The sequence below is a fragment of the Enterococcus sp. AZ140 genome (assembly GCF_051714405.1).
Lineage (GTDB): Bacteria > Bacillota > Bacilli > Lactobacillales > Enterococcaceae > Enterococcus_B > Enterococcus_B pernyi.
Window position 1 is genome coordinate 1,042,501 of sequence record NZ_JBIORU010000001.1, and the last position, 57,671, is coordinate 1,100,171.

The 57,671-nt window shown below is 37.5% G+C and carries 46 protein-coding genes, 2 pseudogenes and 1 riboswitch (1 of these 49 running past the window's edge); of the genes and pseudogenes, 33 read left to right on the top strand and 15 right to left on the bottom strand.

Annotation, left to right across the window (positions count from 1 at the left end):
• The first annotated feature begins 518 nt into the window (after positions 1-518).
• Positions 519-929 carry a hypothetical protein gene (locus tag IGJ39_RS04985; RefSeq protein WP_438764250.1) on the top strand — a complete coding sequence of 137 codons (411 nt, stop codon included), beginning with the start codon at positions 519-521 and terminating at the stop codon, positions 927-929.
• 951 nt (positions 930-1,880) lie between these two features.
• Here the strand turns inward: IGJ39_RS04985 and IGJ39_RS04990 are convergent.
• On the bottom strand, positions 1,881-3,392 hold the full coding sequence (locus IGJ39_RS04990; RefSeq protein WP_195339294.1) for a helix-turn-helix domain-containing protein: 1,512 nt from the start codon (positions 3,390-3,392) through the stop codon (positions 1,881-1,883).
• Between the two features lie 595 nt (positions 3,393-3,987).
• Between IGJ39_RS04990 and IGJ39_RS04995 the strand changes: the two genes are divergently transcribed.
• A complete protein-coding gene (locus tag IGJ39_RS04995) occupies positions 3,988-4,836 on the top strand; it encodes a discoidin domain-containing protein (protein ID WP_066025595.1) in 849 nt (282 codons plus the stop codon).
• Between the two features lie 3 nt (positions 4,837-4,839).
• Positions 4,840-6,513, top strand: coding sequence for a heparinase II/III family protein (locus tag IGJ39_RS05000; RefSeq protein WP_195339295.1), 1,674 nt, complete (start codon positions 4,840-4,842; stop codon positions 6,511-6,513).
• A gap of 181 nt (positions 6,514-6,694) precedes the next feature.
• On the opposite strand, the gene IGJ39_RS05005 is transcribed toward IGJ39_RS05000, so the two are convergent.
• Complete coding sequence (locus tag IGJ39_RS05005) at positions 6,695-7,750, bottom strand: LacI family DNA-binding transcriptional regulator (protein WP_066025597.1); 1,056 nt, start codon at positions 7,748-7,750, stop codon at positions 6,695-6,697.
• A gap of 331 nt (positions 7,751-8,081) precedes the next feature.
• On the opposite strand from IGJ39_RS05005, the gene IGJ39_RS05010 reads away from it, so the two are divergent.
• From IGJ39_RS05010 to IGJ39_RS05035, 6 genes and pseudogenes are all read left to right on the top strand, one after another.
• Entirely contained in the window at positions 8,082-8,387 is a 306-nt protein-coding gene (locus IGJ39_RS05010; protein ID WP_181265011.1) for a hypothetical protein, read from the top strand.
• A complete protein-coding gene (locus IGJ39_RS05015) occupies positions 8,296-10,083 on the top strand; it encodes a DUF2264 domain-containing protein (protein WP_195339296.1) in 1,788 nt (595 codons plus the stop codon). The genes IGJ39_RS05010 and IGJ39_RS05015 overlap by 92 nt, the downstream gene beginning before the upstream one ends.
• Positions 10,084-10,094: 11 nt before the next feature.
• The gene (locus IGJ39_RS05020) at positions 10,095-11,228 is read left to right on the top strand and encodes a glycoside hydrolase family 88 protein (RefSeq protein ID WP_141687174.1); all 1,134 of its coding nucleotides are present in this window, start codon (positions 10,095-10,097) and stop codon (positions 11,226-11,228) included.
• 35 nt (positions 11,229-11,263) lie between these two features.
• Positions 11,264-12,529 (top strand): annotated as a pseudogene (locus IGJ39_RS05025) (ABC transporter substrate-binding protein).
• A 219-nt stretch (positions 12,530-12,748) separates the two neighbouring features.
• Positions 12,749-12,871, top strand: a pseudogene (locus IGJ39_RS05030) (sugar ABC transporter permease); the annotation flags it as partial.
• Between the two features lie 85 nt (positions 12,872-12,956).
• The gene (locus IGJ39_RS05035; RefSeq protein ID WP_066025602.1) at positions 12,957-13,619 is read left to right on the top strand and encodes a DUF624 domain-containing protein; all 663 of its coding nucleotides are present in this window, start codon (positions 12,957-12,959) and stop codon (positions 13,617-13,619) included.
• Between the two features lie 117 nt (positions 13,620-13,736).
• On the opposite strand, the gene IGJ39_RS05040 is transcribed toward IGJ39_RS05035, so the two are convergent.
• On the bottom strand, positions 13,737-14,957 hold the full coding sequence (locus IGJ39_RS05040) for an MFS transporter (RefSeq protein ID WP_066025603.1): 1,221 nt from the start codon (positions 14,955-14,957) through the stop codon (positions 13,737-13,739).
• 464 nt (positions 14,958-15,421) lie between these two features.
• Here IGJ39_RS05040 and IGJ39_RS05045 point away from each other — a divergent pair, with 464 nt between their 5' ends.
• The 5 genes from IGJ39_RS05045 (at position 15,422) to IGJ39_RS05065 (ending at position 18,489) form a co-directional block, all read left to right on the top strand.
• On the top strand, positions 15,422-15,829 hold the full coding sequence (locus IGJ39_RS05045) for a hypothetical protein (RefSeq protein WP_065095647.1): 408 nt from the start codon (positions 15,422-15,424) through the stop codon (positions 15,827-15,829).
• Positions 15,830-15,886: 57 nt separating this feature from the next.
• Positions 15,887-16,294 carry a hypothetical protein gene (locus tag IGJ39_RS05050; protein WP_195339298.1) on the top strand — a complete coding sequence of 136 codons (408 nt, stop codon included), beginning with the start codon at positions 15,887-15,889 and terminating at the stop codon, positions 16,292-16,294.
• Entirely contained in the window at positions 16,291-17,538 is a 1,248-nt protein-coding gene (locus IGJ39_RS05055) for a lipase (protein ID WP_195339299.1), read from the top strand. The genes IGJ39_RS05050 and IGJ39_RS05055 overlap by 4 nt, the downstream gene beginning before the upstream one ends.
• A gap of 9 nt (positions 17,539-17,547) precedes the next feature.
• Positions 17,548-17,853, top strand: a complete 306-nt coding sequence (locus IGJ39_RS05060) for a hypothetical protein (RefSeq protein WP_195339300.1) — start codon at positions 17,548-17,550, stop codon at positions 17,851-17,853.
• A gap of 372 nt (positions 17,854-18,225) precedes the next feature.
• Positions 18,226-18,489: a hypothetical protein gene (locus IGJ39_RS05065; protein WP_071866319.1), complete on the top strand. Its 264-nt coding sequence runs from the start codon at positions 18,226-18,228 to the stop codon at positions 18,487-18,489.
• A 207-nt stretch (positions 18,490-18,696) separates the two neighbouring features.
• Here IGJ39_RS05065 and IGJ39_RS05070 read toward each other — a convergent pair whose 3' ends face one another.
• The 4 genes from IGJ39_RS05070 to celB all read right to left on the bottom strand — a co-directional run bounded on the left by IGJ39_RS05070 (position 18,697) and on the right by celB (position 22,846).
• Positions 18,697-19,299, bottom strand: coding sequence for an alpha/beta hydrolase (locus IGJ39_RS05070; protein ID WP_195339301.1), 603 nt, complete (start codon positions 19,297-19,299; stop codon positions 18,697-18,699).
• A 20-nt stretch (positions 19,300-19,319) separates the two neighbouring features.
• Positions 19,320-20,297 (bottom strand): ring-cleaving dioxygenase, encoded by a 978-nt coding sequence (locus IGJ39_RS05075; RefSeq protein WP_195339302.1) that lies wholly within the window; start codon positions 20,295-20,297, stop codon positions 19,320-19,322.
• 251 nt (positions 20,298-20,548) lie between these two features.
• Entirely contained in the window at positions 20,549-21,271 is a 723-nt protein-coding gene (locus IGJ39_RS05080; protein WP_023519447.1) for a GntR family transcriptional regulator, read from the bottom strand.
• A 303-nt stretch (positions 21,272-21,574) separates the two neighbouring features.
• Positions 21,575-22,846 carry a PTS cellobiose transporter subunit IIC gene (gene celB / locus IGJ39_RS05085; protein ID WP_019723475.1) on the bottom strand — a complete coding sequence of 424 codons (1,272 nt, stop codon included), beginning with the start codon at positions 22,844-22,846 and terminating at the stop codon, positions 21,575-21,577.
• A gap of 153 nt (positions 22,847-22,999) precedes the next feature.
• Between celB and IGJ39_RS05090 the strand changes: the two genes are divergently transcribed.
• The 7 genes from IGJ39_RS05090 (at position 23,000) to IGJ39_RS05120 (ending at position 29,751) form a co-directional block, all read left to right on the top strand.
• A complete protein-coding gene (locus tag IGJ39_RS05090) occupies positions 23,000-24,397 on the top strand; it encodes a glycoside hydrolase family 1 protein (protein ID WP_195339303.1) in 1,398 nt (465 codons plus the stop codon).
• Positions 24,398-24,592: 195 nt separating this feature from the next.
• A complete protein-coding gene (locus IGJ39_RS05095; RefSeq protein ID WP_010735813.1) occupies positions 24,593-25,033 on the top strand; it encodes a universal stress protein in 441 nt (146 codons plus the stop codon).
• 149 nt (positions 25,034-25,182) lie between these two features.
• Positions 25,183-25,998: a bifunctional hydroxymethylpyrimidine kinase/phosphomethylpyrimidine kinase gene (gene thiD, locus IGJ39_RS05100; RefSeq protein WP_195339304.1), complete on the top strand. Its 816-nt coding sequence runs from the start codon at positions 25,183-25,185 to the stop codon at positions 25,996-25,998.
• Between the two features lie 307 nt (positions 25,999-26,305).
• Entirely contained in the window at positions 26,306-27,088 is a 783-nt protein-coding gene (locus tag IGJ39_RS05105) for a hypothetical protein (RefSeq protein WP_195339305.1), read from the top strand.
• A complete protein-coding gene (locus IGJ39_RS05110) occupies positions 27,078-27,833 on the top strand; it encodes a hypothetical protein (protein WP_195339306.1) in 756 nt (251 codons plus the stop codon). The genes IGJ39_RS05105 and IGJ39_RS05110 overlap by 11 nt, the downstream gene beginning before the upstream one ends.
• 732 nt (positions 27,834-28,565) lie before the next feature.
• Positions 28,566-29,225: an ATP-binding cassette domain-containing protein gene (locus IGJ39_RS05115; RefSeq protein ID WP_195339307.1), complete on the top strand. Its 660-nt coding sequence runs from the start codon at positions 28,566-28,568 to the stop codon at positions 29,223-29,225.
• The gene (locus IGJ39_RS05120; protein ID WP_195339308.1) at positions 29,212-29,751 is read left to right on the top strand and encodes a hypothetical protein; all 540 of its coding nucleotides are present in this window, start codon (positions 29,212-29,214) and stop codon (positions 29,749-29,751) included. The genes IGJ39_RS05115 and IGJ39_RS05120 overlap by 14 nt, the downstream gene beginning before the upstream one ends.
• Positions 29,752-29,934: 183 nt before the next feature.
• Here IGJ39_RS05120 and cls read toward each other — a convergent pair whose 3' ends face one another.
• Complete coding sequence (cls, locus tag IGJ39_RS05125; RefSeq protein WP_195339309.1) at positions 29,935-31,386, bottom strand: cardiolipin synthase; 1,452 nt, start codon at positions 31,384-31,386, stop codon at positions 29,935-29,937.
• Positions 31,387-31,723: 337 nt separating this feature from the next.
• On the opposite strand from cls, the gene IGJ39_RS05130 reads away from it, so the two are divergent.
• Both IGJ39_RS05130 and IGJ39_RS05135 read left to right on the top strand, forming a co-directional pair.
• The gene (locus IGJ39_RS05130; protein ID WP_195339310.1) at positions 31,724-34,390 is read left to right on the top strand and encodes a cation-translocating P-type ATPase; all 2,667 of its coding nucleotides are present in this window, start codon (positions 31,724-31,726) and stop codon (positions 34,388-34,390) included.
• Between the two features lie 202 nt (positions 34,391-34,592).
• Positions 34,593-35,315: a class I SAM-dependent methyltransferase gene (locus tag IGJ39_RS05135; RefSeq protein WP_195339311.1), complete on the top strand. Its 723-nt coding sequence runs from the start codon at positions 34,593-34,595 to the stop codon at positions 35,313-35,315.
• 30 nt (positions 35,316-35,345) lie between these two features.
• Here the strand turns inward: IGJ39_RS05135 and IGJ39_RS05140 are convergent, their stop codons facing one another.
• Positions 35,346-36,503, bottom strand: a complete 1,158-nt coding sequence (locus IGJ39_RS05140; RefSeq protein WP_062805420.1) for a hydroxymethylglutaryl-CoA synthase — start codon at positions 36,501-36,503, stop codon at positions 35,346-35,348.
• A gap of 455 nt (positions 36,504-36,958) precedes the next feature.
• On the opposite strand from IGJ39_RS05140, the gene IGJ39_RS05145 reads away from it, so the two are divergent.
• The 4 genes from IGJ39_RS05145 (at position 36,959) to IGJ39_RS05160 (ending at position 43,940) form a co-directional block, all read left to right on the top strand.
• Entirely contained in the window at positions 36,959-39,397 is a 2,439-nt protein-coding gene (locus tag IGJ39_RS05145; RefSeq protein WP_195339312.1) for a hydroxymethylglutaryl-CoA reductase, degradative, read from the top strand.
• Positions 39,398-39,791: 394 nt separating this feature from the next.
• Positions 39,792-39,959: riboswitch (M-box (ykoK) riboswitch) on the top strand.
• Positions 39,960-40,043: 84 nt separating this feature from the next.
• Positions 40,044-41,189: an FtsW/RodA/SpoVE family cell cycle protein gene (locus IGJ39_RS05150; protein ID WP_010735805.1), complete on the top strand. Its 1,146-nt coding sequence runs from the start codon at positions 40,044-40,046 to the stop codon at positions 41,187-41,189.
• The gene (locus IGJ39_RS05155; protein ID WP_010735804.1) at positions 41,179-42,318 is read left to right on the top strand and encodes an FtsW/RodA/SpoVE family cell cycle protein; all 1,140 of its coding nucleotides are present in this window, start codon (positions 41,179-41,181) and stop codon (positions 42,316-42,318) included. The genes IGJ39_RS05150 and IGJ39_RS05155 overlap by 11 nt, the downstream gene beginning before the upstream one ends.
• A gap of 47 nt (positions 42,319-42,365) precedes the next feature.
• A complete protein-coding gene (locus IGJ39_RS05160) occupies positions 42,366-43,940 on the top strand; it encodes a phosphatase PAP2/LCP family protein (protein WP_438764261.1) in 1,575 nt (524 codons plus the stop codon).
• Positions 43,941-44,062: 122 nt separating this feature from the next.
• Here IGJ39_RS05160 and IGJ39_RS05165 read toward each other — a convergent pair whose 3' ends face one another.
• From IGJ39_RS05165 to IGJ39_RS05175, 3 genes are all read right to left on the bottom strand, one after another.
• Positions 44,063-44,803, bottom strand: coding sequence for a hypothetical protein (locus IGJ39_RS05165; protein ID WP_195339313.1), 741 nt, complete (start codon positions 44,801-44,803; stop codon positions 44,063-44,065).
• Between the two features lie 308 nt (positions 44,804-45,111).
• On the bottom strand, positions 45,112-45,357 hold the full coding sequence (locus IGJ39_RS05170) for a hypothetical protein (protein WP_104775675.1): 246 nt from the start codon (positions 45,355-45,357) through the stop codon (positions 45,112-45,114).
• A gap of 22 nt (positions 45,358-45,379) precedes the next feature.
• Positions 45,380-46,231 (bottom strand): aldo/keto reductase, encoded by an 852-nt coding sequence (locus IGJ39_RS05175; RefSeq protein WP_010735800.1) that lies wholly within the window; start codon positions 46,229-46,231, stop codon positions 45,380-45,382.
• A gap of 159 nt (positions 46,232-46,390) precedes the next feature.
• Between IGJ39_RS05175 and IGJ39_RS05180 the strand changes: the two genes are divergently transcribed.
• Positions 46,391-47,395: a nucleoid-associated protein gene (locus IGJ39_RS05180; protein WP_195339314.1), complete on the top strand. Its 1,005-nt coding sequence runs from the start codon at positions 46,391-46,393 to the stop codon at positions 47,393-47,395.
• Between the two features lie 130 nt (positions 47,396-47,525).
• Here IGJ39_RS05180 and IGJ39_RS05185 read toward each other — a convergent pair whose 3' ends face one another.
• Positions 47,526-47,891 carry a YxeA family protein gene (locus IGJ39_RS05185; RefSeq protein WP_195339330.1) on the bottom strand — a complete coding sequence of 122 codons (366 nt, stop codon included), beginning with the start codon at positions 47,889-47,891 and terminating at the stop codon, positions 47,526-47,528.
• Between the two features lie 241 nt (positions 47,892-48,132).
• Here IGJ39_RS05185 and IGJ39_RS05190 point away from each other — a divergent pair, with 241 nt between their 5' ends.
• The 3 genes from IGJ39_RS05190 to fic all read left to right on the top strand — a co-directional run bounded on the left by IGJ39_RS05190 (position 48,133) and on the right by fic (position 52,536).
• Positions 48,133-50,016 (top strand): glycosyltransferase family 2 protein, encoded by a 1,884-nt coding sequence (locus IGJ39_RS05190; RefSeq protein ID WP_195339315.1) that lies wholly within the window; start codon positions 48,133-48,135, stop codon positions 50,014-50,016.
• Positions 50,017-50,423: 407 nt separating this feature from the next.
• Positions 50,424-51,611: an elongation factor Tu gene (gene tuf / locus IGJ39_RS05195; protein WP_104872005.1), complete on the top strand. Its 1,188-nt coding sequence runs from the start codon at positions 50,424-50,426 to the stop codon at positions 51,609-51,611.
• A gap of 319 nt (positions 51,612-51,930) precedes the next feature.
• A complete protein-coding gene (fic, locus tag IGJ39_RS05200) occupies positions 51,931-52,536 on the top strand; it encodes a protein adenylyltransferase Fic (protein WP_195339316.1) in 606 nt (201 codons plus the stop codon).
• Between the two features lie 75 nt (positions 52,537-52,611).
• On the opposite strand, the gene mprF is transcribed toward fic, so the two are convergent.
• Complete coding sequence (gene mprF, locus IGJ39_RS05205; RefSeq protein ID WP_438764265.1) at positions 52,612-55,197, bottom strand: bifunctional lysylphosphatidylglycerol flippase/synthetase MprF; 2,586 nt, start codon at positions 55,195-55,197, stop codon at positions 52,612-52,614.
• Positions 55,198-55,220: 23 nt separating this feature from the next.
• Positions 55,221-55,937, bottom strand: a complete 717-nt coding sequence (locus tag IGJ39_RS05210) for an alpha/beta fold hydrolase (RefSeq protein ID WP_010735792.1) — start codon at positions 55,935-55,937, stop codon at positions 55,221-55,223.
• Between the two features lie 210 nt (positions 55,938-56,147).
• Between IGJ39_RS05210 and IGJ39_RS05215 the strand changes: the two genes are divergently transcribed.
• Together IGJ39_RS05215 and IGJ39_RS05220 are read left to right on the top strand one after the other, a co-directional pair.
• A complete protein-coding gene (locus IGJ39_RS05215) occupies positions 56,148-56,777 on the top strand; it encodes a lysozyme family protein (protein ID WP_066025624.1) in 630 nt (209 codons plus the stop codon).
• A 102-nt stretch (positions 56,778-56,879) separates the two neighbouring features.
• On the top strand, positions 56,880-57,671 hold the 5' portion of the coding sequence (locus IGJ39_RS05220; RefSeq protein WP_066025637.1) for a DUF368 domain-containing protein. The gene runs 45 nt beyond the window's last position; the window shows 792 of its 837 coding nt (coding positions 1-792); it begins with the start codon at positions 56,880-56,882; its stop codon lies off the right edge, out of view.

Consider the following 57,671-nt stretch of genomic DNA (forward strand, 5'->3'; position numbering starts at 1 on the left):
TGATGAAAAAATATTTTTATGATTGCTGATTTTTCGAAGTTTCTCTCATTATTATAAAGATAGAAAAAGACAATTACCTGTTGCACGTTATATATAGATTCAAACGTTAGGTAAAATCCTATCATCTATATATAGAGATAGTCATTTTGAACCATTCGTCTAATCAATAGGGTTACAAAATGTTATGGTGTTTACAACCAATGGATATTGATTTAATATCATAGATATAGATTATTCATACTTATTAAGAGTGAGTATCCTGTTGGTGATTTTAGTTAGGTGTATACTTTCTTTCATTTATTCAAAACTGAGTATAATTGATTGCTAAATATTACTAAAATACAAGATAAAGAAAGGATATTAATGAAGGAGATGATGAAATTTTTTTTGTTTTAGTGTGGCTTTTTCCCATTATTTATCTATGTATCACTGCAGTACAATGGATCATTACCATGGTTCTACATGATATTATTACAAAAATACATATCTACGATGTACTTGATGGGATACATAAAAAAATGAATCTTAAAAAAAGCTGGAGAATCGTGGTTGCTTTAGGTTCAACTGCTATTCTTGCTCTTGGAACCGCTCAGGTAGCTAAATTCTATTTATTGAGTGGGGCATATTTTTGGATTGTTTATTTGTCATTCGGATTGTATTTATTTGTATTCTTATTGCCGTGGTTAAATCTAATATTACCTTATCGAAGGAATTTCCACTCAAAATCTATGTTCCTTTTTAATATGAGTACTGGGACATTGCTACTATGGATTATTGTACTAAGTATTGCTCCAAATATTATCTATTTGGATGAGGCGGGCGTCACTTCAATCCCAGCAAATGTTTCATTAAAGCTTATTACTATCGGATTGTTGATCATATATTATATTTTATCAGTAATATTGATGATTTTGGCTAAACACATATAAATACTTGATGAAGAGAGAACAGTTGTTAGTTTATATCGAACGCTCACAGACATAAAAATTCTAAAAGTGAAAAATCGGGCTAAAAATAGATTAGATTATCAGAAAATAGCTGTAGTTAACTCGACCATTCCAATAATATTCTTACTGATAGTCTTATCAATAGAAAATATAATTAAGTATGATAGTAATATACAATTTGTTGATAATATACTGGTAATTGCTACAATTGTAACAATAATTGGTGGATTTATAAGCACACTTTTTTTAGGAAATCACAACAAATGGATCAAGCTCACTTCACTAGTTGTTTATACGATTGTTCTATGTTTTAATTTGATGATCACATTTTTGTATACTCATTCTGGTTTTACTCTTTTATTTGAGATTATAGCTGAAGGTCTACATTATTTTTCATTATATTTAATTGCAATAAAGCGGATAGGTGTCCTTTTGTTAAATATATTAGCTTGTATAGTTCCATATATACTGCTGTATAGAAAAAAGAAAAAATCGTCGATTGATCTAGAGTGAAACGCATTTTAGGCCATTCATCTATGCTGGAGAAATAAATCAATTACCCCAACTTATCAATAAAGACAAGAGGGCAGCAATCATCTAAATTAAAATAATAGGGATGGTTAACCCATAACTTGTTTAAATCGACTAAAAGTCAGTATAGGCTTATTTATTTTTATCAGATCGAATTATAGTAAAAAGAGCAGTGAGATTCACAATCTGGTATTCTCACGATCGTGCCGGTTCGACGACCCCGGCCGCCGGTATTTTGGCACTAACGCAGTCTATACGTTGGTGCTTTTTTCTTTGTTTGACGTTGTCGGTATTGAGACATATATACGAACGGATAATATACGCCAGGAAAAATACCCAATGAATTATTTGAAATCTCAAAATAATTCAATGGGTATTTTTTATAAATAAATATCCAAGGGATTAAAAATAGCCTGTATAGTTTGTTGTGGAAGTGGCTGAATTTAAATGAGTGATTCTATCCATTAGAAGCGTCCAGTCGTCTTGTGTAGGAATATTAGGCAAACGGTGAATCGGACACGGGAAATCTTCGTTTACATGTAGATCATAGTTGCAGATGATCAGGTTGGCTTGATGATCATTTATTTCTTTTTTTGTCACTGGTTGTTCAATCAAAAATTTGACTGAGATTTGTCGCAAGAAGAGTAATTCTGCTTCTTGAATAATATAATCGTCCATCGAGGGACAACTTTGTAGTGCTACGATGACCCTCAGAGGTTGTTGTGAGTTGATCTTTAAAATCGTTGCATGGAACGTGGTCAGGCTAGCAGCTAAATGATCAAGATGTGTGAACTCAAACATCGGATGTACTTTTAATCGCTCTAAATGCTGAAGCCAAAGGTGAAAAAGCTCTGGGTATTTTTCTTTCATTAAATCAATCAAAGCAACAGAGGTCATTTCATATGACGGGCTCATCTTTGAGAGTAATCTCGTATTGATCAAGAAGGCTTCGATTTTATCTAAAGCACCATTATCCAGCATCTGTTTTGGAAAAACCTGTAATAAAAAACGTTGGACTGCATTGACCACCACTGCGCCTTCTTGACAACGAAAGGCGTAGGTGCGTTCTTCATCTAATCCTTGCCAATTTGAATAAGAGACACAATGTAAAAAAACAAGATACAGCCATAGTGATTCTGATTCAGGAATCGTTAGCTTGAAGAGTGAAGAATAGTAGGAGGCAATCAGATGTTCAATCAACTGATAGCCTCGATTTTTTTTGACTAAAGCAACGGTGCTATTGTTAAAGTGACAAAAATTTTTAGACTGCCCTCTAACTTTAGCAATCGATAACCAAAGTGAAAAACGAAAATGGCTAAAATGTAGAAAAGTTATCCCACTTTTTCGACCATGAGCGATAATTGATTGCGCATGATGATTGCTATCAGAATCGATGATTTGACTATCACCAAAGCTTGAATAAAAAGAAAAAAGTAAAAAACGAATATCTTCTTCTTTGCCAATAAAAGTGAGCGGACCGGTTGCTATCGATATGCGATACTCTTTCAGTACTTCATTCATATGACGAATGATATTGAAAATTGAACTACGAGAGATCATCAAGTAGTCCGATAATTGTTCTGTACTATACGTTTTGTTATGAAGCAATAGATCCATCATACGATAAATGGTTGTATCTTTAGCTAGTATAGTAATGACTGAATCGACAGAGATTTCTTGAGGATCTATTTGTAAGAATCCTTGTTCATTGTAAGTAATCTGAAAATCAATCGTAGGTAAGGAATGATTGATAATATCGATATCTTTTCGTAAAGTTGGTTTTGAAGTTCCTAACTTTTGTGATAGATCACTAAGGGTTAAATTCTTACTTTGGTGCGTACGTATAAATTGTAGTAAGTTATACTGTCGTTTGAATTGATTATCTAATTGTAATGTCATAGGTAAATTATTCATGAGAGAAACCTTTCTTTAAGACAAATGTAGAATTTGATAATAAGTACACTTTAGAAGATGAAATATAGTTATTACTAATAGTTTATTAGTTATTTAAAATTTAATCAATCTTTTTATCATTATTCTCACATTTTTATTTAACTATTGTCGATGAGCGATGATTTCCTCGGCTTTTTTTGGCATTATCTTTGATAAAACTTATTTTTAAGCGGTGAAATTCATTTGTGAATTAGATGAAATATTATTTTAAATAGATAAAACGTTATGTTGAATCTCATTGTGCTTAAATTTAATAATGAATATAATTGATTTTGTGTAATTTTAGTTAGCAATATAAGGTTATTTATTTGCTTAATCTAATCTTATTTTAAATAAAAACTTATTTTATGGATATAAATATGTAGTGAGATATTCAGTTGGTAACACTAAGTTTTAGCAGTAGTAACAAGTTTGAATCTGAATTTATTAGAAATGGAAATAGTATTTCTAACTAAATAACGAAAATTAAATTACTAAATATTTAGTAAAATAAATCGTTTTCTTTTCTTGCCAGTCACGTTATAATAGATAAAAATGATCACTAGGGGGTAGTGAAATGGCGAAGTTAACATTAGCGGTTTATGATAAAGAAAGCGTTCCAAGAAAAAGTTTTCAAGGAGAAGAAGAAATAGAAAAAGATTTGGTTGTGACAGCAGAAAATTTTGTGCATTTGTCTATGAGAAAATTTGAGTACCAAGAAGGAGATCAAATTGTTGTCGAAATGGATGAATCTGGGAGGTACCTATGGGTCAAACTAGATGAAACTTTAGAAAGTTCACTGATCTATCTACCGGGAAATAAATGGACCTATGAAGTTTCATTTCATTCCAATCGTATCAAAGCCAGACCGGAGACTCGTTTTTCTGGGGGACGACATTATCTAAGTGTTCATTGTGCCTCTGAAGAGGAAGTGAGGATGTATCGTAATTTAGCGTTGAATCCGCATGATCAAAAAGAAGAAACTGGTGCGTATCCACATGCGAGTGCAAATGTGGAAACGAGAAATGATGCCACTTTCTTTGCGTGTAATGCGATTGATGGTGTATACGCGAATCATTCTCATGGTTCATACCCATTTCAATCTTGGGGCATCAATCAGCAAGCTGATGCAGCTTTGACGATTGATTTTGGTCGAGAGGTCCAATTGGATAAAGTTGGTTTTACATGGCGAGCAGACTTTCCCCATGATAGTTACTGGACGAATGTGACGATTCAGTTTGACGATGGAACTAGTGAAACGTTTGCGACTAAAAAAACAGCTCAACCACAATATTTTTCATTTAGTGCAAGAAAGACCAAAGCTATTCGCTTTTGTGATCTTATTCAAGCGAATGACCCATCGCCGTTTCCTGCATTGACGCAAATTGAATTGTGGGGCATGAATGATCAGCCGATGAAAGGATAAGCAATGAAAAAATACTTTTTGAAGCAACTGTCAGAAGCCAAAAAAGAGTATCTTATGAATAAAGTAGTTCCTGAGTTGCCAGTCTCAGGGTATAGAGAGTTTTTGATGACTGGAGAGCGATTGGTTTTTGAGAAGGCTTACTTTGCAAGACGTAAACATGCCACAGTTTTGGCGTTGTCCTTATTGCAAAAAAAAGAAGCCGAAGTAGTTGAAGGGTTAGAACAAGTTTTGTGGGAGATCTGCAATGAGTATAGTTGGAGTTTACCAGCTCATTTACCAATTGAAGCGAATCACTTTCGTGTGGATTCCGCGACATGGATTGATTTATTTGCAGCTGAGACAGGACAAATGTTAGCAGAGATAGTCAAGTTGTTTGAGAAAGAATTATCTGAACTATTGACGTTTCGAATCCGGTCGGAAGTCGATCGACGACTCTTCGTTCCTTTTGTAACAAACACATGGCCGTTTGAATCATTTGAAAACAATTGGAGTGCGGTTGTAGGTGGTTCGATTGGTATGGCTGCCTTGGATATACAAGAAAAAGGTGGTGAATCACAAGCGGAGATATTGAGGAAGGTAGATCGTTGTATGGCCTCTTATTTACGAAGTTTTGGGATGGATGGCGCATGTGAGGAAGGCGTCAGCTATTGGGCATATGGATTTGGTTATTATATTTATTTTGCAGAAAAGTACCAACAAGTTTATGATGATGACCGCTATCTGTTGGGTGATAAAGTGAAAAAAATCGCGGCTTTCCCTAATGATGTGATGCTCGCTGAAACAGAGGCTATACCGTTTTCCGACTACCACCCAGCGGAGTTACCAAGTGGATTATTGAGTTTCTGTCAGGAAAGGTTCCATGTCGCAATTCCCGAAGTTGTGAGAATCAATGACTTAGATTTTGATCATTGTTATCGTTTTGCCCCTTTATTACGTAATTTACTCTGGTCAAAAAGACATATTGTGAATGATCAAAAAGAAGTCCTTCAATATTTTGAGGATGTAGCATGGGGCGTTCTTCAATCTTCGAAAGAAAATTTGGTGTTTGCAGCAAAGGGAGGACGAAATGATGAAAGCCATAATCATATGGATATTGGTCATTTCGTATTTGGTACGAGAGAAGACTTATTTCTTACTGATCTTGGAGCGGGAGAGTATACAAAAGATTACTTTGATGAAAAAACACGTTATCTTTTCTTAGTGAACAGCGCACTTGGGCATAGCATTCCTATCGTTGCGAACAGTTACCAATTACCTGGAGCTGTTGCGGCAGAACATACGAGTTTTCAATCAACGCGAACTGGTGGAGTCTTCAAGACAGAATTGGCTTCCACGTATCCTTCGCAGATAGGACTACGCCAGATGGATCGGACAATAGAAGTGGATCGTTCGAAACGACAACTTGTTCTGAGTGATGTATTTACATTCGAAACAGAAAATCAGTTAGTTATTGAAAATTTTATAACGACGAATCCAGTGGAAGTTATAGGGAAAACGGTATGTATCACAGGAGAAAAAGAAAAGTGTGAGATGTATTTTTCAAAACCTGTGCAATTGATCAGAGAAAGTTATTATGATCACTATGGCCAAAAAAATGAAGCTACGCTGATCCAAGCGACTTATCAGTTGCTGAAAGAAGAAACAATCCAGATCAAGATTGCGATCAAAAGTAAATGAGGACACGTGATTATCAGCGGTAAGCGTGGGACTTGTTTAATGGAATGAGCTAGTGTCACACACATCCTCGCAAGTGAATAAATGGTGTTTCAGAAGCAATTCCTTCGTAAATAAGCTAGAAAACCCCAAAGTTTTAAAAATTCGGGTTTTCTAGCTTATTTATCGGAAGTTCATCTATCTATCATGAGTTCTTTTTATTTGGTGGGGTAGTTGAGCCACGGACGATTAATTCTGTATCTAATAGGATTCGTTTCGCAATACCAGGGGAGTGGATACGTTCGTGTAAAAGATTGATGCCTGTTTCGCCCATTTCCTCTGTATAAGCTCTGACCGTTGAAAGGGGTGGCGTGATGTAGCGAGAAATCGATAAATCATTGATACCCATCACGCTGATCTGTTTAGGTACTTGGATCTGATGAGCATTCAATGTATGGATGATACCGATAGCAAAAGCATCATTTGCGGCTAAAATGGCAGTCGGTAGATCGTCTTGCCATTGTGCTAAGGCTTTTTCTGTCAGTGATTCACTCGTTTTGACGTCAAGAGAACTATTTTCTTTTACGAAAAAATATTTTTCGTCGAATAGCTGATGATGTTTCATCATATCGATATACGTATTAGTCGTTGGTGTTTTGTAGGTTCGATACCCGTAGAGATTGGCACTTTCTTCTGCACCGATATAGGCAATCTTTTTATGTCCTAAATCTAAGAGATGAGTAAGTGCGACTTCAGTGGCTTGACCAAAATCAGTATTGACACAGTCATAATCGTGAAAAGGAAAATTTGATCCGACGACGCATAGATTTGGCGCAGTAGTATTTAATTCATCAATTTTTTCTTGCGTGAATTTACCGATTGCTAAGATGCCATCGACTGCTTGGATTTGATGTTGTTCGTTTTGGGAAAAGTTAATGACGTGATAGCCAAGTTCTACTGCACGTTTTTCGGCAGCTAAACGAATGGACATGTAATAAATATCTTCTAGTTCTTCGTCACTCGTGCGCCAAGTAATCAAACCAAGGACACCTTTTTTTTTCAACAGTTCATTTGCTGAGTGGGAATTGCCATTTTTTTTTGCCTTCTTTTTATATTTAGTGTAGTTCAGCTTTTCTGCAATTTCGAAGACTTTACGTTTTGTTTCTTCAGTTGCTGAGAGTGTATCATCATAATTCAAAACGCGTGAAACAGTAGAAATCGATACGCCTGCTTCCTTTGCGATGTCGGTGATCGTCGCCATAAGCTACCTCCGGATAATAGACTTTATTAATTATAGTATAGGTAATTTCAGTAAAAAGGCAAGTAAAAATATTTATTTTTTTACCAAAAAAATGTTGACTTTTTACTAATTTTAGGTAAAATTTAGTAAAAGAAAACGATTTCATTAGGAGGGGAGCCAAATCAAACGATTTCTCTTCGGATTACAATTCATTTTTATCGTTAGTTTTTGTACAGGATGTCAAACAAATAGTCGACAACAAGAGAAGGCTTTTGAAAATCAAATCAAAGAAGAAATCCAGCAAAAGGCGCATGTTTTTACTGAAAAAGAATATCAGTCAGCAGAGGTTCCATTGCATCAGTGGGTAAAAATCGAAGGAAAAATTATACGATCAGATGGTCAAGAACAAATAGAAAAAGGCGATCGCTTTATTCTAAGAAGTGGTTCCAGTGATTACCAAGTATTCAATGAACAAGCAGCATCAATCAATGTGGGCGATGAAGTGATCGTTTACGGAGAATATTATGGGTTTATCAAAGGATTTTTAATTGAAAGGGAGAATATACATGCAACAATTTCGTACAAAAAAACAATGGCAAGAAAATTTTCGCCAGTTAATGGCACCGTTACGTCCTTATTACAAAAATCAACCGGGTAAATTAAAACTAGGAACACATGGCACCGTCTATTCAGAGGCAACAAGAGAAGTTGAAGCATTTTTACGACCACTCTGGGGATTTGGTCCTTATCTGGTCGACGAAGATGATGCCGAATTAGCATCTGATTATCTGAAAGGAATCGTTGCAGGGACTGATCCACAGAGTGATGAGTATTGGGGGACAGTAACAGACTATGACCAGTTGATTGTCGAGATGGCTTCAATAAGTACGACGTTACTTTTGAATCCTGAAAAAATCTGGGGACGTTTAACTTCGATGGAACAGACGAACTTGGCAGAATGGTTATTCACAGTCAATTCGCGTAAGATACCTAAAAATAATTGGTATTTTTTCCGTATCTTGGTGAATATCGCATTGAAAAAATGTGGCAAATCCTATTCACAGCAACAAATCGATCAAGATTTTGAAGTGATCGAGCATTTTTACAATGACAATGGTTGGTATTTTGATGGGGCAGATACGCAATATGATTACTACGTCTCATTTGCGATCCATTATTACAGCTTAGTATATGCCCATTTTATGGCAGAGGAAGATCCAGTCCGCACAAAACGGATCAAAGAGCGGGCCGTTCTTTTTGCTCAAACATTTAAATATTGGTTTGATGCTAATGGCGAAGCATTACCTTTTGGTCGTAGCTTGACATACCGCTTTGCCCAAGCGAGCTTTTTCAGTGCCTTGGTGTTCGCGGATGTGGAAGCACTCCCTTGGGGTGAGATCAAAGGGTTGCTTAGTCGTCATTTAGAAAACTGGATGGATAAAGAGATTTTCTCGACAGATGGGCTTCTAACTGTTGGATATCATTATCAAAATCTAGTGTTTGGAGAAGGGTATAACGGACCGGGTTCTCCTTATTGGGCAATGAAGAGTTTTCTCTTATTGGCTGTACCTGATGATCATCCGTATTGGCAAGCAGATATATGTCCACTACAAATTGAAGAAAAGACGCTAGCATTGCCGGAAAGTAAAAATTTTTACCAGTACAATCAGTCATTGACGCATCTTCAAGCTTTCCCAGCTGGGCAGTTTGTCAATCAGCAAAGCTTCCCACATGCCAAATATAATAAATTCGTCTATTCGACACGTTTCGGTTTCAGTGTCCCAAAATCTGATTATTGGTATTACGAAGGTGCTTACGACAGTACGTTAGCTTTGGCAAAAGATGGTCATTATTTCCGTCCGAAAGGGTTAGACCTAGATTTTTCTGTTCTATCTGATCGTATCATCCATGAATGGTCTCCGTGGGAAGACGTCAAAATCTATTCCACGATCGTTCCATTGGAAAACTGTCACGTCAGAGTCCATGAAATTGACACAACTGCTCCTATAGAAGCACATGATGGAGGTTTTAGTGTCCCTCTCGAACAGACTTTACCAAAAGGAGATGCGTTAAGTATCGAAGCAAAAACAAGTATCGGAACATCGAAGATCGAAGGAATCATCGGATATGAAAAAGCAGATGTCGTGCGAACGGAACCAAATACGAATCTCTTTTACCCACGTACGATGTTACCTTTTGTCTCAGCTGAGATCTCCTCAGGCAAACACTTGCTTGTATCCCTTGTTTCAGGGACTTTACCTGGTGAAACAGTGATCCAGCCAGTTATTGAGCAAAAAGGACAAAAATTACTGATCCAACAAAAGAATCAAACGATCGAACTAACGATTAGATAATGGAGGTAGGAATGACACAATTTGATTGGTTGACACATGAAATTGATTTTGTAACTAATAAAGTCAAAAAAAATCTGACACTTTTTCAAGATACCGTACCACCTGCTGCGAGCGTAGACCTTGTCTACGTTCCAGAGGAGAACACGGATTGGACAGCTAGTTTTTGGATAGGGATGCTCTTCCTAGTAAAAGAACTGACGAATGACCAAGCGGTTGATGCAACGATCGAAAAACAATTGGTATCTTTTCGTCAACGCCTTGAAAATGACATTGCGCTTGAAACGCACGATATCGGTTTTTTGTACACACTCTCAGCAGTCGCTGATTATCAAGTGAACCGACGGGAATCTTCAAAAGAATTAGCAATTCAAGCAGCGGATCGGCTGATGAAGCGTTATGACGTTAATACACAGATCATTCAAGCTTGGGGAGATTTAAAGGATGCGCACCAACGTGGGCGTATGATCATCGATTGTCTGATGAACTTACCGCTTCTGTATTTTGCATCTAATATGACGGGAGAGAGCAGTTATAAAGAAGCTGCCTATGCCCATGCCAAACAAACACAACGTTACATCGTTCGTGATAATTTTACGACATATCATACGTATTATTTTGATCCGAAAACTGGCAAAGCAATCGGTGGTAAGACACAACAAGGGTTTTCAGATGATTCTTGTTGGGCGCGTGGGCAAGCATGGGGAATCTATGGCTTTACACTGAGTTATAATCATACAGGTGATTACACGTTTTTAGAAACAGCCAAAAAACTGGCTGACTATTTCATCGACTGCTTACCAGAAGACACTATCTGTTATTGGGATTTAGTATTTCATGATGGCAGTGGTGAAGAAAGAGACACTTCCGCTGCGGCAATCGCAGTGTGTGGTTTATTGGAACTGGCGAAGCAACTGCCATTAAGCGATTCGAAAAAAGAATATTATCAGACTGTTGCTATCGTAATTATGAAAACGTTATCAACTAATTATACAAGTGTGGATTCGCCACAATCGAACGGCTTGTTACTTGAAGGAGTCTATGACAAAAAATCAAATAAAGGAGTGAAGGAGTGCATGATCTGGGGGGATTACTACTATGTAGAAGCCCTGATAAGACTGAAAAAAGTTTGGTACAGTTACTGGTAAAAAACTAAGATGAAAGAAATGGAGGGAATTGGAATATGAAGTTTTGGAAAAAAAGTTTAGTTGCTGGATTACTTGTTAGTGGGGGGCTATGGTTGGGGGCCTGCGGAAATGAAAACCAAGCACAAGATCAAACGGACGGAACGGTGTTGACAGTCAGTACATGGAATTATGACACTACGCCAGAATTTGACAAACTTTTTCGGGCATTTGAAAAGGAAAATCCTGGGGTAACAGTGAAACCAGTAGATATTGCTTCAGATGATTATGATACGAAACTGACCACGATGTTAGCTAGCGGAGATTCGACAGACGTGTTGACGATGAAAAATCTCTTGTCTTATTCCAACTATGCATTAAGAGATCAATTAGTCGATCTGTCTTCCCACATCAAAGATTTAGACACAGACCCTGCCATGGAAAGCTACGAGATGTATGATATTGATGGAAAAACCTATGCGCAACCGTATCGTACAGACTTTTGGGTGCTTTATTATAATAAAAAGTTATTTGATGAGGCAGGATTGCCTTATCCAGATAATCTGACTTGGGAAGAATACGAAGAATTAGCGAAAGAACTTTCAAAACCAGAAGAGCAAGTATACGGTGCATACCAACATACGTGGCGTTCGACTGTTCAAGCGATTGCTGCTGCGCAAAATAATAAAAATCTGGTGGAGCCAGATTATGGATTTTTAGGTGAGTACTATGACCGTGTATTGCGGATGCAAGAAGACCAAGCACAGATGGATTTTGGTACGGCCAAGTCGACGAATGTGACCTATCAATCTCAATTTGAAAACTCCAAGGCAGCCATGATGTATATGGGCTCTTAGTACATGGGCGCTTTGTTGACTAATATCGATGCTGGAACAACAGATGTGGAGTGGGGGATTTCTCAAATGCCACAAAATGAAAAAGGAAAGGAAATCCAAACATTTGGGTCACCAACAGCCTTTGCAATCAATAAGAACTCGAAAGAACAAGAACTAGCGCAAAAATTCCTTGATTTTTGTTCGGGTGAAGCGGGAGCTAAAGTATTAGCAGAAGTAGGTGTAGTACCTTCTTATCGAACAGATGCGATCAATGAGTTGTACTTTAGCCGCAACGGAATGCCAAATGACGAAGTCTCACAAACAGCTTTCAATCCGGAGAAGATCGCTATTGAGTTTCCAGTGGATGAAAACGGACCAGCTATCGATAAGATTTTACAAGAAGAACATGAACTGATTTTAGTAGGAGACGAAACACCAAAAGAAGCAATTGGTAATATGGAAAAACGAGTAAAACAAGAAAGTGAATAAAAAGGTGTGTGGCAATTTTGTCTTGAAGGTGTAAGATTTCTTTCATTTTCATATCAAATAAATAAGGGGGATAAATGATTTTCCTCCGCTATCTTGTCAACTATATGCTGAAGTAGCTTTCTCTGCGCCTTCAGTGTATAGCTAACAGGAATACCTGTTATTGCCTTTAATGAAAGGGGGAGCGTTAAAAGAACCAATTGGTTTTTTTGACATCAAGCTATGGAAGTAACGAAGTCAGCTTCACGTAAACTAAAACGTAAAAATACGTTGATTGCTTGGTCATTTATTGCGCCAAATTTTATTGGATTTTTGATTTTTACTTTAGTACCTGTTGTTTTTTCATTTTGCGATTGTCTTTTTAGCCATGCAAAAATATTTTGTTGAAGGTATTGCTTCTTCTGGGGTCAAAGGATAGAAAGGAAAGACTATGTTTAAAAAGCAAACATTTGAAACGAACGTTTACATGAAGCTGTTTCGTTTAGCATATTGTTTTCTGGCGGGCAATCTATGCTTATTACTTGTGAATCTCCCATTTTTTTTTGTCGTAGTAACCACTGCGATCGATATCAGGAATAGCCTCTTTTTCTTAGGAAGTCTGTTTTTTTTCTTACCTGCCACCATGACAATTTTTGCCTGGTTCGTCGAAGGAATCCAAGAAAACGAAGTTCCAATCAAAACTTTTTTTCAATTGTATCGCTCGTTATGGAAAAAAAGTATGTACTTAGGTGGTCCAGGCTATCTTGTAATCGTGATTGCTTTTGTCGATATCCTTTTTTTCATGCACCAACCAATCGGAAAATGGCTCATTCCTTTCTTTTTCTTATTGATCATTTTGGCGATTAGCCTGATAATCAATAACTTTTATCTCCAAGTAAAGAATCCGAAGATCTCCATACGAAAAATCTACCATGTATCACTATATTATGTATTGAAAAAATGGTACATCAGTCTATTGAACGCTGTTTTGTTGGTTCTTTTGCTAATCGTGATGGTCGTTAAACCACAGTTTGGCTTCTTGCTCACACCAAATTTATTTTTAGGTTTGGTTTATCTTAACTGCAAGCAGACATATCGAGAGCTAAATCAATAGCTATTGAAGAAAAAAATTGAAAAGAGAAGTAGCTCCTCAAAGTTCGATCAAAATCTGACTTTGGGGGGCTATTGATTTATCCGTGGTTTGAAGAAAAACGGAAAAGGTCAATCGATATTAGCATCGAAAGTTTTTTCCAACTACTAGCCATAGGATAAGTGGCATCAGTAGTAGTCCGCTTCCAATCATTATCCAATCGATTGAAACTATATCAGATAATGGTCCCAGTATCAACATCGTAGCTGGAGAAGCACTACTGATCGCCATCGTTACTAAGCTCATCACACGCCCCATATGTGCGTTATCCGTTTTTGCTTGAAAGAATGAAACCATGGCAGTTCGTGAGATAGGTACAACAAAACCAATTGCTATCATCATGGCGAAATACAGCCAGAAATTTGATGCCACACCTAACAAAATAAAAGGGATGACCAACAATGAATAGCCCAGTGCAATCGTATGGATTTTATTTTTAAAGCCTCCCCATGTACTCATCACTGATCCGCCAACCAGCATTCCTGAAGCAAACCCAATTTCAACTGCCGATAGTTGCCATATTCCATCATGGAAATTACGAGTGATTTGTAATGGCGCTAAATTGGCAGCAGGTGTAGAAAATATACTGCCCATAAAACCAACAAGGATCAGTGCGAGCAGGATTTTATGAGTACGGAGGTATTTGATACCTGAGTTTATTTCGGATAACACGTTTATTTTATTTGTTTCTAGAGATTTCAATGGGGGAATTGTTACTCGGAAAAACAGCATAGTCACACCGATAACTGCTGTCACAAAGTCGATCATCAATATCATCTCTAAAGGTAAAACGGTCAGTAATGTCGCTGCTAATGCAGGACTTGCAAGCATCATCACAGCTTGGATCGTTTGATCAATGCCGTTGATCCTTACTAAGTGCTTTTCTTTGGCGATTTGTGGAATGATCGAAGAAACAGCAGGCGTTTGAAATCCTTGGCCTACAGAGCGAATGAATATCAACCCCAATAATAAAAGAAGATTTTTCTCCATCGCGTTGTTCACAACGAACAGGATCGCCATGAATAAAGAAGCGAGTGCGACGCAACTATCAGATAAAATGGCGATTATTTTTCGATCGTAATGATCAGCAAGTGCTCCCGCAAAAGGCATGACTACGATCATTGGCAAGATGCCAAGAGCGCTCATCAAACCAACCATCGTTCCTGATTGTGTTGATAATGTGACATGCCAAATAATAGCATACTGTACTAACATCGTTCCGATCATTGAGATGGCTTGCGAAGTTAGTAAGTATGCTATGTTCGTTTTCCAATTCTTTTCATCATAAATAGTTTTTGACATTTGTATTCTCTCCCTTTTTATATAAATCATGTGCTTAACAATTTATATGCCCAAAAGGGTTTTTCGGAGAATGTGTCCTAATTGCTGACATGAATTTATCATATCTAAAAAAATTTGTAAAGAACAAATAGGAGGGAAGTACTCATGCAAACGATTATGATACTAAAAAGATCTTTTATTAGGAATGTAATAAATAACAATGTGAAAATGATAGGATGAGTGACATAATCAATCGTTCTAAGATTTAGTGGTGAAATTAAAACTTCTAATATAAAGATGAATCAATCGCATTGAATTTGGATTTACATAAAAATAAACAGATATTAAATAACGATGTTATCTGGTGGGGGATAGCTGATAAATTGTTTGTAGGATGTTCTCAAGTTTTTCGTTTTTTGATTGTATTTGACGTATCTATTAAATAGAGAAGCGAAACTTTGTTTTTGAAAGGAAAAGAGGAATAGATGAGAAAACAAATAAACAAACGACTTGTAATAGGCATAGCAGTGCTGATCAGTTTGGTAATGATTGGAATCGGCGGGAAAGTATACATCGATAAGAGAGAAGAAAGAAAAGCGCAAGAATTGTTAGCAGTAGAGAAACAGTCGGTTCAAGCTTTGAAAAATACATTTGTGGATATTGCAGAAGTGAAAATTGAACAATTTGATAGAAATGATATGACTGGATTTTATGGAGCAATGGTCACAATGACAAATACTAAAGGAGAGTCAGTCTATTTTGATTATGGCTTTATATCACAAACAAATAAATTAGGCGCTTATGGAATAGAAGATATAGATATACAAAAAGAAGGAATAACCACAAGAAAAATAAAAGTAACTTATAGTAATGGTCAGGAAGAAGAGGGATGATTCTTGTGAAATAGCCAGTTTGGTATATTGGCGATAGTCTAAGAAGCGAGAGGAATTATGAAAAAACGAATGAATAAACAACTGTTAATAGGTATCACAGTCATGCTCAGTTTGGTAATAATTATAATTGGAGGGAAAGTATATATGGATAAGAGAGAAGAAAGAAAAGCCCAAGAATTGTTAGCAGTGGAGAAACAATCGGTTCAAGCTTTGAAAAATACATTTGCGGATATTGCAGAAGTAAAAATTGAACAAACAGGATATGACAATATGACAGGTTCGTATGGCATGCTCGTCACTATGAGAAACACAAAAGGACAGGCTGTTTATTTTTCGTATGATTTTTCAAAGAATAGTAGAGAAATTGATACATACGGAATTGAAGATAGAAGTATACAAGTTGAAGGAATTACTAAGAATAAAGTAAAAGTGATTTATTCCAATAGTAAGGAGGAGTATGTATGATAATTACTGATAAGAACTATAATAAAATAAGTAATCAAGTATACCGTCTAGATCCTAAAAACAAAAAATATGACCCTACTTTAAAAGAAGACACAGTAAGGAAATTTGGTGGGACTACATTCAAAATACTAAAACTTAAAGAAAACTCTAAAACAGATGGCATGCAAGCTATGGCAGTTGCTCCGCTGGATGAAAAAGGTAACGTTGATACTTCCCAAGTAGTGATTTCTTATGCAGGAACAAATACATCGGATTTTAAGGATCTAGAAACAGACTTACGAACGATTATTGGTCTTTTCGATGGCTCAGATAATCGAGTGGTTTCTTTAGTAACCAGGCAAGCACGTTTTTTGGGTCAATTGACGTCCGCTACTGAGTTTGCGAAAGAGGTAAAGAATGAGTATAAAGATGCCGAAATTTCTACAACTGGACATTCATTAGGACAGTATCTAGCCTTGTATGTCGCAGCTGAAAACCAATGGAAAAATGTTGGGTTCAATGGACCAGATCCTTACGAACTATTATCTCCAGAAGCAAAAAAATGGATAAAGGAAAATCCGGGGATGTTGACGAATTATCGTAATCGTGGGGATGAATTGATTGGCAATCTCATGGGAGATGGAACAGGCGCAGAAATAAAAATAAGTATGGAAATGGGGTTAATTAATCCGTTTGATTATCATGGTTTAGATATTTGGAGGTTTGATAAATACGGAAATCTAATCATTCCAGAGAACGACTATAATACGAAAGCAAGTATACAACAGGAAAAACATAAAGCAATGAGTGATTTCTCAAGTCATTTGGGTACGTTGAAAAAATGGCGTGAGAAGTTTACTGCGAGTGGAGGACATTTATCAGCGAATGAGCGAATTTATTTGAATCATAGTCAAACAAAGGTAGTTGTAGAAACAATGGGACGAAAAACTAAAAGTGCAATGGAAGAAGTCATTCGAATCAATCAGAGTAGTATTGAACGAATCGAAATGAATTGGGCAGAAGAGATACGAAGAGCGGAACATGCTGCACCTTCTTTAAGTGCTTGGGAAGTAAAAGAAACATTGGCATCTGTTGGCGTGACATGGGAAACACACGTAATGACGCCAAAGGAAAAATGTCAACAAAGAATCCAAAAAGCCAGACGAAAAGGCGAACGCTATGACGAATTGGCGAAAGAAATCAAAAATAAAATCGATGATTTAGTCGCACGAGATCAAGAATTAGCCAATCAACTAAAGGGATGAGGGAAGAAAATGACGATTGAAGAGTTGCAAGCAGACTATCAGAGAAAACGAATCAAACTAGAAGAAGAGGAAGACTTGTTGCGTTATTTCAACCGAAAAGGAGAAGAAGTAGTTGAACAATCTGAACAACTGTTAAGGCGAAGTCTAAATGGGTTAGCCCTTGATAACGAACCATTGATGAGAGCAAGGAAACAATATCAGATTGCAGAAGAGCAATATAAGTCAGCGCTAAATTCAGAACGACGTCAGTTACATCAACGATTCGATGATTTAGAACGAGAGTATCAAGCGGCTTATCGAAAGTTCAATCAGTGATAAAAGAGCAATAATTACATAAAAACATACCCACATGTCATTTTAAATGGATCAATAATGCTTATCTTGTGGTTGAGGAGAAATTATACTAAAAGTTCATTCTGCTTTACTCAATGAAAGTGGAGTTTTGAAATTCGGATTTTCTATATTTGGCAATTGTCTCATATAGATTAGTCTATAAAAATGTATCAATCAAAAGAGGAATTTAAGAATGATTGAGGAGCGCTTTCGTTGGTTATAGCGTAAAGTCTCTCAAAAATAAGAGGTAGATAAGGAGGAAACTAGTTTGTCAAAATATATAATCTCTATAAATTAGATGTTAGATAACTTTATCTTGAGGAACTAATTATAGATTTTTGGCAACGGGAAGTCATGGATGAATTAGAAGATTTGTTAAATGAATTAAGAAAAACTTTAGAGCGATGGAATGTCCAAACTGTGGGAATTGCCATGCAGGGAAAATTAGCGGCAGAAAAGAAAACGACGGATAAAACCCATAAGGATGCGGTAAAGGAAGCGGAAAATTCATTTTCTAGTAGTCGTGATCAGTTAGAAAATTCTTTAAAAGGAGGATTTGCCAAAAAGGTAATAGAAGTATTCGATGAACAAGAAAAAGAATTGAAAGTGTTTGAATAAATCAGTGTTATCATGAGAATAATAAGTGTTAGTTTGGCGGGCTGTTCACTCTGTGTTTCTTTTTATAATTGATTTATCCGAACTGCAAGCTACCTCGTCCAACAAGTGGAGTTAAAATGTAAAAAAGAACTTGAGAAAACGATTTGTTTTCCCAAGTTCTTTTTCGATGTTGGATGATGGATTTCGTTTCAAAAAACACGCGATGCATTAGTCTAAAGTATCAAGCCATTGCTTGGCATGGGTCAACTCATCCATTGTCAATTGATGTCCTTGATCTGTGATTTGTGTTGTTACTTTGGCGCCTCGTAAATCAAATTCGCGAACTAAATGACTAAATGAAGTATTAGAAACAATTGGATCTCCTTCGCCAAAGGATAACCAGACAGAAGTGTCAGGGAGTTCTGATTTTTCCTGATAGTCATCTAAGGACATCGGGTGAAAGAAGAGCCCTTTTTTTAGTTCTGTCTGTTGAGCCAACATGATATGAGCGGCAATATTTGCTCCGTTTGAAAAACCGACAACGATCCAATCTGTTAATGGAATCTCATGGGAGTGGCTGATTGTTTTGATTTCATTTAACAGATTTGAGGATTCTTCAGCTAAACTGTCATAATCGAATTGATTCAAGCCGTTTCTTTTAAAAAAACGATTCATCCCTTGCTCGTTGATATTCCCTCTAAAGGATAAAAGTGTACTTTCAGGTGCAAGAAACTCTGCAATTTCTAAAAGCGAGTGTTCATCTCCACCAGTCCCATGAAGTAAGATCAATTTTTTTTGTTTTGGTTTCCCTTCTCTGTAAAGATACTTCAAATGGCTCACTCCTGTCGTCGTTAATCTACCCGTTTTTGGTTTGCATCACGCGTGTCAAAAGGTCGAACATACGCTTCGATTTCTTTTCTTTTTGCTTCTAATAATGGTGGCAAAGCAAGGATCTCTCCAGCTGTTTCAGCGGGTTCATCTCCAAAGAATCCAGGGCCATCGGTGGCTAATTCAAATAAGACATGAGTAGAAGCTAAGAAATACTCAGATTCAAAGTAAAAGCGATCAACAAATCCAGAGCTAGGTAGGGACGTTTGGTTGATTTTATTGATCCAAAACTGTAGTGCTTCATGATCAGCGACGCGTAAAGCGAGGTGATGGACATTGCCGTACCCTTCGATGGCTTTGGGTAGATCGGCACGATGTTCGACGATGATACTAGCGCCGTTTCCACCAGCACCGACTTCAAATAAATAAAAATCATCCACTTGTTCGATTTCTTTAAAACCGAGTAAGGCCAGCAATACTGTTCGGATCGGCTCAAGATCACTCACACGTACGATGACCGGACCAAGTCCAGTGATTGCCACGTCTGTCGGTATACTACTGTTTTTCCAAGGAACACCCGCAGGAACGCCGCTATTTTTTTCATCCGAAATCAATTGATACGCTTGTTCATCGAAATCTTCAAATTCAAGATATTTCTTACCAAAACGTTCTTTGATCTCAGAATGAGTGATTTGGTATTTTTCAAAGCGAGCCAACCAATACTCTAATGCTGTATCGGATGGAACACGAAAAGAAGTGCGCGCGATCGTATCCGTTCCTTTCGTTCCTTTTGGCTGGTTGGGAAAATCAAAAAAGGTCATATCTGTACCGGCAGAGCCATGTTCGTCGGTGAAATATAAGTGGTAAGTTTCAATATCATCTTGATTCACTGTCTTTTTGATCAAACGCATGCCTAAAATGTCTGTAAAGAAGCGATAGATTTTTGCTGCGCTAGATGTCATTGCTGTCACATGGTGGACGCCTCTGATTGTTGTATCCATAATTTATCCTCTTTTCTTTTAACTTACAAAAAGTAAGTAAATGTTGTTAAAGTTAGTATAGGGCGTCACCAAAAATTTTGCAATAAATATGTCTTGCTAGTTGAAAGAGAGGTTGCTTCTGGAATATTGTTCGCTCGATTTAATGAGAGGAAGAGGTGTAGTCAGCTAAGACGATATAAAAAAGCAACGCTCACGATAGTAAGATCGTAGACGTTGCTTAGATGAAATGACGATAGGAAAAGTCAGAATGCTTATTGATTTCCACGGACATCCAACAGTGAATAGTTACGGACATCAAAGCGATTACGGCTTGAGGAATACTCGATGGGTTGACCATCTTTTAGATAGACTACTTGCTGGACTTCAAGAACTGGATCGGTCTCTGCACAATTCAAATATTGTTGATCAAATGCAGAGCTTTTATCTGCTGAGATCGCGCGATAGGCTCCGGCAAAATGGACATTGAGTTCTTTGTGCAAATAATCATAGATCGATGATAGGAGATGCTCTTTCTTTAAACCTGGAACAAGTTGAACTGGCATAAAAGTATGTTCTAGAATATACGGTTCATCATCTAAGATACGTAGGCGATGAATATTATACACAGGCTGTTCCGCATCGATCATCAAGCGTTCTTGAATAAAAGCATTAGGAAACTCAACATCGAATTGAATGATCTGACTTGTCAGCGAGCGTTGTCGGCGTTTCATTTGTAAACTTAATCCTTCGTATTCATTAGCTGGAGAAGTATCTTTGTTTAAATAAGGATGGCTTAAAATCTTAGTTCCAGACCCTCTTTGAGAATAAACGAGTCCTTCCATGGCTAAGATGTTGATGGCTTTTTTGATCGTCATTCGACTAGCGTTGAATTCTTCGACTAGATCCACCTGATTTGGTAAAAAACTATTTGGTGGATATTTTTTTGAACGAATTCGATCTCTTAGGACATTTGCGATTTCTTCATATTTTGGCACGTTTTTCACCTCACTTTGAGTATAACGAAAGATCATAGCGCCGACAACCAATAAAAGCATGAGAAGCACGGATAGCTTTATCAGAGAATTTACTTTTTAATTTTGGTACGGGAAATAGCTGACTGATGTTTTATAGAGGACAGTTGCTCATTGCGATCAATAAAATACCAATTTATGTATGTTTCAAAACTTAAAGAAGCACCCATGAAAATGCAACGAGCAAATTTTCGTGGATGCTTCTTTGATTATTGTTCGTGAATATGTTTATTTCAACTTCAAATACTACATTCCTTTAGTATAGGATCAAACAACATCCATATCAGGTTGTTTATCCAAGATCATCAAGAACGGATACCAGATAACTGCAACGATCACAAAATCGATCACTTGGAGTAAGCCACCTAACCATGAGTTTGTGGCTAAGACACCACTCGCGATGATTGGCACTGTCCATGGAACGGAGACACCAGTTGGCGCTGGTACGATACCTGCTGCCATTACAAGGTAGTTGAACGTTGTTACGACTAATGGTGCGACAACCCAAGGAATCAAAATAGTTGCGTTCAATACGATCGGTAAACCAAAAATTGCTGGCTCATTCACGTTGAAGATTCCTGGTGCAAGAGCTAAACGACCGACATCACGATATTGTTTTTTCTTCAAAACAAAGGCCATCAATAGTACAACTGCTAAAGTCATACCTGAGCCACCGATTCCGACAGTGAATGTTTCCATAAATGGTTTTGTGATGATGTGTGGCAATTCTTGACCATTTTGATATGCTTCTAAGTTATCAAGCATTAGTGTGTTCCAAATCGGGTCCATCACAGAGTTGACAATGATTTGACCATGAAGACCAAAGAACCATAAGAATTGTACAAAGAACAAAGCAATTAAAGTTGCAGGTAAACTACTTCCTAAACCAGTCAATGGTTTTTGGATAACTTCGTAAACCACATCATGCAAGTTTGCGTGGAAGACACCAGTCATCACTGCATTGATGATCAAGAAGACAGTTAAAGTAACCACTGCTGGGATCAACGCAGCAAATGATTTCGTCACAGCTGGTGGTACGCTTGCAGGCATTTTGATTTGCCAACCACGTTTAGTGATTCGGCAATAGATTTCACCGGCGATGAAAGCTGCGATCATACCGATGAACATTCCTTTTGCACCTAAGCGATCAAGAGTCAACACACCTGATACTTCTTCGCCACCAACAGTTGTCATGACGAAAGGTGTTAAGATCAAGAAGCTGGCGAATGAGACAGCCCCTCCAAAAATACCTTCTACATCATATGATTTAGATAAATAATAGCCAATACCAAAAGTAACAAAGACAGACATGATACTCATTGTTGCATTTTGTCCATTTCCAAATAAGCTAGACAACGTTCCTTTAGTCGCATCACTAAAGAAAGGTAAGTTATTGAAAACGACAACAATCGATCCGAACATCGTTAAAGGAAACGATAACATAAATGCATCCCGTAACACTGTCAAGTAACGATTTTGCCCTAGTAGGTTCGCTAAAGGCATGATTTTCTGAGCAAGTTTATCCATAAAACCGTTCATTTTATTCACCTCTATTATAATTTGCAATCGATTACAAAATGAGTATAACTTCAATCTGGATAAATGTCTAGTCATTTATTTAAAAAGTATTGATTTATTTTTATAGTTTGGTATGATTACGTTATCAAAAGAAAAATAAGTGAGGGACTTAACATGACGAATTATGTATTTCCAGAAAATTTTTGGTGGGGCTCAGCTGCTAGTGGACCACAAACAGAAGGACGTGTAGCAGGAGATGGAAAAGGAGAAAATATTTGGGATCATTGGTACGACTTGGAGCCTGAGAAGTTTTTTAACCAAGTAGGGCCAAGCAAGACTTCTCAAGTCTACACGAAGTATAAAGAGGATGTCGCATTGATGAAAGCGACTGGTCATAATACGTTCCGAACATCGATCCAGTGGAGTCGTTTGCTTCCTAATGGTACAGGGAAAGTAAATGAGCAAGCAGTCACTTTCTATCGTACGTATTTTGAAGAACTGATTGAAAATGGTATTGAACCCTTCGTCAATCTCTTCCATTTTGATATGCCGATGCCTTTACAAGAAAAAGGTGGCTGGTTAGCAAGAGAGACTGTTGATGCTTATGCTGAGTATGCCAAAACATGTTTTGAGTTATTCGGCGATCTTGTGAAGAAATGGTTTACGCACAATGAGCCGATCGTCCCTGTAGAAGGTGGCTATCTTTATCAGTTCCACTATCCAAATCATGTGAACTTCAAAGAAGCAGTTCAAGTGGGTTTCCACGAAAACTTAGCAAGTGCAAAGGCGATTCAGATCTACCATGAAACAGGACAAGATGGAGAGATCGGTATTATCTTGAACTTGACACCAAGTTATCCACGTGACGAAAATAATGCGGACGATGTGAAAGCTGCGGCGATTGCGGATGCTTTTTTCAATCGCTCATTCCTTGATCCAGCAGTAAAAGGTGAATTTCCACAAGAGTTGATCGAGATCGTCAAAGAATTGGATATCATGCCTGTAATGGAAGAAGGAGATTTAACGATCATCCAAGAAAATAAAGTGGATCTATTAGGAATCAATTACTATCAACCACGACGGATCAAAGCGAAAGAAACACCGATCGACAAAGATCGTGCGCCGTTACCAGATGATTATTTCGATAACTACGATATGCCGAATAAAAAAATGAATCCTTATCGTGGTTGGGAAATTTATGAGAAAGGTATCTATGATATCTTGACGAATACGAGAGAAAATTATGGCAATATCAAATGCTTTATCTCTGAAAATGGCATGGGTGTCGAAGGGGAAGAGCGCTACGTAAATGAACAAGGCATGATCGAAGATGATTATCGTATCGAGTTTGTGACAGATCATTTGAAATATGTGCATCAAGCCATTCAAGAAGGAACAAATTGTTTAGGGTATCATATGTGGACATGTATGGATAACTGGTCATGGACAAATGCGTATAAAAACCGTTATGGCTTTATCGCAGTCGATCTAGATCAAGATGGGAAACGGACGATCAAAAAATCAGGATACTGGTTTAAAGAAGTAGCAACAAATAATGGTTTTGACGCTTAATTAATGGCTTAAAAATCAATTATTTTATAACTAAATGAATGGGATAAGTTATTTTGAAATAAGGCGGTGAATCTAAAAATTAGATTTTCTGCCTTATTTTTTCTGTTGGAGCCATGGGCTTTTGAACCATATCCATAAGAATTGTTCTTCGTTTCTAATCGTGCTACACTAAAAGAAAAGAAGGAGGCGGTTTCAATGGTAGATACGTATAAAAATATTTTAGTAGCAATCGACGGTTCAGAAAAATCAGAAAAAGCATTTATTGAAGCAATCGCAACAGCAAAACGAAATCAAGCAAAATTACACATCTTGTATGTAAATGAGGTGTCAGGGAATTATTTTGGTGACTTTGCTTTTGTCACAACAAGTTTACAAGAAGAGTTAGATGAAGTGGCAGACAAACAAATGAAGGAACATCAAAATCTAGCGATCGAAAAAGGTTTGACGGATATTAAAACATATGTGTTATACGGTTATCCTAAAACATTGATCGCAAACTTCAACGAGTCAGAAGAGCCAATTGACTTGATCGTCATGGGGGCGACTGGGTTAAACGCCGTTGAACGTGCATTGGTTGGTTCAACGACTTCTTATGTGGTAAATCACGCGAAATGCAATGTATTAGTAGTAAAATAGAAGATGTTGTTCGAACTATTTACTTTTAACATATAATTTATCCGTTTTTGAGGATGCTGCATGAGTTATTGCGCATCCTTTTTTGTTTTTCAGCAGAAAATGCGGTAGGATAAACAAGACAAACGTATTTCAAATAGGAGATGGATGAAATGGAACAACAATATGTCCAAGTAATGACGATCGCTGGATCAGATAGCGATGGAAGTGCAGGGATGCAAGCAGACTTGCATACGTTTTTTACAAGAAAGGTCTATGGGGTATCTGTTTTGACTGCTTGTGTCGCTGGAAATTCTTATGGAATCGGTGCAAGTGTTCCTTTACCTACAGATTTTATCGATAAAGAATTTGAACTGCTTGCAGAGGATTACCAAGTCAAAGCAGCAAAGACTGGGATGCTAGCCGATGCGACATTGATCAATACCGTGGTCAAAAATATTCAACTGTATGATTTTGGTCCCTTAGTCGTTGATCCAGTCATTATGACGAAACATGGGAATCAATTATTGGAAGAAGAAGCGTTGACTACATTGAAAAAAGCATTACTGCCATTGGCAGAAGTAGTGACTCCTAATTTTTATGAAGCCGAAAAATTAACTGGTCTCAAATTGAGAACAGAAGAAGACTATGAAAAAGCGGCTCAGATCCTCCAAGAGCTGGGACCCAAAAATGTTCTGATCAAAGGACATCATACAAGTGATTCCAATCAACAAACAGTGAGGGATTATGTTCGTTTAGCTTCAGGAAAAACATTTTGGTTAGAAGCGCCATTTTATGCAACAGATCGCATCAATGGAACAGGTGATTCTTTGTCTGCGTGTATTGCTGCTGAATTAGCAAAAGGAGAAACGGTGGAAGCAGCCATCCGTATCGCGAAAAAATATGTCAATCAAGCAATCAAAGAAGAACTTTTTGTTGGACACAAATATGGCCCAATCAATCATTGGGCGGCAAATATGATCGACTAACTGATAGCAAAAATGATTTTAAACAGCACTCCCCTGATAGCTACTAGTGCATCCTAATGGATTCTAGTGGTTCTCAGGGGAGTTTGTTGATTAAGTAGAGGAGCAAGTAGCTGTTTTTAAGAAAAAAGTTAAACACTGCCTGGACTCCAACTAACTCACCTCTAACAAAATAGTTTCATAAAATAACCAGTTTTTCATCTTTTTACATTCCCTATTAATTTTTTGATGTTATTATATGCTACGTGATTAGTATGTCCCACTTTTTAGAAAGCGCAAACAAAAAATATTTTTTAGTAGGAGAAGGTTTATGAGAGCAATTCTATATCGTGTGCTAAGAAGACGTCAATTTATTTATATGTTAGCTTTTATGGTAGTTATAGGTTTATCTTGCTTGTTTACATATGGGATCATTGGGCAATACCCATGGAAGGGAGGGTATGACGAACCGACCAGTCTTTATTCATTACATATGCTTGTTATTCCGGCAGTAACTTTAATAACGTTTAAGTTTTCTTTTTCATTGCTTGCAACGATTCCGATAGAGGATATTTTAGCGGAAGATCGCCAGAGTGGTTATATGAAATCGATGGTGTCTCACATCACGTTAAAAAAGTATTTGATCAATCATTTTTTGTTGGCTTTTCTCATTGGTGGGTGCTTAGTGGTTATTCCTGTCCTTGTTAATTTTATTAGCCTCCTGTTTTTTATTCCTGTGACGCCTTTGCATCGATTTTATAGTATGTTTTTGGTCCCTTCTGATGAATTCATGCCCCATTTGTATTATGACCATCCAGGCATCTATTTGTTAGTGCGAAGTGCCTTTCTCTTTTTGTATGGTGGCTGTCTCTCTTTATTTGCTAGTATTTGCGCTTATTTAACACATAATCGTTACCTTGCTATCTTGATTCCAATGTTTTTTGTTTTAGTCAGCGATATGTTGATCAGTGTGTTGCGTGCTGCAAAGTATAGTTTGAGTGATCAATTTATTGGTACAGAAAATCTTCAGTTGACAGGCGTTTTGTTTGTCATAACTATACTGCTATTTGCAGTCATGACGGTGATCTATGGGGTGAAGAAGAATGAGATTTAAGCAAACCATTTGCTATTATTTGTCGCTTACTTCACATAAGAAAATCTGGGGATTTTTTTTCATAGGGATGATCTTCAGTTTGGGTAATTTAGTTTATCAGTATTATCAGATGGGACAACAATACGACGAGTTAGATTTACTGCTTTATGGACCATACGGTATTTTAAATGGAGGAATAAATGGATTTATCAGTTCTATTTATTTGATGCTATGGCTGTTTTTTATCCATAGCATAGATAAAAAAACAGAAGAAAATTTTTACTTATTACATGTTAAAACAAAGTTGAAACTATTGGTGAATAAGGATCTAATCATGGTTTTGAGTCTGATCCTCTACATAATTTTCGTTTTCCTGGGATTTATTTTCGCCTACCTCATCATGTACGCTCTCGTTAAGGGAAAATTGGTGGAGGCAGAGCTAACTTTATTGAATGTTGGTAAGATCACAGCCATAAAGTACTTACAATTTCTATTTATGGGACATCTTTTTCTCTTATTAAATAGAGTAATTAGAAATTATTTAGTCGTTGTATTAATGGTTATGACAGTATTTATTATAAACTTAGTTGACTCATTTCCGGCTTTTAATCTCGTGTTTATCGTTAATAGACAACAAATAATGGCTCAAGGTACATTTATCGCTTGGCTTGGTTTATTGATTTCTCTGAACCTTTTGCTTTTTGCAGCAAAATATACAGTCATTCTACTAAGGAGGTCCAACCAATGGTGCTTACCTCGATCATGATAGTCACTAGACGGATGATCAGTTTTACCTTTACCTATGGGAAAAAATGGTGGATCTCTACTGGGGTGTTTTTGATAGGTTACCTTTTAGCGATTAAGTATATGTATCCTAGGATTCTTTTTGATGGAGAAAGTATCCTTACTTTCTTGTTTCAAGGTCCTTATCCTATTCATAACTATACAGACTATGTACTTCCTTATCTTTGGCTTTTGTTTCATCTGTTCTCATTGCTATTTATTTTGTTTCCGATCATTGAATTATTGGAAACACAAAGTATTTTTTTATTGATCCGGATCAAAAGTAGACGTAAATTGGCAATTTCAATTTTTCTTACGATCATAGTGGATTGTTTTGCCTATCTTCTCATTTTTTTCAGCGTACTTTTTTTAATTTTTTATTCCGCTGACTTTTGGTCGTTGGCTGTTATACACTATAGCTTTCTTTTATTTTCGACGCTAATCTTGCTTAATTTTTTAGCCGTATTCATTTATTTTATTTATTCAAACGGTATCTTCTCGTTATTGATCTGCATGGGCATGCTGGTTGTTGCAAGTCTAGTCAATTTTAAGTTTATGCCTTATAAATATTCATTGATTCTAACTAATGATATTCATTTCTATTTGACCCATCCTACATTATTCGTGGTTTTAGGAATACAGTTGGGATTATTGTTAGGTTATTTGGTTGGTATTTTATTTTTCATTCGTAGGCACATATTTTAGGAGGGTTTCCATGGCATTTTTAGAAATAAAAGAAGTAACCGTTGAAAGAAAAAAACAACGAATCCTTAATGAGGCAACGATTTCAGCTGAGCTTGGTGACGTTGTAGGTTTCATCGGTCAAAATGGTTCGGGTAAAACAATGCTTTTTAAAGCAATTTGTGGCTTTATTCGTCTTTCAAAAGGAAAGATCAAGGTAGGGGAAGAAACAATCGGCAAAGAAGTAGACTTTCCTTCTCATACAGGAATGTTGATTGAAAATCCTGGATTTATTGGTTCGATGACAGGTTTTGACAATTTATATAGCTTGTCGTTATTGACCGATAATGTCAAAAAAGATGAGATTGTTGAACTATTAACACTCGTAGGTTTATTGGATAAACAGAAAGTTAAGGTTGCCAACTATTCTTTAGGAATGAAACAACGTTTAGGAATCGCACAAGCGTTGATGGGCGACCCGACGATGATTATTTTAGATGAGCCTTTTAACGGGTTGGATAATCAAGGCATCGAATTATTGATCGAGATTATTGAAGAATTGAAGTTAAGAAATAAGCTAGTCTTGCTGACTAGTCATCGAAACGAAGATTTGCAAAGAGTTTGCACCAAATTTTATCAAGTTGATCGTGGAAGTTTTTCAAGAATTGAGGTATCGAATGATGAAAAAAAGTAAAATTTTCTTTTTTTGTCTAGGCGGTTCAATAATCTTAGCAGTCGCGGCAACTCGTATTATCGAAATCAATCGTGGAGTACCCAAATCATTTGCAATTACCACTTACCATTTGAACGACGTAGTCTCTTTAAATGATTTAGAACTTACTGTTTTAAACTATTCTAAAGGAAAGTCCTATCATTATGATGGTGGGAACCCGATGGACCAATATGAGTTTATGCCTGTGACAGTTACAGTAAACGTCAAAAATATATCGCCGGATGCCCAGGATTTGGCAATTTTGAAAGAAAGTCGGTTATTTAGTGGCTACAACTATTACAATACAGGTGATGTTGACTTTCCGCAACAGGTACTAGATCCTCAACAGCAAACGACGCTTACATATGTCTACACGGTCGATGCAGAAAAAGTAGAAGAATCCTTTCAATTTGTGTTAACAACTCAAGCTTTACTTCGATTTGATCAAGCGAATTATCATGTTAGTTACGATAAAGGATTCTATAAAGGTGTAGCTATCCAGCTATGATCGTTCCAATTCAATGGAAATTTTGAAGGGTCACTTTTTTTCTTAATACTGTAAAGACAGCTCAACAAAAGAAACTCCCTTAGCAGCCTTTGAGAAATCTGCTAAGGGAGTTTCTTTCTTGAAATATCCTATCAATGAAATAAGGTTGTCATTACAACTGTTGATTATTGAAGGAAAAATAGGTTACAAAATCGGTGAGAATAGTCTGGAGATTTGTTGTTTGAACAACAGCCAATTTGACATTTCTTTGACTGTTTCAGTGGTCATCGGGATACTTGCTTTTTCATCAAGTACAAATTGGTCGGCTAGTTGTTGCAAGAAAGCTGGATCATAAATGATTGCACTACTTTCAAAATTCAAACGATAGCTACGAATATCTTGGTTCGCTGAACCGACCATACAGATCTCATCGTCCATGATCAATGTTTTTGCATGTAAAAAGCCATTTTCATAAACTAAGATCTGGATATTTTCTTTGATCAATTGGCGAGCGTAGTACTGAGTTGCTCGGTAGATGAAAGGATGATCTGGTTTGTTAGGGATCATGATTTTCACCTCTACGCCAGAAGCGGCAGCGATTTTTAACGCAGCAATCACACTCTCATCAGGTACTAAATAAGGTGTTTGGATCCATACACGTTTTTTTGCTGAACTGATCAGCTTGATAAAGGATAACTTTATCTGTTCCCGTTCATTGTTCGGTCCGCTAGATACAAGTTGGATCGATGTTTGGTATAGTTGATCCTGATCTTCTTTCTCTGCTTTAAAGAAATAATCTAAATGATAGCCGACTTTTTTTTGATCTGGAACAGAGACATTCCAGTCCATTAAAAAGCGTAGTTGTAGTAATGAGGCTGCGGCGCCATAGATACGGATATGTGTATCACGCCAATAGCCGAATTTTTTTGTATGATTGACGTATTGATTGGCAATATTGAATCCGCCTGTGTAGCCGATCTTGCCGTCAACCACAATGATTTTCCGGTGATCATGGTAATTCAGACGGAAGCGTAGAAGTGCCCGCTGGGAAGTGATGAACGTGTGGACATGACCACCATTTTCGACTAACTTTTTAAAATCTTTCGTTTTGGTGCCATGGGAGCCAAAGGCATCATAGAGTAAACGGACTTCGACACCTTCCGCTGCTTTTTTTTCCAATACTTTCAAGATTTGTTGGCCGATGTTGTCAGTAACGAAGGCATAATATTCGATATGGATCGAATGCTCCGCTGCTTCGATATCTTTCAGGACGGCTGTTAATTTTTCTTGACCGTCTGTCAGTAAAGTGACGGCATTTTTTCGAGTGAGTGGCATTTGATTCAAGGATGAGAAGAAGTCGACGAAATGCTGATGTTCTTCATTTTGAATGATGGGATCATAATGTTCTAAGGTATCTCCCTTGAAGTCTTGGAAATTTTCCAGTTCTGTTAAATCACTCTGACGAAGATGGAATTTTTTCTTATCAGTCAATCCACGACCAAAGAAAAGATAGAGAACGAAGCCAAAACCAGGTAAAGCGAACAAAACGAGCAACCATGCCCAGATCGCAGCGACGTCACGAGGTTTGATCAAGATAGTTACAAGTGCAATAAGTGCGTTCAATACATATAAAAAAGTAATAATGCTTCCTACCACGAGTGAATCCTCCTTTATATAATAACACTAGTATAGCATGAGAAAGGAAAGAAGCCTATTCACAAGAAAACATAGATGGAAATTTTTTGAAAATATCAGGAACGATAAGTAAAAGTTATTGCATTTTAAAAATAAATCATGTAGTATGAAAATACAGTTGAATATCTCCTTAGGGGAGTAACCGACAACATTTGTTGTGATAATATCAACAGTAAGTTAACCAAATGGTTTTCTGGTATTGTATGAAATGGTGAGACCTAAGACAAATCCGCATTTGTCTTAGGTCTCTTTTTTTTCAGGCGATAGCGGAAACACTAACTAAAATGGGGGATGAAAGTTGGAAAACAAGGAACACGCACAATCAACGGTCTACAAAGAATCGATCGACACGTTGATGCAACAAACGCAAAGCTCACCTGATGGGTTGAGTAGTACGCAAGCAAAAGAAAAATTGGAAAGAGATGGCTTGAACCAACTGAAAGAAGCGCCGAAGAAGCCAACTTGGAAACTGTTTCTCGAAACTTTTAAAGACGCGATGGTAATTGTGTTACTAGTTGTTGCCTTGATTCAAATGGTGATGGGTGATTATATCGAATTTTTCGTTATCTTTGCCGTGTTGCTATTGAACTCAGTGATCAGTGTGATCCAAACGAAAAAAGCAGAAGGTTCGCTTGAAGCGTTGAAAAACCTTTCTGCACCAGATGCAAAAGTGATTCGTGACGGAAAAGAAATGACGATTCCAGCGAATGAACTAGTGGTTGGTGATATCGTTCTACTTGATGCAGGTGACTATGTACCGGCGGATGGACGATTATTAGAAGCTGGTTCACTAAAAGTTGACGAAGGAATGTTGACCGGTGAATCGACCTCAGCTGAAAAAGAAGTGGTCGAAATCACTCAAACTGTACCGATCGGCGATCGCTCGAACATGGTGTTTAGCGGGACGATCATTACTTATGGTCGTGGGAAATTCTTAGTGACTGCTACAGGAAACAATACAGAAATCGGTGAAGTAGCTGGTTTATTAGAATCAACAACGGAACAAGTGACACCACTACAACGTGGGCTAGATAAATTCAGTAAGAAGTTAAGTTTAGCCATTTTAGGCTTATCATTGGTGATTTTAGGTATCCAGTTATTCCGTATCTATATGGGTGGCGGAACAGGAGATATGACGGCAGATATCGTTAGTGCCATCATGTTTGCAGTTGCGGTTGCCGTAGCAGCGATTCCTGAAGCATTGCAGTCGATCGTAACGATCGTCTTGTCACTTGGAACCAATAAAATGGCGAAGCGACATGCTATCATCCGTAAACTTCCAGCCGTAGAAACATTAGGCTCAACGAGTATCATTTGTACAGATAAAACTGGAACATTGACACAAAACAAAATGACGGTTGTTGACTATTATTTAGCCAATGGAGCAACTGGTGATTTTTCAAATGATCCAAAAAACTGGTCTGTCGATGAACGTCGTTTAGTTGAGATCAGTGTCTTGGCAAATGATGCGTCGATCAGTGAAGATGGTTCAAAATTAGGCGATCCTACAGAAGTAGCTTTTATTGACTTCAGTGAAAAAATGAACCAACCTTATCGTGAGATCCGTCAAACGTATCCAAGACAAGCGGAATTACCATTTGACTCGGATCGAAAATTGATGTCGACAGCACATGAAATCGACAATCAACAATTCTTATTTGTCAAAGGTGGACCTGATATCGTCTTTGGTCGTAGTACAAAAGCGTTGGTAAATGGTGAAGTCGTGCCAATGACAGACGAGTTAAGAAAAAAATTCCAAGAACAAAACGAAGCATTTTCAAACCGCGCATTGCGTGTATTAGCCTTTGCTTATCGTCCAATCAATAGCCTAGAATTATCATTCGATGATGAAGATGATTTGATCTTAGTGGGGATCATGGCAATGATCGATCCGCCAAGAGATGAAGTAACTCAAGCAGTCAAAGAAGCAAAAAGTGCTGGGATCAAAACGATCATGATCACTGGTGACCATAAAACAACTGCGGTAGCTATTGCAAAAGAAATCGGTATTTTTGCTGAAGATGATCAAGCCTTGACTGGTACAGAATTAGATGAGCTATCAGAAGATCAATTGAATGAAGTATTGGAAAAAGTAACGGTTTATGCGCGTGTATCTCCGGAAAATAAAATCCGTATCGTGCGTGCTTGGCAAACAAAAGGTCATATCTCTGCGATGACTGGTGACGGAGTAAATGATGCTCCTGCCTTGAAACAAGCAGATATTGGTATTGCAATGGGTACAGGTACTGACGTAGCCAAAGATGCTGCAGCAATGGTTCTGACAGATGATAATTTCGCATCGATCGTCAGTGCAGTGGAAGTAGGACGTAATGTCTTTGATAATATCAAAAAGGCCATTTCTTACTTGTTCTCAGGAAACCTAGGTGCGATCATCGCGATCATCTTTGCCTTAGTTGCAGATTGGTCAAATCCATTTACAGCCTTACAATTATTGTTCATCAACTTAGTCAACGACTCATTACCAGCAATCGCATTAGGAACTGAAAAAGCAGAGCCAGCGACAATGAAACGTCCACCAAGAGATCCAAATTCAGGTATCTTTACGGACAAAACATTGATCTCTGTGACGTATCGTGGCGTATTGATCGGTATTGCAGTTATTTTTGCTCAATGGTTAGGGATGCAACATTCACCTGAATTTGGCGTAGCGATGTCCTTCACAACGTTGATCTGGTGTCGTACATTGCAAACATTCCCAGCCCGTTCAAATACCCAAACAGCAATCCAAGCTGGTTTCTTCTCAAACCGCAGTGTTCTATTAGCAGTTGCTGTATGTAGTGCGCTTTACTGTATTGCGATGATCCCAGGACTAAAAGAAGTCTTCTCGATCCCAGCAGCATTTGGATTGACTGAAGTCTTCACATGTATCGGAATCGCGCTAGTAACAGTTGTATTGATGGAAATCACTAAGATGATCTTGGTACGTGTACAAGGAAACAAATAATCATCAAAGAAAAAATAGTTCATCTATCACTTACGAATAACGATGAAATGTGATAGTTTTTAGCCTTTCGAATCAAAAAGAAATCCACGAGAATCGTTTCTTCGATTTTCGTGGATTTTGATTTATACTAAGAAACAAAGCTCATCGTTTTTCTGATAAAATATTTATTCCGAAAAGTGAAGATGAAGGGAGAAACATCCAAATGGACAAAGAAGAATGGAATACCTTTGCGAAAGACTATTACGAATCACAAAAAGAATCCAGTACGACGATCGTAGAGGATATCGTTGCTTATCTAAAAAGCGAGGATTTATTGCCAGCTAGCTCATTCGCAGATGTTGCCGGTGGTGCAGGGCGTTATCTGCCGTTAGCAAAAGAAATAGAACAATATGAGTTGATTGATTTTTCAGAAGAAATGCTTGTATATGCTGAACATGAAGCACAAGTACTGGGGCTAAATAACTGCCAATTCATTTTGCAAGATTTTACTAATTTTTTACAAGAAGAGAAGACCTATGAACTTGTTTTTTCGGCAGCAAATCCCGCCTTGGTTTCTTGTGAACAATTGGAAAAACTACGTGGGAAAGCGACGAGAGCTTGTTTGATCCTAAGAGTAGTCTCCTCAGAAGATAATGTCTTCGTACCCCTTGAAAGGCATTTAGGGATCGAGGAATCTGACCCTAACACCTCGCCAACTATTATGGATCGGTTTGAGACGTATTTATCAAAGAAACATCTTTCTTATAAGAGAAGTGAATTCACTTATGATTCACAGGAAGAAGTCACGCCTTCATTTTTGCGGACTTATTATGAAGAAATGCAAGATGATCCACGTTTTCAGTCAGCTCTTCAAGAATTATTTAAAAACAGTGAGACAATTCAGAGTACAAATAAACTGACCTATCGATTATTGACTATCTATTAGTCAACGATCGAGGTCAGTTTTTTGCATTGATTATTTTTCTTTGTAAAAACGAATATCATTTTCAACTTTATAGATCGAGTAAGGTAGATCTGAATGATATTCAGCTGTTTCACCATTTCCCGGTAATGTTTCATTGAAGATCTTTTCATATTGATCAACCGTCAATGCTTCACGGTTATCTAACATCGCTTGATTGTCTTCTTTGGATAAGAAGTTTTGATAGCCTTCTTCTAAATATCCAGTGAAAAATTCACTCACAGCACCAGAACCATAGCTGAATAATCCGATACGGGCACCCGATTTCAATGCTTGAGAGTTTTCCAATAAAGAAATCAATCCCAAATAAAGGGACCCAGTGTATAGATTTCCTATTCGTCGACTATAGGTGATGCCTTCTTCATAACGAGCCATCAAACGTTTTTGCGTTGCCTCATCTGTTTCTTCGATCACACTTTGTAACGCTTTTTTCCCCATTTTTGTGTAAGGAATATGGAAGGTAAGCGCATCATAATCAGCAAGTGTTCGACCTGTTGTTTCTTTATATCTATTCCAGACTTTTTGGAAAGACTCAATATAAGTAGAGTTGGACAAAGGACCATCTACTACAGGATATTGACTATAATTTGGACGCCAAAAGTCATAAATATCTTCTGTTAAAAAGACGCTGTGGTCTTCAAGAGAAAGAATCCGAGGGTTTTGTGTGATCATCATAGCGACCGCACCTACACCTTGAGTCACTTCACCACCACTTGCTAAACCGTAGCGGGCGATATCGCTCGCAATCACTAAGACTTTACGATCTGGATGATTTTTGACATATTCTTTTGCCATGTGCAAAGCTGCTGTTCCCCCGTAACAAGCTTCTTTTACTTCGAATGAACGAGCAAAAGGTTGAACTTTTAACAAATGATGGATGATCACAGCACTTGCCTTTGATTGGTCGATGCCTGATTCGGTACCTACAATGACCATATCGATTTTTTCACGATCTTCTTCTGTGACGATTTTACTCGCTGCATTTGCTCCTAGCGTGACGATGTCTTCATAAACTTGATTGACAGCCATCTGATCTTGACCGATCCCGATATGGTATTTGGCAGGATCATCTCCACGTCTGTTTGCTAATTCAGTCATATCTAAAAATAAATTAGGAATAAAAAAGGAAAGACGATCAATCCCTATTTTCATTTCAACACCTCTTTACTCATGATAAAAAACTTACTTTATTAAAGTATCACAAAATCGCTAAAAGAAATACAAAAAAGCTAATTTTTAAGGATTTGTAAAAAAATATAGCGCTTTTTTTAAAAGGTGTATGTTATATTTGTATTTCCGGTAAAGAATGGTATATTTTTGTAGGAGATACTTGACAGTTAGAAAATAATCAACTGTCCATCTTTTATACAATTTAATAAGAAGTGTATTTTAATTTTTACGAAACCATTCACATTGTTCTATCCATTTGATATAGACAAACGTTTTGAAGAATGTCTCGTCGGTTACAGCGTGACGTTTTTCGCAAATATATGAGAAATAAGGAGGGAATCCGTTTGCGCAAAAGATTGTAACACCTATAAATCCGTCGCGTTTTATGTAATACGTGGATGAGTAAATTTATAGGCTTTGGCAACGGGTGGCTTAACTTGAAGGAAGTCGTTATTATAGATGCTGCACGAACACCGATTGGAAAGTATCGTGGTAGCTTAAGCAGTTATTCTGCTGTTGAGTTGGGAACATTCATTACAACAGAAATCCTTGAACGAACAGGGATAAACAAAGAAGCAATCAATCAAGTCATTTTTGGAAATGTGCTTCAAGCAGGGAATGGGCAAAATGTTGCACGACAGATTGCGATCAATAGCGGAATCCCCGTAAGTGTTCCGGCAATGACAATCAATGAAGTTTGTGGATCTGGGATGAAATCAGTGATCCTTGCGCGTCAACAGATCCAACTAGGCGAAGCGGATCTGATCATAGCCGGTGGTGTTGAAAGCATGACTAGAGCGCCGATGATCCAAGTGAGCGATCCAGAAAACGAGAAAATCGAAGAAATCTCAAGTATGGTCAATGATGGATTAACCGATGCATTTTCCAATACTCATATGGGACTGACAGCAGAAAATGTGGCAAAACAATTTTCTGTGACGAGAGCAGAGCAAGATCAATATGCACTGGCTTCACAATTAAAAGCAGCACAAGCCAGCGAGTCAGGGGTCTTCAAGGAAGAAATCATTCCAATTTCCCGTAATGAAGAAGTATTTGCAACAGATGAAGCAGTGCGAGGAAATAGTACATTAGAAAAATTAAGCACCTTACGGACGGTTTTTGCGGAGGACGGCACAGTTACTGCTGGAAATGCTTCACCTTTGAACGATGGTGGCTCTGTACTGATCTTAGCGTCTAAAGACTATGCGATTGCTCATGACTTACCGTATTTAGCTACGATCAAAGGAGTCTCTGAAGTTGGGATCGATCCAAGTATCATGGGGGTAGCTCCAATCAAAGCAATCAATACCTTGATGGAGAAAACAGAGCTTTCCTTGGACGACATCGATCTATTTGAAATTAACGAAGCGTTTGCTGCGTCATCGATCGTTGTGAATCGTGAATTGAATCTCCCATCAGAGAAAGTCAATATTTATGGTGGTGCGATTGCGTTAGGCCATCCGATTGGTGCTAGTGGCGCTCGTATCTTGACTACTTTAGGCTATGCGTTAAGAAGGCAGCACCAACGATACGGAGTAGCTTCATTATGTATTGGTGGCGGTCTTGGATTAGCTGTTCTTTTGGAAGCTAATTTGCAAGAAACTGGTGATAACGAAAAAAAAAAGTTTTATGAACTAACGCCAGAACAACGTAGACAGCGATTAGTTCAAGAAAAAGTGATTTCCCAAGCAGAAGCAACAGGTTTTAAAGAATCTGTTTTAACAGAAGATATCGCCAACCATTTGATTGAAAATCAAATCAGCCAAGTAGAGATCCCATTAGGTGTCGCATTGAATTTTCAAGTGAACGGTCAAAAAAAATGGATTCCTATGGCAACGGAAGAACCTTCTGTAATTGCTGCAGCGAGCAATGGTGCAAAAATATGTGGCGATATCAGCGTTCAGATACCCCGACGATTGATGCGTGGGCAAATCGTCTTGACTGGTCGTTGTGATTATCGAAAAATCAAAGAAGTCATTGAAGCAAGAAAACCAGAATTGGTCACTTGTGCAAACGAAAGCTATCCTTCGATCGTCAAGCGTGGTGGAGGTGTCCGAGAAATTTCTACTCGAGAATTTATGGGGAGCGAGCATGCCTATCTTTCACTTGATTTTTTAGTGGATGTCAAAGATGCGATGGGGGCGAATATCATCAACTCGATTTTGGAAGGAGTTGCGGTTCGTATCAAAGAATGGTTCCCTGAAGAAGAAATCTTGTTCAGTATCTTAAGTAATCTGGCGACTGAATCTTTAGCGATCGCGACTTGTATGATTCCTTTTGAGCGATTGGCAAAGGACAAAGAAACGGGTCAGCTGATTGCTGAAAAGATTCGTCAAGCGAGTGAATACGCAAAGTTGGATCCTTATCGGGCAACGACCCACAACAAAGGAATCATGAATGGTATCGAAGCGGTCATCTTAGCCACAGGAAATGATACACGAGCAGCCGCAGCGGCTATTCATGCCTATGCTGCTCGAAATGGTAGTTACCAAGGGTTGACTGACTGGCAAATCAAGGAAGATCATTTGGTAGGGAAATTGACGGTTCCTTTAGCTGTCGCGACAGTAGGGGGGGCTTCCCGCGTCTTACCGAAAGCGAAAGCTTCTTTAGATATGTTAGCAATTGATTCTGCACAAGAATTGGCACAAGTGATTGCAGCTGTTGGTTTAGCACAAAACCTGGCGGCACTGCGTGCACTTGTTAGTGACGGTATCCAAAAAGGACATATGTCCTTACAAGCGAGAGCATTGGCAATCACAGTTGGTGCCAAAGGGGACGAAATCGAGAGAGTTGCCGCAAAGCTTAGGGAATCAGGAACGATCAACCAACAAAGCGCACTAGCTGCCTTAGAAGCTATCCAGGCGAGCAAAAACTAGGAATAATTTGCGAAATGGGCGTAGTAGCTGAGGGGAAATGACAAATAATTTTCATTATTATAACGTGCCTCTCAAAACACATAAAAAAATACCTATGCTAAGTATGAAGAATCTATAATCTAAAATTTATTTTTTTCATAAGAGGCCATCACGTCTTTTTATGCTATTTTCATTTTTATGTGAGGTTGTATAATATTAAACAAAACGTAACAGACCTTGTCGATTAAAGGTTTTCTGTTACGTTTTTTTACATACTCTGATCTAAAAAATATAGAACATATATTATTAAATTTTAAAAATAATTTATATAACATTAAAAAAAGCTAAAGTTTTTTAAGCTTATTTGAGGTTCTCTTGTGAATAAATAATCTAACAGGTATACTTTTCCTCAAATAGAATAACTTGTTAGGCGAGACTCCTAAACAAACATAGGCTATTGCGCAGAAACGTCGAAAGACGCCAATGTGTAAAACAGGAATTGTCGGATTAAGGCTCTTCATAAGATAGCTAAGAGAAATCTTTACGTTGTTTAGTGTCAAAACTCACACGATGAGACTGAAAAGCCAATCGTTTTTTTCGTTTGGCTTTTTTTATTCAAGATGGGTAAGTGACGTATCTCCGCTGTAACACAAAGGAGAAATATAGGATGGGTGTAAAAGACATAAGAAAAATAGATTTGTATTTGCTCGTACCATATCTGTTGATCAGTGTAATAGGATTATTGATGATCTATAGTGCGAGTACGTTCCGTTTGATGTCATTCGATCAAAGTACAAATCAACTTTTAGTTCGACAAATGGTATTTGTAGCACTTAGTTGGGCAATGATTTTTTTCATTTACCGAGTGAAACCTGCATTTATACTCAATCATCGAATCGTAAAAATAATGATGGGGATCGGTATCGTGGGGCTGATCTTGACAAAGGTACCTGGGATTGGTGTCAATATCAGTGGTGCGCAACGATGGATCTCCATTGCAGGTTTTCAATTTCAACCTGCTGAAATTGTCAATGTCGGTATGATTTTTTATTTAGCTTATTATTTTAGAAAACCCAAGCAATCATTGAATGAATTAAAAAAACCCTTTTTTATCATCGCTTTATGTTCTCTGCTGATTTTATTCCAACCAAAAGTAGCTGGTGCGATCTTGTTGATCATCTTAGCTGCAATCATGATCACGACGGTTCAATTACCAGTTCGCTATATTTTATTGTTTTTTGCAGGACTGTTCAGTCTCTTTTTGCTCCTTGGCGGCATTATTTATTTACTAGGGCAAAATGACCTATTACCAAGTATTTTTGCTCATACTTATGATCGCTTGAGCATTGCTTTTAATCCTTTTTTAGATCCTTATGGAAAAGGATTTCAGATGAGTCAATCTTATTATGCCATGTACAACGGTGGGCTTTTTGGATTAGGATTGGGAAATAGTATTACCAAAAAGGGCTATTTACCAGTAGCCGAGACTGATTTTATTTTTTCGATTATTTTAGAAGAGTTAGGTCTGATCGTGGGCTTACTGATTCTAGCAATGTTATTTTCGATTATTTTGCGCTTATTTGTCTTGAGTGCGAATGAACCAAATCAGCAGATCGGGTTGATTTATTTGGGAACAGGGATGCTGTTATTGCTACAGACAAGTATCAATATTGCAAGTATCAGTGGCATGATCCCAATGACAGGTATTCCGCTTCCTTTTATTAGTTATGGAGGATCAAGCTATTTGATTTTATCCATGCTTTTGGGCGTTTGCCTGAAACTGTCCTCACGAGGTAAGCAAAATGAAATTTAAAATAAATGAATTCAACTATGCATTATTTTTACCAATCTTTCTTTTATATTTATTAAGTGTCGGTGTGCAATATGGGGCAGCTGTTTATGACCAAGTTCCAGTCCGAGGAGTCGTGCTTCGACAAATCGTGTTTTGTTTGATGTCGGTCGGGCTGTTGTTTCTAACACAACGAGTGAAAACAGTCGTATTGTTAAGATATTCTCCTTATCTTTATGGCTTTTCACTTTTTGTGATGGGCCTGTTGTATCAGTTTTATGATCCGGTGATGTTTCAACTCACAGGCACCAAACGTTGGCTTAGGATCGGCAGCTTTTCATTTCAACCTTCTGAATTAGTGAAACTCACCTTTATTTTAGTGGTTGTTTATTTGACCTTGATCTATGAGCAAAAGGTGAAACAACGAACCGTTAAAACTGATTTATTTTATGTAGGAAAGATATTACTGGTTAGTTTACCGACCTTTTTATTGATGTACATGCAAAAAGATTTTGGAACAAGTTTGGTTTTTGTCATATGCTTGGGGGCATTATTCATGATCGCTGGGGTACATTGGAAGATCATGACGGCAATAACCTCGATTCTAGTTATTCTCGGGGCCATTTTGATTGCTTTAGTTTTTACTGAATACGGACACCAGATTTTATATCGTCTGAATTTTAAGACTTATCAGTTAGATCGGGTACGCGCATGGGTTGATCCATTTGCATATAGCCAATCGATTGGTTATCAACAATCACAAAGTTTACTTTCTATCGGGGCAGGTGGGTTTAGTGGCAGGGCCGAAGCAATCAATCCTATCTATGTGCCCGTTCGTGAATCAGATATGGTCTTTACAGTGATTGCTGAAACATTTGGCTTTTTAGGAAGCGTTTCTGTGCTCTTTTTATATTTTTATCTTTTTTACCAAATCATTTATAGTGCAATCGAAACAAATAATAAAGGAAATGTGTATTTTGCGATTGTCTTCGTATTTGGTTTGTTATTCCAAGTGTTTGAAAATATTGGAGCTGCGATCGGTCTACTCCCATTAACAGGGATTCCTTTACCATTTTTAAGTCAAGGAGGAACTTCCCTCTTGGTTATTGGCTGTGGTTTAGGCATTATTTTAGGATTTAAAAAGTATGAATGAGAAGTAGAAGGGAAGTTATTATGAAACAGATGCCAAAAGGAACATTGGTGGTAGCATTCGTATCATTCGTCTTATTGACGACTTTGACCACACTAGTTATGACAGAAAACACCTTATTCAATCAACTCGATTTAGCCATTTATCAACAGGAGCGATTAATCGAATTCCCAGTATTAACAACATTTTTTAGTTATTTTGCAAAACTAGCAACGATTATTCCTACTTTATTTTTCACAGGGTTGCTGGCAATTTTTAGTTGGCGGAAACAGTACCATAAATTAGCCATTTGGCAAGTCTTAATGGTTTTGACAGTTAGTTTGATTGGCTACGTGATGAAACAAGCTATCCAGCGTACACGACCTGATGTGGAGCAATTGATTCCTAGGTCTTCTTACTCTTTTCCAAGTGGTCATTCGATTTTGTCTATGACGCTATTCTTAGTATTTTTGATCACCATGTACATTATTTATCGTGAGAAAAGGGTAAATAAACTAGTATGGGTGGGGGCTCTTTATCCATTATTGATTGCTAGTTCTAGAATTTATTTGAGAGTACATTATCCTAGCGATATCTTGGCAGGTTTTTTACTGAGTTTTTCAGTTGTTTTCTTATGCTATAGTCTGTTTTTCTCTTTTATCACTGAAAAAACAGTAAGAAAAAAGCACCAACAAAAACGAATATTCACTAGAAAACAAAAAGTTTTATTGTCTATTATGGCATTTCTTTTCCTATTAGTAGGTTCTGCAGTTGCGTATGGTGTTCGCTTTTACTACGATGCCAGACAGACTGTGACTTCGATGCAACAACCGCTACAAAGAGAAACCGTACAGCGGGAAAAGGATACGCCAGTCAGCATTTTAGTTTTAGGTATCGCCAATAATTCAATTAGAAAAACGGACTATCGTGCAAATACGATCATGTTGGTGACATTGAATAATCAAAAGAAAACAACGACGATCACAAGTATTCCTCGAGATTCTTTCGTAGAAATTGCCAATATGGATGGACTGGTTGATAAAATCAACCATGCTCATTCTTACGGTGGTATCGACATGATGGTGGATACGGTTGAACAATATCTTGATATACCGATTCATCACTATGTATCGTTGAATATGGATGGATTAGAAGCGTTGATCGATGCTGTGGGAGGAATCACTGTAAATAATGCGTTTGAGTTTACAGCAGAAGACATCCATTATCCAGAAGGTACACTAGAATTAAATGGTTGGGAAGGATTACAGTATGCGCGCATGCGAGCAGAAGATCCTGAGGATGACTATGGGCGACAGAAAAGGCAAAGGGAAGTCGTCAATATTTTAGTCAATGAGTTCTTATCTGTGAAAAGTTTATTCAATTATCGCCAGCTTTTAGAGGTAGTCGGTGAAAATGGGACAACGGATATGTCCTTAGATGAAATGCTCGGAATGATGAATGAATACCATTCGGCATTATCCAATATCACGAACCATCAGTTGAAAGGTGAACAATATATTGGTGATGGCATCTTGGGAGAAGCAGGGATCTACTACGAGAAGATACCCGATGAGGAACGGATGAGAGTGATGCAGTTGGTGCAAGAGCAATTAGAAACAACAGGGAAGAACGCAGCGCAACAATAGGAACAATTGATATTCTCTTTTTTACATTTATAAATGATAAAAAAAGCAGTTGAAATGAACGATGATCGTCATTTCAGCTGCTTTTTTAGGTAAAAATCATCACGCAATCTATTTGCTTGCGTTTATCTTTCGTTGATTGGTGTAGCGGCAAATTGTTCGATCAATGGCACGAATGTCAATTTCACTTTGTATTTACGTTCTAAAGCTTTTTCGATCGTAAATTCATTGACAGTAGACATAGAGATCTCTGCTAATTTTCGTGTGTCGTCTTTGACTGTTTCATTGATCACTACAGCATCTACTGTTTTTTCAGCAGTGAACTTCGGATATTCTGCTACTTGTTTTGCAAAATCATCGAAAGTCAAAGAATCTGTCGCTACTTTTTCATCACTTGTTTTCTTGTCAGTTGTTGCTTCTTTATTGACTGATTGAGAAGTTGTCTCAACTTTTTCAACTTCTTTTGTTGGTGTTTCTTTTACGGACGCGTCATTAGTGACTGGTGTCGCCACAGGTTGAGCCGTTGGTTGATCTTTTTTCATGCGTTGATCATTCCAGTAAGAAACAATCTCAATCAATAGGTTGTCACGGAAACGTTCAAAAATCGTTGCTTCACCAGAACGAATACGTTTCAAGACAGCAGTAAAGTTATCGTCGATTGGTACATTGATGCGTGTATCTTCATTTGCTTGTCCTGCTAAGCCAATGATTAAGACTTGACGGTTTTTAGGATCAAGCATGACTTGCAACGGTAGACCATAACGGCGTAAACTTTCTTCTTCCAATGAACGGAATAATTGTGTGCGAATTCCATCTAAAGAAGGACGGAATTGTTTTAATAATTTTTGTTTTTGTTTTTTCTTCATAAATACTCTCCTTCATTCATACCCTTTCGATTATAAGAAAAAAACGAGCAAATGAAAAGGTTTATCAAGAAAAAACTTTTATTACTTCGATGGAAAAACAAAATTGAGTGGGATAATCGACCTCTCACATATGCTAAAACTGAATAAACGGTGGAAACAGCAGTAAACTTCTCGGAAATAAGGCGACATCCACAGAAATTTGATGAACAATTTCGTAGATATCGCCTTATTTCCCGAGGTTAAATATTTCTGTTCCAATCTCTCAAAAAGGGGAGCAAAAGTCCACAGACTAATGCTCCCTCATCTAGTTATTTTTTTGGCAATAAGGCAAAGGTGACTAGTTCTGGTGAATAGATGACCTCATGTCCTTGCCATTTCATCGTCATCAATGAATGATCCAAGCGTTTTTTTATTTCCGCAAGTTTTTCATCCCTTGACCAATTTCGAGCAGGAAAATGCTGGATTTTTTCTGGGCGGATCAAAAAGATGAAATCTGGATCAAATGTCTGTGTCACTTTTTCAGATAAACGATTTAAGCGGTCCACGGGGTTCATAGAATATCACTATCCTTTACCTTTAAAATTGTGTAGTATCTGGATCTTTTGCTTTGCCAACGACACCATCTAATTGGTCGATCGTCTTCATTTCTTCTTCTGATAGCTCAAAATCAAATAATTCAGTGTTCTCCTTGATTCTGCTTGGTGTGACAGATTTTGGTAATGGTAAGAAACCATGTTGTAATGACCAACGTAGCGCTACTTGGGCAACGCTCTTATTGTGTGTGTTGGCAATCTCTTGCATTTCTGTGACGTCGAAGATTTTACCAGTGCCAAGAGGGCTATATGCTTCAAGGACCATATCATGTTTTTTCGCGTACTCAACAACAGGTGGTTGCAATTCGCCAGGAGCAAGAAATACTTGATTGACCATTGGCATGATTTTTGCTGTTTTTGCAAGTTCATCTAAGTGATGCGGTAAGAAGTTGCTGACACCGATTGCTTTGATTTTGCCCGCTTCGTATAACTCTTCAAAAGCACGCCATGTTTCGGCATTCGCTTCTTGCCAATTTTCGCGGAAAGAAACTGGATTAGGCCAATGGATCAAGAAAAGATCCACATAGTCTGTTTGTAATTTTTTTAAGGACTCTTCGAAAGAGGACATTGCTAGATCGTAGCTATGGTTTTCGTTCCAAAGTTTAGTCGTTAAGAAAATCTCTTCTCTTGGAACACCACTTTCTTTGATTGCTTGTCCGACACTTTCTTCGTTTTTGTACCCTTGAGCGGTATCAATATGACGATAACCGGCAGCTAATGCTTCTTTAACTGAGGAAACAGCAACGTCTCCGTCAGGGGTTTGCCAAGTACCGAAACCGACAACAGGGATTTCATAGCCATTTGATAAACGGTAAGTAGATGTTAGTGAATTCATACTTTCAGCTCCTTTGATTTTAGTACACTTTAAGTGTAGCTTATTTTCTAAAAAAAGAAATGTATTTTGTTTGTTATAAAATATTTTTTTGTTCGTTCCATTTTGTCTCTGGTATTTTTGTTTGATTTTCCGTAAACTAGAGCAGAAAGGAATGAAACGATGGATATCTATTTAAAAAAAGCAATCTTGCATATTATTGATCGAGAAACAGGATCTCCTGTATTTTCACAACAAGAACTGGATCTTACGAAAGATTTTGTCAGGGACTTTCTACAAAAGAAGATCCAAAAAATCTCTTCTGCACAAACTAAAACAGGGCAACTCACTGAAGAAAGCCTATTTTCTCAAAACTTGAAACAGTGTCAAGAAAATTTTGTCGAAGAAAGTGAGCGTTTAGTCCAACGGTGGTTTGACATCTATGCAGAAAGTGAGGAAGTACCTAGTGCAGATGTTTTCGTTGTCTTGTATGAAGTAGATACTGTGATGTATTTAGCTTTATTGAAAGTGAATTATCGTGATGCTTATACTCACTATGTGGAAGCAGATGAAGCCGGTATTGACAACCGTTTGATTTTGAACCGAGCGATCCTTGGCTCAAAATCTCAAAAAGCAGATGAAGCCTTAGCAGTCAATCTGACAGATCTGACGTATGAGTTGATTGAAAAACGCTATGAGTTCTCTGGTAAAAAAGAATGGTACTTTTCGGGAAAAGTGATTGAGAGCGTCCCGGCACCTTCTTTGGAAGACAACGTCAAAGTGATAAAAAAAGTGGCGAAGCAGCTAGGCAAGAAGTTTGAAGCAGAAGAGTTCGATATCATGGCGGACTTAAAAGAAGCTGTGTATGATACGATCGAAGAAAAAGGTAGATTGGATCATGAAATGATCGCGGAGAAAGTATTCAAAGAAAATATCACTGCCAAGTTAGCATTCCAAGAAGAAGTCAAAGAACAAGGCTTTATTCCAGAAGCACCACCAGTGAAAGAAGTACAAGAAATCTCAGAGAAAAAATTCGGAAAGCAAAAATTCCGTTTATCAAATGGCATTGAATTGATTGTACCAGTAGACGTTTATCGTAACCCGGATCTGATTGAATTTGTCAATAATCCTGATGGTACGATCTCTGTCATGATTAAAAATGTGGACGAAGTATTGAATCGTCTATAGTTTCTTTTAGATGAATCAAAGAAACCAAATAAAAGTGAATAGTAAAAAAGCAGTCAATATCCACGAAGATCGTTTTTCAAGTCTTGTGGGTGTTGACTGCTTTTTTTTGTGTTGTTTATCGTAAACTGGTTCATTGATCTAATTGATCTAATTGATCTAACGCTTTGTCCGGCACTTGAGAAGCTGTTACTTCTTCCCAACTGATGACGCCTTTACGTGAATTGACTTTTAGTTTTAAATAAGCATCCATTTTTAAAGGACGTTCTCTCGCTTCACGTAAAGTGACTGCTTTTTCTTCTCCTTGTGCGTTGTAAGCATTTTGGTCGTATACATAAATAGAAACGTCCATGTCATTGTCTGCTGAGTCAACTTCTTTTTCTCCGTTAGTGGTAATTTTTGTATAATAAGTTTCACCGCCATAGAAATAATCATAAGCGATAAAGCTTCCTCCTAGGAAAATTCCCAATACAATCAATAATGCTATCAATTTTTTTATCATTTTTTTCACCTCGGATACTATTATTCAACAAAATCTATTATTCGTCTATCGAAAGTCCAAAATTTATCGTATTTATATATAATAATGGCATATTCGCCGTTTTATGTATAAAATACTTAAGTTTTCTGTGAGAACATTTTTCAAAGTTGAGGTTACGATAATCGAATTTTAGGAGAGCTAGTTGCTTTGCTTAAAAAAACACAAATTATATAATAATGTTATGAAAGGTGGTATTAAAATGGAACTGTATTATTTAGTTGGTTTGTTTGGTATAATTTTTGGACTTTATTTGTTAGCAAAAAGAAACAATAAGATAAAACCATTCTTTTCCAAATTAACTTTAGCATTTTTGGTTGTATACTTGATCTGGCGTCTTTTCTACACGATCCCAAATGATGGCGTGATATCATTAACTTTCGGTCTTATTTTATATGTGGCAGAATTTATTGGTTTATTTGTGTATGGTTTTTTTATTTACTTGTTTTCTAATAAGTTGTCGAAAGACTCCGTGAGAGTTCATTACGATGAGGAGCCATTTCAACCAAGTGTAGCAGCGTTTATATGTACGTATAATGAGGATAATAAATTAGTGATCGCGACTGCTTTGGCTGTCAAAGCGTTACGTTATCCAAATAAGAAAATATATATTTGTGATGATGGTCATCGTGAGGAATTGAAAGAACTTGCAGAAAAATACCATATTGGTTATCTGACAAGAGAAGGTAACGAGAACGCAAAGGCAGGAAATATCAACTATGCACTTTCACAAACAAGTAGCGACTTGATTTTGCTTTTAGATGCTGATTTCATCGTTAAGAAAAATATTATTTACGAGGCTATTGATTATTTTAGAAATCCAAAGGTTGCGTTAATTCAATATCCTCAAACTTTTTATAATAAAGATCCCTTCCAATTATTGAGAAAATCATTTTACAATGAACAGGAATTATTTATGCGTTTTTTAGAACCAGCTCTTTCACGTGAAAATGCGTTGATCCATATCGGGACCAACGCTATCATTCGACGCAGTGCTTTAGAGGAGATAGGTGGCGTCCCAACAAAAAGCATTACTGAAGATATGGCAACAGGGATGTTATTGCAAAATGCTGGTTATGAAACGATTTTCATAAATAAAGCTTATGCTTTGGGAATCACGCCTTATACAGCTCGAGAGCTGTCCTCTCAACGGACACGTTGGGCCCAAGGTACAAAGCAAATATTTGACCATTTTAAACCACGTAAATTTAAAGGGTTATCTCGTATGCAAAAGTTGTGTTACTACAATTCTTATTTGTACTGGTTTACTTCATTTCAAAAAATCATTTTTTTATTAGCACCAACTCTTTTTATGGTCTTTGATATATTTATTGTTCGAAGTAACAACAATCAGTTATTATTGTTCTTTTTACCACCGTTTGTCATGATTTCTCTTTCGTTTCGGTTGTATGTTCCTAAAATCAGGAATCTTACTACTTCGCATATCTATGATTGTTTTGTCGCGCCGATCCATACTAGAGCATTGATCAAAGAGTTCTTTCATTCGGAAAAAAAATTCAAAGTGACAAAAAAGGAACTTGTTGACAGTCAATCATTTGATTGGCGAACAGTTTTTCCTCACATGTTACTATTTGGTTGGATCGCTTTCGCCTCTATCGTTGCATTGTACCGACTTTATCGAGGAGAAGGATATGAAACAGGCTATATTGTGACACTTCTATGGTCAGTGTATAACCTCTATGGATTATTCTATGCGATTTTGATTGGTAAAAATCGAACAATTGAAAGCGACAGTGAAGCATTGAGCATTGTAACAAAGAAAAAACTAAGTTATCTATCCCAATCATTTGAGATGTATCAAATGAGTTATAACGGATTTAGACTTCGTTCCAAAAAATTAGTTACTCCTACTTTTACACCTGGGAAAGCTTATTTATTTATGGATGAGAAAACTGGACTTAGAATCAATTCGATATGTAAAGAAAATCATGGGAGATATGCGACTTTCTCATTTAACAATTTGACACAAGCTTCTGCAGAAGAACTTGCAAGTTACTACAGTGATCAGTTGAATGCAGCAAAACAATTAGAATTCGATATGGAAACCGATACTTTACAAAGTTGAGAGTATGACCATTACTAATAGAAAACGAACGCTGTCAATAATAACAATAGCGTTATGACAGAGGTCGGCACAGAAGTATATAGGCTCGAGAAATAAGACGGCAGCTACGTAAATTGTTCTTCAAATTTTTGTGGCTGCCGTCTTATTTCCGAAGAATTTACTTCTGTCCCCGCTGTATATTCCCTTTTAGAATATGCGTGAAGACTAATGTCCTACTCACTTTTTATTGAAATAGTGTATCGAAACACTTTAATTGACTTTGACCAATTTTGACGTATAATAGGGTTTGTTCATAACTTACAAAAAGTAAGTGTAGATGATTTTTTTGAGTTTATACTGAAAAAAATGTTATGGACGATGAGCTGAAATCATTCAGTGCATAAGACTATTTAGGAGGTTTGTTAATTATGGCAAAAGAACATTTTGATAGAAGTAAACCACACGTAAACATCGGAACCATTGGGCACGTTGACCATGGGAAGACCACATTGACTGCTGCAATCACGACAGTATTAGGGAAAAAAGGCTTAGCAAATCCTCAAGATTATGCAAGCATTGATGCAGCTCCTGAAGAACGTGAACGTGGGATCACCATCAACACAGCACACGTAGAATATGAAACAGATAAACGTCACTATGCACATATCGATGCACCAGGACATGCGGATTATGTGAAGAACATGATCACAGGTGCCGCTCAAATGGATGGTGCGATCTTAGTAGTTTCTGCGACAGACGGACCAATGCCTCAAACTCGCGAGCATATCCTTTTATCACGTCAAGTCGGTGTAAAATATTTGATTGTATTTTTGAATAAAGTTGATTTAGTCGATGATGAAGAATTGATCGACCTTGTAGAAATGGAAGTTCGCGAATTATTGAGTGAATATGGTTTCCCAGGTGATGATACACCTGTTATCAAAGGCTCTGCCTTGAAAGCATTACAAGGTGATCCTGAAGCAGAAGCTGCGATCAATGAATTGATGGAAACAGTGGATGAATATATCCCAACACCAGAGCGTGATACGGATAAACCATTGCTTTTACCAGTGGAAGATGTTTTTTCGATCACTGGTCGCGGAACGGTAGCATCTGGTCGGATCGACCGTGGAGCTGTTCGTGTCGGTGATGAAATCGAGATCATCGGAATCAAACCTGAAACGAAAAAAGCGGTTGTGACAGGGGTAGAGATGTTCCGTAAAACGTTAGATTATGGTGAAGCTGGAGATAACGTAGGAATCTTGTTACGTGGTATCCAAAGAGAAGATATTGAACGTGGCCAAGTAATTGCGAAACCTGGTTCAATCACACCACATACAAAATTCAAAGCGGAAGTCTATGTATTGACGAAAGAAGAAGGCGGACGTCATACACCGTTCTTCAATAACTACCGCCCACAATTTTATTTCCGCACAACAGATGTAACAGGTACGATCGTGTTGCCAGAAGGAACAGAAATGGTCATGCCTGGAGACAATGTAACAATCGAGGTAGAGTTGATCCATCCAGTGGCAATCGAACAAGGAACGACTTTCTCCATTCGTGAAGGTGGTCGGACTGTCGGTTCAGGAATGGTAACAGAAATCGAAGCGTAAGTATTTTTATAAAAAAATATAAAACCTGTGGACAAGATATTTACTCGAATATCTTGTCCAATGGTTGTAATAGAAGTGTTAAGTACCGACAAATAAGCGAGCAAACTCGAAAATTTCTCTGAATTTTTGGGTTTCTCGCTTTTTTTGAGGGCGAAATCTTCGAACAACATTTTATGCGAATTTAGTAGGTACAAGACGACTAGTATCCTTGTTGCTTGTTTCCATCGCTTTTTCTTGTTTTTGCCATGCCTATAGATTTGTTATAATAGATTTATCTGTGTTTCTAAAAACTATGACAAAAAGTTAAGGGAGACATTTAATGATTTTAGAAAATAAATTAGGCTTGACTAGTCAAGTTGAGTTGGCAAAAGCTGAAGAAAAAATCAGTAAGCAAAAAGCAAAAAAATTATATGATTCTGGAAGGATAAATGAATTAGAAAGTGGAACGTTCAAAGGGGTGAGCGAAATCCATGACTATTTATTTTCTGAAATCTTTGATTTTGCTGGGGAAATTCGCTCAGTAAATATTGCAAAGGGAAATTTTCGGTTTGCGCCGGTCATGTATTTGGAGTATTCTCTCAAACATATTGACCAAATGCCACAGGCTACTTTTGAAGGAATCATCAAAAAATATGTAGAGATGAACATCGCTCATCCTTTTCGTGAAGGGAACGGTAGGAGTACTAGAATTTGGTTAGATATCATTTTGAAATCGGAGATACAGAAAGTGGTTGACTGGAATCTAATTGACAAGTCGGATTATTTATCTGCAATGGAACGTAGTCCGATCAATGACTTAGAAATCAGCTATTTGATTTCTAACGCGTTGACAGATAAGATTTCCGATCGTGAACTTTATATGAAAGGGATCGATGTGAGTTATTTTTATGAAGGTTACTCTGAATATACGATCGATGATCTATAACAGAAGGAAAAAATGTTTTATGAATAAACAAAGTACGCCTGATTTTGACTAAAACAGCAAAATCAGGCGTTTTTTTTATTTACGGAACCATTTTTTTAAGCCATTCAAAGGTTTTGTTTTTTGATCAACGGGGGCATTATCGATAATCAATAATGTAATCATCACATAAGCGATCCAACTATCCCTTGAATAAAGTGTATAGCGAGATCTCCAGTTGGTGGCATATTTATCTTTGTATTCTCTTAACCCTTGGAATGAATAAAAATGTGACCCAAATTCATAAACCAAGTACGCAATCCGTTCTTGGATAAAACTTTTTCTTGAGGTCCCCACATTAGACAAGGGTGCCATCCCTAAATTGAACCATTGGATATTTTCCTCCTTCATATATTCAAAAAGATGGATGAATAAATAGTCCATGCTACCGGAAGGGGCAGTATCTGGATCATAGCGCATCAAATCAATCGTTCCGATCTTATCATTCGTATAAGTCGGCATGATCGAAGCAAAAGCGACCAACTGATCTTGTTCGTTTTTGACGACTGCAATCGGTGCTCGCTGTAAATAGTCTTCTGAGAAGAAACCTAATGAGAAGCCTTTTTCTTTGCGACTGCCTAGCCAACGATCAGAAATGGTTTTAAGCTCAGCCATTTGTTGGGAAGAAAATGGTGGTTGAAGTACCTCAAACGTGAATCCTTCTCGTTCGATGCGATTCAGTATCGCACGTGTGCCTTTCATTTTTTTCCCAGAAGTCGTGAAGTCGGCTAACGAAACATGGCCTTCTTCGCCCATTTTGATAAAATCATAGCCAAATTCATGAAGGATCATAACCAGTTCTTCGCTCGTTTCATAAAAGACTGGCAAGTAGCATAAGCGATCTGTTTCTGCGATAAAGGCTTCGATCGCTTCTGGAAAATCTTCTTTTTTGCCTGAGGGATCGCCCATCACCACACACTTATTGTTATAACTAGCAAATTGTAACAAGACGGTTGCTTCCCCGTCTTTTTCATAGGTAAACATCCGTTTATCTTTCAAAAAAATCAGTTGACTATCTGAATTACCGCCGTAAGTTTCTAAAATCGTGGTGGCGACCGCTTCATCTAACTCTTGTCCAACTTGTGCTTTTTTACCTTGGAGATAGTGGACAAATAAAATCATGATAAAGGCTACTGCTAAAATTGCTAGAAAACCAGACAACCAAATTTTTTCTGATGGAAATAGAAAAAATGAAATAAACCGATGATTACGATGTGGGAAAGTGGGCATATTATAAACACCGATCACGATATATAAAACGGTCAACGCCCCTATGATCAACCCATCGATCGTCAACCATTCCCACGAGTAGATCAATTGATCTCTGAACAATTCATTACGTGAAGCGATCACGATACCTAATAGCAATAGTAAGAAAATAATGCCAGTAGTGCTTAGATCATTCAGCCCAACATAAATTAATGAAACAAGGATCAAAAAAATGGTTGGCCAGTAGACACGCTTGACTCTGGCTGCGATGCCTCGTCCCATAATAACAAACAAGAAGCCTAACAATATGCTTGGAAATTGCATAATAAAATGCATCTTTATAGGATTGATATGATGCAACCAACGAAACTCAGTAAATGCTTGCGGGATCGTTGCTGAAAGAACCAACATGATGCCAGAAAAATACATTAAGATCACCAGGATCTTCCGGGCAATCTGGGTCGCTAATTGCTTTGGAATACCAGAGTATCGTTGGTCGATCGATACACCGACATTTTTAAAGAAGAAAACTAATCCAATGAAAAATGGAATAAAGTAATAGAAGATCCGATAAAGCAAGATCCAGATCACAACGGTTTCTTTAGGGATACCTAGAGCTGATAAACCAAAGATCATCATCACATCAAAACTACCGATTTCTCCTGGGATCATTGAGATGATCCCGATAACTGAAGCAGCGATAAATAGAGGGATTGTTTGCCATAGATCGATGGGGATCTCCATCAAATAGCCGACTGCAAGAAAGGTTCCTAAGACACCCGTCCATTCCAATAAGGAAACGAGTAACAATTGCCCTTGGGTTTTAATTGAAAGACCACCAACATAGCCTTCTTTTTTGATCGTGGTAAAAATAAAAACGATGGGGAAATACAAACCACCGGCAATCAACCAAATCCAATACTGTTTAAGAAACGGAGCGACAGGAGTAAAGAAGACCATAAAAAACGAGACTAAACTATACAGAGATAAACCCGCCATCAAAAATAAAAATACTTTAGATAAAGCTTGCATGACTTGTTTGCTATCTTTTCTTTGACCGTAGAGTTCGGATCGTAAACCGATACTGACAAAGCCACCAAATCCAGCAATGTTATTAATAGTATTGATCATCCAACTTGTTTCAAATAAATATAATGGCTTTTGCTTTTGATTTAGTAACTTGTTGAAAATCAAATCATATCCAATCATGGGTAGAATAGAAATCAACCCAATCAAAAACATGACACCAATTTTCCAGAGTGGGATCGTGGAAAATGTTTGAGCTAGTTGATCCGCAGATAACAAAGTACTGATTGTCATCAATTCACGAATAATAATCACTAATACAGAAATCAAAAAAATCGTTTTGATAAGTCTCAAGTGGCTTTTGAACCACTGAATGATTGGCTTGAACAAAAAATCACCTACTATTTTCAAATTTATTTTGTCAAGAAGTCTAAAACTTCTTGATTGAAGCGTTCTGGGTTTTGGCGAGCTAATTGGTGTCCTTGTCCTGTGACGAGAACAAATGAAGCATTAGGGATCGTTTTCGCTAAATAAAGCGAATGTTTCAGTTTGATGACATCTTTTTTACCGACGATGATCAGTGTTGGGCAATTGATTTTTTCTAAATGTTCTGTCGTGAGGCCAATATCATGAAGCAATAAATCGATGACCAATAAATGCTGACGTAAATGTGGCTGGAACAGTGCGCGCAACCAAACAAAGAAATAGTGAAAAGCACTGAGTAGTCGTGAGGACCAGAGAACCCCATTCAACCGTGTATTACCCGAATTTAAAATCAAGCGATTGACCCTATCTGGATAATTGCTTGAAAAAACTAAGGCAAGATTGGCTCCATCACTAAATCCCAAGATATTCGCTTGTGAGATTTGTTCCAGCAGCATGACTGTCAATAAATCATCTGCCATCAAACGAAAATTCAATGTTCCTGCTTGATTTGTCGATTGTCCATGCCCGCGACTATCGATGAGATAAATCGTAAAGTATTGTTCTAAAACGGGCACTTGTTCTGAAAAGAAATCACCGCTCCCGTCATTTCCATGAAGTAGCAAGAGGGGAAATCCATGTCCACTTTTTTCATAATAGATGTCAGTACCATCTGCCATTTTTGCAAATTTCTTTTCTCTTTTCACATTTATCACCTACTATTTTGAATTATAACGCTCTTTATCTATTTTAGAAATCGAAACTCTATAAAACGAACGATCATTTTCGTAAGATGAAAGGGAAAATGAAACATTCATTTTTTATTAAATTAAATAAGAAAAAACAGAGAAAAAATAGCCAAGAATGAAAAGAAATAGTAAGATAAAAAAAGATGTCAAATAGCTAGGTGGGTTTGGATGAAGAAAAAAAGAAAATCAATCTTCCGTATGATCGTAGGTCTATTTGTCTTCACGATTCTGGCAACGATTCTTTTTCTATTCGGTAGAACATATCAATCGATCAAGCGTGTAGAAAATTATCAGCCAGAGATTTCGTCAGCATTAGAAAAGTATCAAATGCAAGAACATGAGAATCTAGTGAAGGCAATCATACTTACTGAATCAAGAGGAAATGGTGTCGATTTGATGCAAAGTTCGGAAAGTGCCTATGGACAGATGGGGGCGATCACGACACAAGAAGGAAGTATTGACCAAGGAGTCAAATACCTCTCAGAGATGATAGCTGAGGCGAAAGCATTAGGTTGCGATCTGGCGACAGCGATCCAAGCGTACAATTTTGGCAAAGACTATATTGCTTACGTAAACGAAAGAGGCGGGAAGAACACGGTCCGTTTAGCCGAAGAGTATTCTAGGGATGTGTTGAGTCCGCTTTTAGGCAATGACAACAAAAAAACCTATCGCTATTGGCGAATCCAGTCATTATTGTATAATGGTGGGTATTTATACCATAATGGTGGTAATATGTTTTATGCAGATGTAGTGAAGATGAACCAACAGTTTCTTGAATGGTATGAAAATATTTTTTAAGCCTGTTGGATCGAACCAACTGCAAATCAAAGCAAGACGAATAATGAATACAATGAATGGAAAGAAGGAGTGCTTGGACGAGTGGAAGAAAATCAAAAAGTAATGGAGAAAAGAGAGAATACAACAAAAGATTGGGGATTAAGATTTTTCAAAGGAATGTTTATCGGCTCAGGATTTATCTTGCCGGGAGTGAGCGGAGGAGCTTTAGCAGCAGTATTTGGAATGTATGAGCGGCTGATTTCTTTCTTAGCACATATCACTAGAAACTTTAAAGAAAACGTCTTATTCTTTTTACCAGTCGGCTTAGGTGGTGTCACTGGCGTATTCTTGCTGTCTTTTTTAGTCAGTTTTTTACTAGGGGCCTATGAAACAACGATTTTATGGTTCTTTGTGGGATGTATTGCTGGAACGGTGCCCGCTTTATGGAAAGAGTCAGGAAAAAAAGGCCGAAACAATACAGATCTCATTATTATGGTTGTGACATTTATTTTAGGTTATCTTTTCTTGTTATATGGTGCCCGTTTATTTGATGGGCAAGTAGAACAAAATGTCTATACCTGGATGATGGCAGGCGGTTTGATTGGTCTCGGAATGATCGTTCCTGGATTAAGTCCGTCGAATTTTTTAGTTTACATGGGACTGTATAAAGCGATGGCTGATGGATTTAAAGAAGTGCGTTTAGAAGTGATCATTCCTATTGCAATCGGCGGAATCGTGTGTGTACTAGGTCTTTCCAAAGTAATGGATTTTATTTTCTCAAAAGCTTATAGCAAATTATTCCATTTTATTCTAGGCATTGTTTTTGCATCCACGATCATGATCATTCCTACAAATTATAGTGGACTTGGCATTTTAGGTATCTTGGCATGTCCAGTGTTATTCATTGCTGGTGCT

Bases quoted from the DNA above. Each gene is read 5' to 3' on its own strand.
- IGJ39_RS05180 (WP_195339314.1), top strand. From the start codon at position 46,391: ATGGATATCTATTTAAAAAAAGCAATCTTGCATATTATTGATCGAGAA.
- IGJ39_RS05120 (WP_195339308.1), top strand. From the start codon at position 29,212: ATGAAAAAAAGTAAAATTTTCTTTTTTTGTCTAGGCGGTTCAATAATC.
- IGJ39_RS05095 (WP_010735813.1), top strand. From the start codon at position 24,593: ATGGTAGATACGTATAAAAATATTTTAGTAGCAATCGACGGTTCAGAA.
- IGJ39_RS05105 (WP_195339305.1), top strand. From the start codon at position 26,306: ATGAGAGCAATTCTATATCGTGTGCTAAGAAGACGTCAATTTATTTAT.
- IGJ39_RS05065 (WP_071866319.1), top strand. From the start codon at position 18,226: ATGGATGAATTAGAAGATTTGTTAAATGAATTAAGAAAAACTTTAGAG.
- IGJ39_RS05055 (WP_195339299.1), top strand. From the start codon at position 16,291: ATGATAATTACTGATAAGAACTATAATAAAATAAGTAATCAAGTATAC.
- celB (WP_019723475.1), bottom strand. From the start codon at position 22,846: ATGAACGGTTTTATGGATAAACTTGCTCAGAAAATCATGCCTTTAGCG.
- IGJ39_RS05015 (WP_195339296.1), top strand. From the start codon at position 8,296: ATGCAACAATTTCGTACAAAAAAACAATGGCAAGAAAATTTTCGCCAG.
- IGJ39_RS05215 (WP_066025624.1), top strand. From the start codon at position 56,148: ATGAAGAAAAAAAGAAAATCAATCTTCCGTATGATCGTAGGTCTATTT.
- IGJ39_RS05060 (WP_195339300.1), top strand. From the start codon at position 17,548: ATGACGATTGAAGAGTTGCAAGCAGACTATCAGAGAAAACGAATCAAA.
- thiD (WP_195339304.1), top strand. From the start codon at position 25,183: ATGGAACAACAATATGTCCAAGTAATGACGATCGCTGGATCAGATAGC.
- IGJ39_RS05155 (WP_010735804.1), top strand. From the start codon at position 41,179: ATGAAATTTAAAATAAATGAATTCAACTATGCATTATTTTTACCAATC.
- IGJ39_RS05190 (WP_195339315.1), top strand. From the start codon at position 48,133: ATGGAACTGTATTATTTAGTTGGTTTGTTTGGTATAATTTTTGGACTT.
- IGJ39_RS05020 (WP_141687174.1), top strand. From the start codon at position 10,095: ATGACACAATTTGATTGGTTGACACATGAAATTGATTTTGTAACTAAT.
- IGJ39_RS05140 (WP_062805420.1), bottom strand. From the start codon at position 36,503: ATGAAAATAGGGATTGATCGTCTTTCCTTTTTTATTCCTAATTTATTT.
- IGJ39_RS05090 (WP_195339303.1), top strand. From the start codon at position 23,000: ATGACGAATTATGTATTTCCAGAAAATTTTTGGTGGGGCTCAGCTGCT.
- IGJ39_RS05135 (WP_195339311.1), top strand. From the start codon at position 34,593: ATGGACAAAGAAGAATGGAATACCTTTGCGAAAGACTATTACGAATCA.
- IGJ39_RS05075 (WP_195339302.1), bottom strand. From the start codon at position 20,297: ATGGATACAACAATCAGAGGCGTCCACCATGTGACAGCAATGACATCT.
- IGJ39_RS05050 (WP_195339298.1), top strand. From the start codon at position 15,887: ATGAAAAAACGAATGAATAAACAACTGTTAATAGGTATCACAGTCATG.
- IGJ39_RS04995 (WP_066025595.1), top strand. From the start codon at position 3,988: ATGGCGAAGTTAACATTAGCGGTTTATGATAAAGAAAGCGTTCCAAGA.
- IGJ39_RS05170 (WP_104775675.1), bottom strand. From the start codon at position 45,357: ATGAACCCCGTGGACCGCTTAAATCGTTTATCTGAAAAAGTGACACAG.
- IGJ39_RS05045 (WP_065095647.1), top strand. From the start codon at position 15,422: ATGAGAAAACAAATAAACAAACGACTTGTAATAGGCATAGCAGTGCTG.
- IGJ39_RS04990 (WP_195339294.1), bottom strand. From the start codon at position 3,392: ATGAATAATTTACCTATGACATTACAATTAGATAATCAATTCAAACGA.
- IGJ39_RS05150 (WP_010735805.1), top strand. From the start codon at position 40,044: ATGGGTGTAAAAGACATAAGAAAAATAGATTTGTATTTGCTCGTACCA.
- IGJ39_RS05000 (WP_195339295.1), top strand. From the start codon at position 4,840: ATGAAAAAATACTTTTTGAAGCAACTGTCAGAAGCCAAAAAAGAGTAT.
- fic (WP_195339316.1), top strand. From the start codon at position 51,931: ATGATTTTAGAAAATAAATTAGGCTTGACTAGTCAAGTTGAGTTGGCA.
- IGJ39_RS04985 (WP_438764250.1), top strand. From the start codon at position 519: ATGAATCTTAAAAAAAGCTGGAGAATCGTGGTTGCTTTAGGTTCAACT.
- IGJ39_RS05035 (WP_066025602.1), top strand. From the start codon at position 12,957: ATGTTTAAAAAGCAAACATTTGAAACGAACGTTTACATGAAGCTGTTT.
- tuf (WP_104872005.1), top strand. From the start codon at position 50,424: ATGGCAAAAGAACATTTTGATAGAAGTAAACCACACGTAAACATCGGA.
- IGJ39_RS05005 (WP_066025597.1), bottom strand. From the start codon at position 7,750: ATGGCGACGATCACCGACATCGCAAAGGAAGCAGGCGTATCGATTTCT.
- IGJ39_RS05040 (WP_066025603.1), bottom strand. From the start codon at position 14,957: ATGTCAAAAACTATTTATGATGAAAAGAATTGGAAAACGAACATAGCA.
- IGJ39_RS05115 (WP_195339307.1), top strand. From the start codon at position 28,566: ATGGCATTTTTAGAAATAAAAGAAGTAACCGTTGAAAGAAAAAAACAA.
- IGJ39_RS05175 (WP_010735800.1), bottom strand. From the start codon at position 46,231: ATGAATTCACTAACATCTACTTACCGTTTATCAAATGGCTATGAAATC.
- IGJ39_RS05165 (WP_195339313.1), bottom strand. From the start codon at position 44,803: ATGAAGAAAAAACAAAAACAAAAATTATTAAAACAATTCCGTCCTTCT.
- IGJ39_RS05110 (WP_195339306.1), top strand. From the start codon at position 27,078: ATGAGATTTAAGCAAACCATTTGCTATTATTTGTCGCTTACTTCACAT.